Below are 57,671 nucleotides of genomic sequence, written 5' to 3'. Positions count from 1 at the left end.
CTGGCCGCCGAGGGCGAGAGCCACATTTCCGGCATGCAGTACATCGAGCGCGGTTACGACGATATTGAAAACCGCCTTAAGAGCCTGGGGGCTCAGGTGGGTGTGCAGGTGCCCGAGCTGGCCCTGGCAGCGGACTAAACAACGTACAGGCTGTGAGCCGGGTTTTTCGCTTTGGGCGAACCCCGTTGCAGCTCTGGACTGACCTGGGAACTTTTTGCTCTGGCTGCGGGCATTCCGCCCAAGACCCGCATGGCGGGTGTCTCCGGTGCTCCCGGAGGTTTGACGTTTAGGCCCAGAAACCCTAGACTCAGGTGCTATGGATTTGCAGACCCTACAACACCGGCTCGAGGCCCTTCGGGGGTATCTTTGACATCGCCGGTAAAGAAGCCCGCCTGAGCGAACTCGAGCAGCAAATCAACGACCCCCACCTCTGGAACGACCCGGCCCACGCCCGCAAGGTTTCGCAGGAGTCGGCCCGGCTGCGCAAGGTGGTGGAGGGCTATAAGCGCCTGGAGTCCGACTTGCAGGGGCTTCTGGAGCTCTGGCCGGAGCTCGGTGCCGAAGAGCGGGAGCAGATGCAGCCCGAGCTCGAGCGGGCCGGACGCGAGCTCGAGGAGCTGTACCACCAGACCCTGCTCTCCTTCCCCTATGCCGAGAACGCCGCCATCGTGACCATCAAGCCCGGCGCGGGCGGCACCGAGGCCTGCGACTGGGCCCAGATGCTCTACCGCATGTACACCCGCTTTGCCGAGCGCCACGGTTTTACCCTGGAGCTAGTGGACCTGGAACCGGGGGCCGAGGCTGGCATTGATTATGCGCAGTTTATCGTGCGGGGCGAAAACGCCTTTGGGCTGATGTCCCCCGAAGCCGGGGTGCACCGCCTGGTGCGGCCCTCCCCCTTCAATGCGCAGGGCAAGCGCCAGACCAGTTTTGCGGCGGTAGAGGTCATGCCCGAAGTGGACGAATCGGTGGAGATTCAAATTGCCCCCGAAGACCTGCGCATTGACGTGATGCGCTCGCAGGGCAAGGGCGGCCAGGGGGTGAACACCACCGACTCGGCGGTGCGGGTCGTACACCTGCCCACCGGCATCATCGTGAAGTGCCAGGTAACCCGCAGCCAGCAAAAAAACAAGGAAATGGCCATGAATATCCTGCGCTCCAAGCTCTTCGAGATTGAATACAAGAAAAAACAAGAAGAGCTGGCCCGACTTCGCGGCGAAGCCCGCCCCATCGAGTGGGGCAGCCAGATTCGCAGTTACGTGCTGGACAAGCAGTACATCAAAGACCACCGCACCGGCGAGATGCGCCACGACCCCGAGAACGTGCTGGACGGCGATTTGGAAAGCCTAATCTGGGCTGGGCTGGAGTGGAAGGCCGGGCGCAGAGAGACGGTCTCGAGCGCCGAGGACGAGTAGAAAAGCGGGCCTGCACCGCGTTCTTGCCCTATCGCACAAGGGCCTTTAGAACCACACCCACCCGGCGAGCGAATCCAGTCGCCCAGCCTGGACTCACTCGACCTGGCTGAAAGGGCCAGGTGGCTGGCCCTTCCCAAAACCAGCAAAGGTTTTGTCCAACCACCCTCAGCTTACCGCGCTCTTCACAGACGTGGCCGCCCACGAAAACGAGAAGGGACAAGTGTCTGCGTTGTGCCTGGGCCGGGACGCATGTTTTCGAGTTTCCAGGCGGCCACTGTTCTGTTCAGAATGAGGCGTTCTCGAACTCGAATGGCTCATAACGTGTGAAGAGCACTCTAGGGTTCAAATAAACAGCCCGCAAAGCTTTTGGATTGGCCGACTGCCTTTTTGAAGAACAACTACTGCGCGGGCGTGGCCTTGAGCCGCTCCACCACCGCCCGGTCTTCTAGGGTGCTGGTGTCGCCCTTGATCTCCTCGCCCGAGGCCACCTGCCGCAGCAGGCGGCGCATAATCTTGCCCGAGCGGGTCTTGGGCAGGGCATCGGTCAGGCGAATCTCGTCGGGGCGGGCAATCGCGCCGATGGCCTTGACCACATGCGCCTTGAGTTCCTGGGCCAGCTCGGGGCTTGGGGTCTGGCCGGTTTTGAGGGTCACAAAGGCCACAATACCCTCCCCCTTGATGGGGTCGGGGCGGCCCACCACCGCGGCCTCGGCCACCGCAGGGTGCGAGACCAGCGCGCTCTCCACCTCCATGGTGCCCAGGCGGTGACCCGAAACGTTGAGCACGTCGTCCACCCGGCCCAGAATCAGGTGGTAGCCGTCGGCGTCGCGGCGGGCCCCGTCGCCGGTGAAGTAGTTGCCGGGGTACTGGGCGAAATACTGCCGCTCGAAGCGCTCGGGGTCGCCCCAGACGGTGCGGAGCATGGAGGGCCAGGGTTTCTGGATGATCAGGTGGCCTCCCTCGTCGGGGTTGGTCACCGGCTGGCCGGTGGTGTCCACGATTTCCGGCTTAACCCCAAAGAAGGGCTTGCCGGCATGGCCGGGCTTCATGGGGTGTACCCCCGGCAGGGTGGTAATCATGATGCCGCCGGTCTCGGTCTGCCACCAGGTGTCCACGATGGGGCATCGCTCCTTGCCGATGACCCGGTAGTACCACAGCCAGGCCTCGGGGTTGATGGGCTCCCCCACCGAGCCTAAGAGGCGCAGGCTGCTGAGGTTGTATTTGAGCGGCCACTGCTCACCCCACTTCATGAAGGCGCGAATGGCCGTGGGCGCGGTGTAGAGGATGCTCACGCTGTATTTTTCAATGATGTTCCAGATGCGGCCCTCGTCCGGGGCGTTGGGGGCCCCCTCGTACATGAGGGTGGTGGCCCCGTTCTGCAAGAGGCCGTAGACCACGTAGCTGTGGCCGGTAATCCAGCCCACATCGGCGGTGCAGAAGTAGGTGTCGGTGTCTTTCAGGTCGAAGATGTACTGGGCGGTGAGGTAGGTGTAGACCGAGTAGCCCCCGGTGGTGTGCAGCACCCCTTTGGGCTTGCCGGTAGAACCCGAGGTATAGAGGATAAAGAGCGGGTCTTCGGCATCCATAGGCTCGGGCGGGCAGTCGGGGGAGGCGTTCGCCATGAGCTCGTGGTACCAGTGGTCGCGGCCCGGCTCCATGTGCACCTCGTTGCCGCAGCGCCGAACCACCACCACGTTTTCGATGGAGCCGGCATCGGCTAGGGCTTCGTCGCTGTTGGCCTTGAGCGGCACCACATTGCCCCGCCGCCAGCCGCCATCGGCGGTGATGAGCACCTTGGCCTGGGCATCGTTGATGCGGTCGGCTAAGGCCGAGGCCGAGAAACCCCCAAACACCACCGAGTGCACCGCCCCGATGCGGGCGCAGGCCAGCATGGCGATGGCGGCTTCGGCAATCATGGGCAGGTAGATGGTGACCCGGTCGCCCTTCTGTACCCCCAGGCCCTTGAGCACGTTGGCGAACTTGCTCACCTCGCGGTGGAGCTGCTGGTAGGTCAGGATGCGCGAGTCGCCCGGCTCGCCCTCGAAGATGATGGCGGCCTTGTTGCCACGGGTCGCCAGGTGCCGATCCAGGCAGTTGTAGGAGAGGTTAAGCTGGCCGCCAATGAACCACTTGGCGTTGGGGGGGTTCCACTCGAGCACCTTCTCCCAGGGTTTGAACCAGTGTAGCTCGGCGGCTATCCGGCTCCAGAACTGCTCGGGCTGCTCGAGGCTCTCACGGTAGAGCGCCTCGTACACTTCGCGCTGGTTAATTCTGGCCGAACGCCTGAACGCTTCGGAGGGTTCAAAGACCCGGTCTTCCTTCAAAACGGCCTCGATTTTTTCCATAGCATCCCTTTCAAGCAAAAAAACCAAACCCGACGGCGGACACGATGAGCCTTTTTAGGGTGAGCATAGGCTCTGAAGCATATCCCGTCAAGAAAAAACGCGGTTCGGAAAATGTAGGAATTTGTCGGTTACTTGACAGTTGGCTTACGGGTCGCCACAATAGCGCCAGTTACATTTCACAAGGAATCCGCTGGCGTTCTTTGGCTTGCGTCGTTCGAAAAGTATGGCTCAGAGTCGCAAACTTACCACCGTTCAGGCCGCGCTGCGGGTCTTGGCCTACCTGGCCCAGCACCCCGAAGGCGTCGAGGCCCCTCAGCTTGCGGCATTTCTGGGGAAAAGCCTGTCCACGGCCTACGCACTGTTGGCCAGCCTGGTTTCGGAAGGTTTCGCCGAGCGTGAAGGCAGCACCTACCGGCTCTCCAAGAACGCGCTGGCCCCAAGCCGGGCCCCGCTGGCCGAGCCTGAGAAGCTATCCGATGCGCTCGAGGAGCTGTATCTACGCACCCGTGAGCGCACCTACCTGGCCCTGCTCACCCCCGAGGGCAAGCTGCGCCTGACCACCCGAGGACGGCAAGGCCTGCCCAAGCTGGCAGGGGTAGACGACCAGATCACCGAGGGCTTCCACGCCCTGGCCATGGGCAAGGCGGTGCTGGCTTTTCTGGAGGCCGGAGCCCAGGCCATCCATTTGCAAAACCTCAAGACGTACACCCACCTCACCATCACCGACCCCCTGACCCTCGAGGAAGAGCTGGCCAAGGTACGCCAGCTGGGCTTTGCGGTGGAAATTGAAGAGCACACCGACGGCATCTCGGGGCTGGCCGCCCCCATCTTTGGCCAGGACGGGCAGGTGATGGGGGCGTTTGGGGTGGTGGTGCCCTCGAGGCGCTTTCCCTATGCCTTTACCCGCCTGGTTCAGGCGGTGCAGGAGGTGGCCCGGGCCGCCTCGAGCCATCCCAGGGTCGAACCGACCCCGCCCCCCGAACCAGAAGGGCTTCCGCCCCACGAGCCTTTGTACCTGGGCTCCTCGGCGGAGGAAGAGGCCGTCTGGCCGCCCAAAACCCTGGTGCAAAATGCAAACCTGCGGGACTATGCGGCTGAGTATCGCCGGAGCCTCGAGCAGCCCGAGCAGTTTTGGGCCGAGTGGGCCACGCGCTTTCACTGGTTCCAGCCCTGGAAGCAGGTGCAGGAAATCAAGCTGCCCTATCACCGCTGGTTTGTGGGCGCCACGACCAACCTCGCCTACAACGCCCTGGACCGCCACGCCGACAGCCCCCGCCGCAACCAGCTGGCCCTGATTGCGCTGGCGGGGGACGGCACCGTACATAAGCTCACCTACCGCGAGCTGCGCGACCTGTCCGCCCGTCTGGCCGGAGGGCTGCTCTCGCTGGGGATTCAACCGGGCGACCGGGTGGCGGTGTACATGCCCACCGGCCTGGAGATGGCCCTGACCTTTCTGGCCTGTGCCCGCATCGGGGCGGTGCACGTGGCCATTCCGGCGGGCCTGAGCAGTCAAACCCTGCGCGAACGGCTCCAGGACACCAATGCCCGCCTGCTGGTGGCCGCCGACCGGATGTACCAGGGCGGGCGCACCCTTTCCTTCACCAACCTGATTGAGGAAGCCACCCAGGGTCTGGAGGTGCCGGTGCTGTGGTACAGCCGCAGCGGTAGCGCCCGGCCCCTCGAGTTCTGGGACCTCATCGAAGCCCACCGCCCCACCACAAAGGCACTGCCCGTCGAGAGCGAACACCCGCTTTTTATTCTTTATACCTCGGGCTCCACCGGCAAACCCAAAGGGGTGGTGCACGTGCACGGGGGCTACATGGTGGGCATCACCTACCACCTGCGCACCCTTTTCGACCTCAAGGAGGGCGAAATCTCCTGGGCCACCGCCGACCTCTCCTGGATTGTGGGGCACAGCTACGGCCTGTATGCGCCGCTCCTGGAAGGGCTGACCACGGTGCTCAGGGCCGAGCGGCTGGACTACCCCGACCCCAGCGGCTTCTACGAAACCCTGGAAGACTGCGGGGTGAACGTACTCATCATCAGCCCTACCTGGCTGCGGGCCCTGCGCAAGCACGGCGATGAGTGGGCCAAGAATGCCCAGCTCCGCGACCTTCGCCTGGTTGCTAGCGTGGGCGAGTACCTGGCCCCCGAGGTCTGGCACTGGGCAGCCCAGAACCTGGCCCACGTGGTGGACCACTGGTGGCAGACCGAGACCGGCGGGCCCTGCCTCTCCACGCCGGTTTGTATGCCGGCCAAGCCCGGCAAGGCCGGTTTCCCATTGCCCGGGGTCAAGATGCAGGTGGTTGATGCGCAAGGGCGTGAGCTGCCGCCCGGGCAGAAGGGGCACCTGGTCATCTGCAAGCCTTTCCCCCATTTCATGCGCACCTTCTGGAACAACCCGGAGCGCTACGCCGAGCAATGGAACCGCATTCCGGGCTGCTACGCCACCGGCGACATTGCAGTGCGCGACAGCGAGGGCTACATCGCCCTGCTGGGCCGCTCGGACGACGTCATCAAGGCCGGCGAGCTCCGCATTGGCACGGCAGAAATTGAGGGGGCCATGCTTTCCCACCCGGCGGTGGCCGAGGCGGCTGCGGTAGGGGTTGCCAATCCGGAAATGGGCGAGATTATCAAGGTTTACGTGGTGCTCAAAACCCGCGAGGCCAGCCCCCAGGTGCGCGAGATTCTGGCCGCCAAGCTCTCGAGCCACCTGCGCCGGCAGCTCGGAAGCCTGAGCCTGCCCACCGAGGTCGAGATTATGGACCAGCTGCCGCGAACCAAGAGCGGCAAAATCCTTCGCCGCCTGCTCAAGGCCCAGGAGCAAGGGGCCGACCCAGGCGACCTCTCCACACTGGAGCCATGAGGGTAGATTTGAGGGCTAGCCCGCTTGTTGGGAGGGCCTCCGGGGTCGGTGCAGGCCTGGCCTTGTCCTGCGCTGGCTTCGGCATAGCTTTGCCAACCTGCCGACGCTGCCGACGAGGATTGGGCTGCCCATAATCACGAACGGCCCGCATTTGTCCCTTACCCCCTTTGTGAAGATGAACCCCAGGAGGCCCCGATGGAGCTCGAGCAACTGCTGAAAACCAAGGTCAGCTACCAAGCCCCCGCCGCCCAGCAACAAGCCGCCAATGTCCCCGACTTTGGGGCGGAGTACGCCCGCAGCCTGCAAGACCCCGAAGCCTTCTGGGGCGAGCAGGCCCGGCAGTTTCACTGGTTCCGGCCCTTCGACCGGGTGCTGGAGTGGAATTTCCCCGACCATCGCTGGTTTCTGGGCGGCCAGACCAACATCACCTATAACGCCCTCGACCGCCATGCCAAAGGCTCCAGGCGCAACCAGGTGGCCCTTTTGTACCTGGGGGAGGACGGCAGCGAGCAAAAGCTCACCTACGGCGAGTTGCTGGACCGGGTTTCGCGTCTGGCCACCGGGCTCATGCACCTGGGGGTACAGAAAGGGGATCGGGTCATCATCTACATGCCGCTCACGCTGGAAGGCGTCATGGCCATGCTGGCCTGCGCCCGCATTGGGGCCATCCACTCGGTGGTGTACGCCGGTTTGGGGGTTTCGGCGCTGCGCGAGCGCATTATGGACGCCGGGGCCAGGCTGGTGATTGCCGGGGATGTGAGCTACCGGCGGGGCAAGCCGGTTGACCTCGAGTCCATCGTGCTTCAGGCCATCGAGGACCTGGACGTGCAAACGGTCTGGTTCTGCCGCAGCAAAGCAGCTCCCGAGGGACCCCGCTTCCACGACTTCAACCGGTTGCTCTGGTCGCATAAACCCGAAGCCGAAGCCGTTCCACTGGACAGCGAACACCCGCTCTTCATCCTCTACACTTCAGGCTCTACCGGCAAGCCCAAAGGGGTGGTGCACGTGCACGGGGGCTACATGGTGGGCACCGCCTACCACCTGCGCTCGTTTTTCGACGTTAAGGAGACCGATGTCTTCTGGGCCACCTCGGACATCGGCTGGATTGTGGGGCACAGTTATATCGTGTATGCGCCGCTGCTCCTGGGCATCACGAGCGTTCTACGGGAGGGCGCGCCCGACTACCCCAGCCCGGCTGCCCTCTGGCAAGCGGTGGAGCGCTACCGGGTGAATGTGATGTTCACCGCGCCTACCGCCGTCCGCATGTTCATGAAGTTTGGCCCTGAGTGGCCCGCCCAGCACGACCTCTCCTCGCTCCGCTTTATCGGCGTGGCGGGCGAACCCTTGAACCCCGAGGCCTGGCAGTGGGCTGTGGAGCACCTCATGGACGGAGGACGGCGCGGTTTTGTGGCCGACAACTGGTGGCAGACCGAGCTGGGCGGCCCCACCCTGGGTACGCCCCTGACCCTGCCGGGCAAGCCCGGCTTGGTGGGGGTGCCCCTTCCCGGCGTGGAGGCCACGGTAGTGGATGCCGAGGGCCACGAGGTAGCGCCGGGAACCGGGGGCTTGCTGGCCCTTAAGCGCCCTTTCCCCCACATGATGCGCACGGTTTGGGGCAACCACGCCCGCTATACCCAGTACTGGACAGAAATACCTGGGAACGTGTATGCCGCCGGCGATGTGGCCAGCCGGACTGCCGAGGGCTACTTCGCCGTGCTGGGCCGCGCCGACGACGTGCTCAACGTGGCCGGTCACCGCATCGGCACGGCGGATGTGGAAAGTGCGCTGGTCTCCCATCCTGCGGTGGCCGAGGCCGCCGTGATTGGCGTGCCCGACCCAATTAAGGGGGAGAACATCAAGGCCTTTGTGGTGCTGCGGGTCGGGCGTGAAAAAACCGAGGCCCTCAAAACCGAGATTGTGCAGCACGTGCGCCTCGAGCTCGGCCCCATCGCCACCCCCGGCGAGCTGGTCTTTCTGGACAAGCTGCCCAAAACCCGCAGTGGAAAAATTCTTCGGCGCTTGCTCAAAGCCCAGGAAATGGGGCGCGACCCGGGCGACTTGAGCACGCTGGAAGAGTAGTTTACATTCATAAGCTAATCTTATAGGTTCATCTAAAAGCCCTCGAACACTCATCAAACATCAATTCGCTTCATCTTGGCATTGAGCAGATCGAATGACGGTCAAGTCCAATACCCATGTAGCTGGCAGTTCACAGAGCTGTTTGTGCAGCGCCGGTATATCCCGTTATGCATATTGGTAACCTGGTTGCAAGCGCTCTCATATGCCAAATAATTGCGTCGGTTTTCGCATATATCTATAATCCTCAAATAACTTGCCAGGACACAATTACGGTGTTAGATTCATGGCGCAAGTCTGAAAAGCGCTGAAGCGACCACCCCAACGGTACCGGTGGCCGGACTTGTGTTACATGGAGGAAGGCATGGACAAAGCAAAGGCCGAGGCGTACTGGAAGGCCAACATCAACCTGATCCGTAACCTGCTCATCGTGTGGGCGGTGGTCTCTTACGGGTTCGGGATTGTGTTGGTGCAGGCTCTCAACAACATAAAACTGGGCTCCCTGCCGCTGGGATTCTGGTTTGCACACCAGGGGGCCATCATCATCTTCGTCATCCTGATTTTTGTGTACGTGGCGCAGATGAACAAAATAGACCAGCAGTTCGACGTGCACGAGTAGGAGGCAACTGAATGAGCGTTGAACTTTGGACCTGGATCGTTGTGCTGCTCACCTTCGGGCTTTACATCGGCATCGGCATCTGGGCTCGAGTGCGCGAGACCGAAGGCTTTTACGTGGCCGGTCGCGGAGTTCCCCCCATTGCCAACGGCATGGCCACCGCTGCCGACTGGATGAGCGCGGCCAGCTTTATCTCGATGGCGGGCCTGATCTCCACCCTGGGTTACGACGGCACCATCTATCTGATGGGCTGGACCGGCGGTTACGTGCTGCTTGCCCTGCTGCTGGCCCCCTACCTGCGTAAGTTCGGCAAGTTCACCGTGCCGGACTTTGTGGGCGACCGGTACTACTCCCAAACCGCCCGCGTGGTTGCGGTGGTGGCGGCGGTTTTCGTCTCGTTCGTGTATGTAATTCCCCAGCTGGTGGGGGTGGGCACGGTCTTTGCCCGCTATCTACAGGTGCCCAACACCACCGGGCTCTGGATTGGCGTGGCGGTCACGGCTATGTTCGCAGTGATCGGGGGGATGAAGGGCATCACCTGGACCCAGGCGGCCCAGTACACGGTGCTCATCATCGCGTACCTGATTCCAGCCTTCGCCATTGCCAGCATCCTGACCGGAAACCCTATCCCGCAACTGGCCCTGACCTTCAGCGACATTACCGAGCGGCTCAACAAAATTCAGGTAGACCTCGGGTTTACCCAGTACACCCAGCCCTTCCAGAGCTTCGACATGCTGAACATTCTGCTGATTACAGCATGTCTGATGTTTGGCACGGCTGGGCTGCCGCACGTGATTATCCGCTTCTACACCGTGCCGACGGTTAAGGATGCCCGCGCCTCCGCTGGTTGGGCGCTGCTTTTTATCGCCCTGCTGTACACCACCGCCCCTGCCGTATCGGTTTTTGCCCGCTACAACCTGATCGAAACCCTCAACGGCAAAAGCCTCAAGGAGGTTCGCGAGATAAACTGGGTGGCCAAGTGGGAGAAGACCAAACTGCTGCAATTTGTGGACAAGGACGGCGACGGCAAGATCACCGTGGCGCCGGGGCGGGCCTTTAATCTGATTCCGGGCACCAACCGGCCCGACTTCAACAGCCCCAACGAGAAGAGCAAGAACGAGGTCTTCATCAACAACGACATCATCGTGCTGTCCACGCCAGAGGTCGCCAAGCTCGCCCCCATCATCATTGCCCTGGTCGCGGCGGGCGGCCTGGCAGCCGCGCTCTCCACGGCTTCCGGCCTTCTGATTGTGATCTCTTCGGCGCTCTCCCACGACCTTTACTACCGCATCATCAACCCCAAAGCCACCGAGGGGCAGCGCCTGCTGATTGCCCGCGTGGGCATTCTGCTGGCCGTGCTGGTGGCCGGGTACTTTGGCCAGAACCCACCGGGTTTCATTGCCCAGCTGGTGGCCTTTGCCTTTGGCCTGGCCGCGAGTAGTTTCTTCCCGGCCATTCTGCTGGGGGTCTTCGACAAACGTACCACCCGCGAAGGGGCCATCGCCGGGATGGTGGTGGGCCTGGTCTTCACCGCCACCTACATCATCGGAACCAGCTATTTTGGCATGCCCCGCTGGTTCTTCAACGTGAGCCCCGAGGGCATCGGCACGGTGGGCATGGTGCTCAACTTCCTGATTACCTACTTCGTGTCCCGCATGACCCCCGAACCCCCCAAGGATGTCCAGGAGCTGGTGGAGTCGGTGCGGATTCCACGCGGCGCCAAGGACGCGCACTACCACTAAGCAACCCCAGGGGTGGGCTACAGCCCACCCCCCTGCTTTTAGTATGATTGCGTATGGCCGCTCAAAATTCTCCGGCAACCCCACAAAACAATAATGTGTATGTTCCCCCCAACCTGACGCTGCGGGTTTTTAGGCTTTTGGTCGGCATCTCCGCCTTTTTGTTCCTGTTTTATGTGGTGGGGCACTACCTGACCGGCTGGCCCTTCCCCACCCCTTTCGACCTGTTGCGCATCGCCTCGGCGGTGGTGCTGGGCGGGCTGCTGGGGCTGGTGTTTTCCCGCTTCTGGCCGCTACCGGCCAAGCCGGGCCTCGAGCGCATTTTTCGAATCTTTTTTTTGTTGCTGCCCGCGCTGGTGTTTGGTTATGCATTGCAGGTGTTTTCCGGCGCGAACCAGGCCTTGAGCCTGATCCTGCCCCTTTCGGCCTGGCTTGGCTCTGGCCTGATTGTCCGTCTGCCGGAAGAGGGGCAAAACTCCCCGGCCAAGTCGGCAAAATAGGGCTGTGAACCCGGTTGAATTTGTTCGTGAGCACGCCCCCTTTGACCTGCTTCCCGAGGAAGCCCTGGCGCTCGTGCAGCGCGGCCTGGAGATTACTTTTTATCCCGGCGGCAGCAAGGTGCTTGAACGCAGCGGTCCCAAAAGCCAGCACCTGTACCTGATTCGCAAGGGGGGGGCTCGCCTCGAGCGCGACGGCCAGGCCATTTTGCACCTGGAGGAAGGAGAGGTATTCGGTTACCCCTCGCTCCTATCGCAGGACGCCCCCGCTTTTGACGTGGTGGCCGAGGAAGATTTGCTGGTATATCGCTGGCCCCGGGAGGTTTTTCAAAAGTTAATGGAGTATCCGGCCTTTGCCGAGTTTTTTACCAGGGGACTGGCCGAGCGCCTGCGGATCTCCAGCCGGGTCGAGGGGCTGGGCGTGGTCAACCTGGATCTGGCCCTGCCGGTGGGGGAGCTGATCAGCCGGCCCCCGGTGCTGGTGCCCCGCGCCTCGACCGTGGGCGAAGCCGCCCGGGTCATGCAAACCCACCAGATTAGCTCGGTGCTGGTCGAGGGCGAGCCCCTGGGCATCCTGACCGACCGCGACCTGCGCAACCGTGTGCTGGCCGCCGGCAAGGGGCCCGATACCCCTGTTGCGGAAATCATGAGCGCTCCGGTCAAGACCCTGCCCGCCAGCACCCCCCTGTTCGAGGCCCTTTCGTACATGGTGCGACAGGGCATTCATCACCTGCCCCTGGAGCAGGACGGCCAGATTATCGGTCTGATTACCGACACCGTCCTGATGCGCCAGCAAGCCAAAAGCCCCCTCTACCTGCTGCGGCGGCTCGAGCGCACCCGCAATCCGGGCGACCTTACGGGCTACGGCAAAGAGCTCACGGGCGTGGCCGAGTCGCTGCTGTTGGGCGGGCTGGGGGCCAGCGAAATCGGGCGCAGCGTGAGTTCCCTCAACGACCAGCTCGTTCGTACCCTGCTGCGGCTGGGCGAGGAGCGGCTCGGCGCCCCCCCGACCCCCTATGCCTGGATTGTGTTTGGCTCCGAAGGGCGCATGGAGCAAGCCCTCCTGACCGACCAGGACAACGCCCTGATCTACCAGGAGGAGACCCCCGCGACGGCGGCCTATTTCGAGCAACTGGCGGCCTTTGTGGTGGAGGGCCTGATTCAAGCGGGGTTTCCCCCCTGCCCGGGGGGCTACATGGCCACCCACTGGCGCAAGTCGCTGCCTGAGTGGGAGCAGCTTTTCCGGCACTGGCTCGAGACCCCCAAACCGCAGGAGCTGCTCGAAGCGCAGATATTTTTCGATTTCCGGGCCGTGTATGGCGAGCTGTCGCTGGAACCCCTCGAGCGCATCGTCGCCGGGGGAGCCGACCAGGGCATCTTCCTGGCCCAGCTGGCCCGGGCTTCGCTCCAGTTCCGCCCGCCCATCGGTTTTTTTCGCCAGATCAGGGAGGAGGATGGCGGGGTGGACCTCAAGAAGGGGGGCATCGCCCCCATCGTGAGCCTGGCCCGGGTGTATGCCCTCGAGGCCCGAAGCCTGGCCAAAGGTACGGTCGAGCGGCTACAGGCCGCCGCCCGCGAGCACAAACTCAGCCCGGAGGGGGCCGAGACCCTGGTTGAGGCCTTTGGCTTCCTGATGCGCCTGCGCCTGCGCGAGCAACTGGCCTCTTTGCGTCGGGGCGAGCCGCCCGGCAACAAGGTGCCCCTGGAAAACCTGTCCCCCCTCGAGCGCCGCCATCTCAAGGAGGCCTTTTTGCAGGTGCGGGAGATGCAGGAAGCCATGAGCCAGCGCTTCCACACCGACCGGCTGGGTTGAGAGAACCCACCCTATGAACCTCTGGCCCTTTGCCAAAAGCCCTGCCTGGGATGAGGTCACCTACTGGGCCCTGGATCTGGAGACCAGCGGCCTGGGCCCTTCCGACCAGATTCTCTCGGTGGGCATGGTGCCCATCCGCAAGGGGGTCATCGAGTTTGGCGCGCACTACTATAGCCTGGTTCGTCCCATAAGGCCCGAGGCGCTCTCCGCCGAAGGCATCCGGGCGCATCACATCCTGCCCAGGGAACTGGAGAGCGCCCCCAGCGTAGAACAGGTGCTGGACGAAGTCCGCCTGCGCATGGGCCACGATGTGCTGCTGCTGCACTACAGTCCGGTGGATTTGGGTTTTTTAAAGCGGTACTTCCGAACCCTGGGCCGGCCCCGCTTCAAGCCCGTGGTGGTGGACACGGTGGTCTTGCTGGGGCGGCTGGGGGAGCGACAGAGGCAGCTCGAGCCCCACGCAAAGCCCGTTCCCACCGGTCTGGCTGCGGCCAGGGCGGCTTTTGGCCTGCCAGGGCACCTGGAACACCATGCCCTCTGGGATGCCCTGGCCACGGCTGAGCTTTTTCTGCTGCTGCGGCACCGGTTGCAGGCCCGCACCTTGCGCCAGCTGGTGTGATTAAGGCCGGGCAACCGACCACCGGGGGCCTGTACCACTTGAGTACCAAAGTTTTGTGGCATAGAATACCCCCTGAGCAGCCCTAGCTCACAAGGAGGCGGTATGAAAGGTCGCTGGTTTGGTTTCTTGTTCGCCTTGTTATTGGCTATGGGATGGTCTTTGGCCCAGACCCCGGTACGAGGCGGAACCCTGCAAATAGGGGTCGAAGCCTCGCCCTCGGGGCTTGACCCCCATGTGGCGACGGCCTTTGCTTCGTTCATCGTGACCGGCCAGATCTACGAGGGCCTGACCGAAATTGACGAAAGGCTGCGCCCGCGCCCCGCCCTGGCCGAGTCGTGGACGGTCAGCCAGGACGGCCTGACCTACACCTTCAAGATTCGCGCAGGCGTGACCTTCCACGACGGCAAGCCGCTCACCGCCAGCGACGTAGCCTTCTCCATCAATCGCGTCCGTGACCCTAAAACCGGCTCACCCATCGCCAGCCGGGTGAACCTGGTCAAGGAGGTGCGGGCGACTTCCCCGACCCAGCTGGTGGTGGAACTTTCCCAGCCGTTCGCTCCAATGCTCGTCGAGCTGGCCAGCATTGCGGTGATGTCGGAAGACTACGTGAAAGCGGGCAACGATATGCAGCGCAAACCCATGGGCACAGGGCCTTTTGCTTTCAAGGAGTGGGTGCCCGACACGTATATTCTGCTCGAGCGTCACCCTCGCTACTGGCGGCAGGGACGGCCCTACCTGGATGCCCTGCGCTACAACATCGTGCCCGATGCGGCCACCCGCCAGGTCGGCCTGGCCAGCGGCACCTACCACTTCCTGCCCAACATTGACCCCTCGCTGGCCGTCACGCTCCGCAACACCCCCAACGTCAAGCTCATCACCGCGCAAGACCTGGCCTACAGCCTGATCGGCATGAACACCACGCGCAAACCCTTCGACAACCCAAAGGTGCGTGAGGCCCTCAACTACGCTCTCAACCGCTCACAGATTGTTCAGGCGGTCTACTTTGGAAACGGCACCCCTGCCGGGCCCTTGGGCCTGCGATCCTGGGCTTCGCCCACCAGCGCTTTTCCGTGCTACAACACCAACCCCGCCAAGGCCCGGGAACTGCTGGCCCAGGCCGGCTACCCCAACGGGGTGGACTTTGGCATGATTGTGATTGGCTCCAATAAAACCGTGGTGGATGCGGCCCAGGTAGTCCAGCAGCAACTCGCCCAGGCCGGCTTCCGGGCCAGGGTGGAGGTGCTCGAGCAGGGCAAGTTTATCCAGGAGTGGCGCAACTCCAACTTCGATACCTTCGCCTCCATCAACAGCGGCAACGCCGACCCCGACGGCTACCTCTTCCGCACCTTCTCCACCGGCGGTTCAACCAACGTCTTCAAGTTCTCCAACCCGACCATAGACCGCCTGCTCAACCAGGGCCGCACCACCGTGAACGAGGACGCCCGCCGCCCCATTTACGCCCGGTTGCAGGTGGAGCTGGCCTGCCAGGGGCCCATCGCCCACCTGGTCTACGGCACGCTGTTCTCCGCGGCCCGCGAAAACGTGCAGGGCTTCAAGCCCATTCCCACCCGCTCGCTCATCTACCTGCGCGATACCTGGATGGCCCGCTAGCCCTGGCCCAGGGCAGCACCTCTTGCACTGTTGGCTTTTTCGGGTAGGAGCTTTCTGGCCTTGGGGTTACCCACCTGCTCTAAAGGCAGGGTATTGGCCTGAGCCCGGCCCACAAAACAGCGTCGCAGACACTTCCCCAGGGAAACACGGAGCCACCTGATGCTTTCTTTTCTGGCCAAACGCTCCCTCGACCTCCTGTTTGTGTTGTTTGGGGTCTCGGTGCTGGTTTTTCTGATGATTCGGCTCATCCCCGGCGATGCCGTCCAGATCATGCTGGGGGCCAACACCGAGATCACCCCCGAAGGCCTGGCTGCCCTGCGGGAAAAGTTGGGTTTGAACAAGCCCCTTCTGGTGCAGTACTACGACTGGCTCCGGGCCGCCCTGCATGGCGACCTGGGCCAGAGCATCTGGACCGGCAGGCCCATCAGTGAGGAAATCCTGCAGCGCCTACCCATCACCCTGGAGCTGACCCTCCTCTCTCTGATCATCGCCATCGGGCTGGCCATTCCGGTGGGGGTGCTGACGGCTTACTGGCGGAACTCGAGCGCAGAGTACCTCATCCGGCTCTTTTCCATTACCGGGGTGACCCTGCCCTCGTTCTGGCTGGGCACCCTGCTCATCTTTCTGGTCTTCAAACTGGCCCCCGGCTGGCAGAGCCTGGGCTATGTGCCTTTCAATCAAGACCCCTGGGGACACATCTCGAGGCTGGTTCTGCCGGTGATCACCCTCTCCCTGCCCATGCTGGCCGGGCTGAGCCGGGTGCTGCGCTCTTCGCTTTTGGATGTACTGAACCAGGACTACATCCGCACCGCCCGCGCCAAGGGGCTTACCGAGCGGGTGGTGCTCTACAAGCACGCCCTCCGCAACGCCATGATTCCCCTGGTCACCGTGATCGGGATTCAGGTGGGCTATCTGTTTGGGGGCGCCATTGTGGTCGAGCAGGTCTTTGCCATCCCTGGCATGGGTCGCCTGATTTTAGGGGCCATCAACGAACGTAACTACCCGCTCATTCAAGGCGCCATCCTGCTGGTCACCACCGCGTTTGTGATTATTAACCTGCTGGTGGACCTGATCTACGCCAAGCTCGACCCCAGGGTGGAGTACGCATGAGCCCGTCCCTCTGGCCTCTCCTGCGCAACCCCCTGGGTTTGCTGGGGCTTTTGCTGACACTCTTGGTGGTGCTCTGTGCGCTGCTGGCCCCTACCCTGGCCCCCTACAGCCCCGTCGAGCAAAACATCCTGGCTCGTCTTTCCGGGCCCACCAGCGCCCACTGGCTCGGCACCGACCAGTTTGGGCGCGACCTCTTCTCGCGCATCCTGTTTGGCTTTCGGAACTCCTTGCTGGTGGCCTTCAGTTCGGTGTTGATTGCGGTCTGGGTGGGCACCTTGTTGGGGGTTTCGGCAGCCTATGTGGGCGGCTGGTACGACCGGGTGGTCATGCGCCTGATGGACGTGCTCCTGGCTTTTCCAATCATCCTGCTGGCCATCGGCATCATCGCTATGCTGGGGCCCAGCCAGTGGAACGCGGCCCTGGCGATTGGCATTGTCTACATCCCAACCTTTGCACGCCTGACCCGGGGCCCGGCCCTGGTCGTTCGAAACACCGATTATGTGCAGGCTGCCGTAGCCATTGGCGCGGGCAACCGCCGCATTGTTCTTCGGCACATTCTGCCCAACCTGGCCTCGGTGATTCTGGTGCAAACCACCCTGGCCCTCTCGACGGCAATTTTGGTTGAATCCTCGCTGGCTTTTTTGGGGCTGGGAACCCAGCCCCCCAACCCCTCGCTGGGCCAGATGCTGTCTGAGGGGCGTGCCTACCTGACGCTATCCCCCTGGACCTCGGTGTTTTCAGGGCTGGCTATTCTGCTGGCTTCGCTAGGATTCAATCTGCTGGGCGACACCCTGCGCGATACCCTCGATCCCCGGCTGCGGGGGCAGTAAAGCGCTTACGGATTGCTCCGCAGCTCAGCCACAAAATCGTAGCGATCGCCCCGGTAGTGGCTGCGGGTGAACTCCAGTACGCTGCCATCGGCCAGGTAGCTCAGTCGCTCGATGTACAGCACCGGCTCGTCGGCCCGAATCCCCAGCAGTTCGGCTTCCTGGCGGCTCGCCGCCACCGCCCGCAATCGTTGCAGCGCCCTGGCCGGGCGCAGGCCTTTGTTTTGCAGGTAGCCATAGAGCGACTCTTTGACTTCCTCCGGGTGGGGCAGCAGGTGCGCCGGCAGAGCGGCTCGCTCGATGGCCATGGGTTCACCCTGGGCGCTGCGAACACGCTCGAGGCGGGCCACCTTTTCCCCGGGGGAAAGCGAAAGCGCCAGCACTTCTTCGGGGGAAGCGGTAAACAACCCCCGCTTCAGCCAGCGCACGCTGGGCTCCAATCCCCGGGCCCGCATGTCCTCACTGAAACCGGTGAGGGTGGACAGGGGCTGCTCGAGACGGGGGGCTACGTAGGTGCCGGAACCCTGTCGGCGTTGCACCAGCCCCTGGGCCTCGAGGCGCTCCAGCGCTTTGCGAAGGGTGAGCCTCGAGACCCCAAATTGCTCGGCCAGTACCCGTTCCGGGGGCAGGGCTTCCCCTGCCTTCCAGGTATCCGAGGCCAGGGCCTCCCGCAAAACCGCCTCGAGTTGCAGATAAAGGGGCGTAGCAGAGTGGATATTCAGTCTGGCTTGCATAGATCCCCGCTATTATACCACTTGCATACCAATATTGCTTAACGTATACTTCGCCTTGAACCAAAGCGATTTCACCCACAGGTTCAATGGACACACGGAGGAAACCATGAAAAAGCACTTGTGGCTTCTGGCTTTAAGCCTGCTGGCGGGGAGTTTGGCACTGGCCCAACCCAAAACCTTGCCCGCCTACAGCAACCTGGGGGTCACCCCCGGTAAGGCCGGAGGCAGCCTCACCCTGGCCCTGGCCAGTGCGCCGCAGACCCTCTTCTATTACGGGGCCATTGATGCGGCCATTCAAAACCTGACCAACCAGATGTTTGATGGCCTGATTGAATACAACCTGGCCAACTATCAGATTGAGCCGGCCTTGGCCACACGCTGGACCATCAGCGAAAGCCGCGTCTACACCTTCGACCTGCGGCGCGACGTGCGCTGGCACGATGGCCGCCCCTTCACCGCCGACGATGTGGTCTTCACCTATACCCAAATTGTCGCCAACCCAGAGGCAAGGGGGGGAGATGCCGCCAATTTTGAAGGCGTAAAGGTCGAGAAGCTCGGCGATTTCCGGGTGCGCTTCACCCTGCCCAAACCCGCTCCGGCCTTCATCCATTACATGCGCCTGCCCATCATGCCCAAACACAAGCTGCTGCCTTTTAGCCAGGAGGGTGGCAAGCCCAGGGCTGAAATCAACAATGCCTGGCCCACCAACGTCAACCCCGAGGAAGTGGTTGGTACCGGGCCTTTCCGGCTGCGCAGTTACACGCCCGGACAACAGGTCACGCTGGTTAAGAACCCCAACTACTGGAAACGCGACTCGGCTGGAAATCCCCTTCCTTACCTCGACCAGCTCCAGTATCTCATCATCACCGACTCCCAGGCCCGTGTGGCGCAGTTCCTGGCGGGCAACTTGGGCCAGATCAACATCACCGGCGCTGAGTTCCCAGACCTCAAGCGCCGCGAGACCCAGGGGGCCCCTTTCCGGGTGGTGCAGTTCAGAGCCCTGTTTGGCTCACCGCCCCATATCGGCTTCAACTACAACGCCAAAAACGCCGAACTGGCTGCGCTGTTCAAGAACTCGGACTTCCGCCGGGCCATGCAGTTTGCGGTCAATCGGGAGCGGATCATAGAGGACGTGTACAACGGACTGGCCGAGCGGGCCAGCTACGGCGTAGCGCCCCTCTCCGAGTGGTACTACCCGGAGGTGGCCCGTCTGCAAGGCCGGTTCGACCTGAATGCAGCCAACGCCGCGCTAGACCGGCTGGGACTGCCTCGGGGTGCCGATGGCATCCGGCGTCTGCCCAGCGGGAGGCCCCTCGAGTTCACCCTCACCTACGGTTCCAACTCGGCGGTCTTCACGGCCATCGCCACCATCCTGCAAAACGACTTCCAGCGGGTCGGCGTGAAGGTCAACCTGCAGGGCATCCTGGCGGCCAACCTGCTGGCAACCGGGCGCGGCCAGGACTGGGAAGCCATCCTCCTGGGCCTGGGTGACCAGCCCGACCCCGAGCTGCGCACCCCCATCTGGAAACCCGGCGGGGCCCTTTACTACTGGCATCAGGCCACGCAGCCCACAACCCCCACCGGACAGCCGCAGTTCAACAACTTCCTGCCGTGGGAGCGGGAGATTTACGACCTGTGGGAGCGGGCTGCCAGCACCACCAACTTCACCCAGCGCAAAGCCCTGTACGACCGCTGGCAGGCCATCGCAGCCCGTGAAGCCCAGGTCATCATGATTGCCAAAGAATACGCCGTGGGCGCCATTTCTAACCGCTATGGCAACTATATCTATAGCCTGGGCGTTATTCCTGGATTCAACCCCATACCGCTGATCTTCCAACGCTAGGCAGGTTCGCCAAAGTGCAGATTGCGCCAGGAGCAGTTACCCGGTGGGTCAGGGTGCCCTTGCCTTCCTGGCGCAATTTTCCGCCTGGGAGAGTAACCTTGGTCGGTCAACCATCTCAACCCTTCGCGGGGTGACGGCTATGTTGATTTACACAGCACGCAGGCTTTTGCTGGCCATTCCCACCCTGGTGCTGATTTCCATGCTGATTTTTGCGGTTATGCAGCTTCAGCCGGGCGGGTTTTTGAGCAACTATCTGGACGACCCCCGCTTCAGCGAAGAGACTGTAAACAACATCAAACGCCAGTTTGGGCTGGATCAACCGCTCCATATCCAGTACTGGAACTGGTTGACCAGCATCGTTTTCAGAGGAGATTTTGGCTTTTCCTTTTTGAGCGGCAGACCCGTGAGCAGCATCATCTGGGAACGGGTGGGCTGGACAGTGGCACTGGCCTCTTTGACCCTGGCCATTACCTGGCTGATTGCCGTTCCCCTGGGCATCGCAACCGCCTTGCGGCGGCGCGGTGTTTTGGCGACGGGTTCGAATTTTTTAGGCTACATGGGCCTGGCAACCCCCGACTTTTTGATTGCCCTGTTGCTCATTTATATGGTGCTGAGCCTGGGTGGAACCAACGTTGGGGGGCTTTTCAGCCCACAGTACATAGATGCCCCCTGGAGTTGGGATCGCTTTATTAATTTCCTCTCCCACCTGTGGATTCCCATCGTCGCCATGAGCGCTGAGGGGCTGGCAGGTTTGATGCGGCAGATGCGGGCCAATCTGCTCGATGTGCTGGGCATGGATTATATTCGCACTGCACGGGCCAAAGGCCTGGCCGAGCGGGTGGTGATTTACCGTCATGCGGTGCGCAACGCCATCAACCCCATGATCAGCCTGGCCGGACTGTCTTTGCCGCAGCTCATCAGCAGCGATATCGTGGTGGCCAAGCTGCTTTCGTTGCCCACCATGGGGCCGCTGCTGCTCGACTCGCTATTTGCCAAGGACCAGCAGGTGGCGATGGCTATTTTGATGCTTTCGGCAGTGCTTTTGGTGGTCGGCAATCTGCTGGCCGATATTGCGCTGAGCCTGGCCGATCCGCGCATTCGCTACGACTGAAAGGTTGGATATGTTCAAAGACCGTAACAGCCCACTGTATCTGGCCTGGAGGCGTTTTCTACGCCATCGGCCCGGTGTGCTGAGCGCCGTGGTGCTGCTGCTGTTGTACCTGATGGCCCTTTTCGCAGGTTTCATTGCCCCCTACAGTGTGGCGACCCAGCACGTAGGCTCCGGCAACCAGCCGCCGCAACGAATTTATTTCTTCCACGAAGGGCAGTTGCGCCGTCCTTTTGTGTATGCTCTTAAGAAGGAACGCGACCCGGTTACGTTCCTGCAAATCTATAAAGAAGACCGAACCCAGCCCATGCCGATTCGTTTTCTGGTGCGGGGCGATAGCTACAGCTTTTATGGCCTGCGAAGCAACCTCCACCTGTTTGGGGTAGAGAATGGCACCATCTTTCTGATGGGCAGCGACAAGCTGGGCCGCGATATCTTTTCCCGTACCGTGATTGGCTCCCAGATCTCGCTCACGGTGGGGCTGGTAGGGGTGGCTATTTCCTTTGTGATTGGCATTCTGATGGGCGGGATTTCGGGTTATTACGGCGGCTGGGTGGACTTGGTGATTCAGCGGGTGATTGAGGTATTGCTCTCCATCCCGCGCCTGCCCATTCTGCTGGCCCTGGCGACCATCATCCCGTCCAACTGGCCCAGCACCTATGTTTACCTGGGAATTGTCGCAGTGCTGGCTTTCATTGGCTGGGCCAGTCTGGCCCGAGTGGTGCGGGGCCAGGTTATCGCCCTGCGCGATATCGAGTATGTCACCGCTGCCAGGGCGCTGGGGCAAAAAGACCTGACCATCATCGCCCGTCACATCACCCCCAACATCAGCTCGTATCTGATTATTGCCGCGACCCTCGCCCTGCCCGGGTACATTCTGGGCGAAAGCACCCTGTCGTTTTTGGGCCTGGGGGTCAAGGAGCCGATGGCCAGCTGGGGTCTCTTGCTGGCCGACGCTCAAGATTTGTCGGCCTTGAGCCAGTATCCCTGGATGCTGTGGCCCGGCGCTTTTATTGTGCTGTCGGTGCTTTGCTACAACTTTGTGGGCGACGCGCTGCGCGATGCCGCCGATGTACGGAGCATGGACTGAGCGCGCATGGCCTGGCGTTTCATACCAGCTTCAGGCGCACGACCCGGTTTCAACAATGCGCAGGGTGGGAGTGGGTGGTGGGTCTCCGACATCTGTTCGCAGCTCCCTGCTTCACCGCTCCTGCAGTGCGCAAAGGGTTCATGGCGCCCTGACGCGCGGGGGCAGGTCGAGCTCTCGCATGGCGCTGTGGTGGATCTCCCAGGCTTCTCTGGCGAGAGGGGTCTCCAGCAAGCGGGCCAGAATGGTTTCGTCGGTGGGCTCGAGGCGCAGCGCCCTGAGCCACGACTCCGGCTCGTTGGTGTTCAGCAAGCGGTGCAATAGGGCCTCCCGGTAGGTGGCCTGAAAGCGCTCGAGTTCGGGATGGTCCATTCCCTCGAAGGGCAGGGCTTCTTCAGACGAATCGTGCCACAGATCCACCCATAACTCGGGCACCTCTGCCAGAGCATAGGGTTTCAAAAAGTAGCCCGGTGCGCGGCTCGGTCGCCCCGGCTCCAGGGTATTCAAAAGCTCCGACCACAGCACCCGAAACTCCCCGTCGGAGACCTCGAGGGCTTCCAGCAAGGCTTCCTTGCTCCAGGCTCGCACCAGCAGCAAAGCCAGCAGCACTCGAGATTTCTCCCGCTTGAAACGAACTTCCTGGTAGCCCACCCGCACCCGCAGCTCGCCCCGCGCCCGAATCTCCACTGAGACCCCAGGATGATAGGGCACGGCCAGCCGGCCCGCTTCCCACAAGAGCCTGCGGCTGCGATGCACAGGCGGGGCAAAGAGCGTGGGCTTGCCCAGGAAGGGGTAGCGTTCCAGCAGCCCATCGGTATCGGACTGCCACCGGGCGTTGCGGGCCAAGGCCAGCAAAAAGGGGTCGTCTACCCCGGCCAGTGCCGGCATGGCAAAGGACTCACCCCGGCGCAGGTGGGCCTGGGCTGCCATTAAGGTCATAAAGGCCTCGACCCAGGCATCGCCGGAGTCGCGGGCAAAGCGCACCATCTCGCCAAAGGCCCTTTCCTCTCCCAGCGCGGCCAGCCCACCCAGAGGCTCTACCCGAAGCCTCGAGGGCCCCCCTTGTGAAAGCGAGAGCGCCCGCCTGTAGGCCTCGGCGGCCTCCGACCAGCGGTTCTGCGCCAGCAGTGCGTGTCCGAGCCGTGCCTCGGCCAGCGCAACCACAAACGGGCTGCCCAGGGTTTCGCCCTCCCGCCGCCCCCGGCAGGCGGCTGTTTCTGCCGCACGGGCATCGCCGGCTACCGCTTCCAAAAGGGCCAGCAGCAGAGTGCCCTCGCGGTGATTTTGGGGTGCGCGGGCGGTGGGGGCCGATTCCCTTTGCCGCAGTTCGAGCAAGGCTCGTTCCGGCTGCCCGCTTCGCAACCAGACCCTGGGGCCCTCGAGTCCCAGGGCCATGGCTTCGTTCACCCTTCCGGCGTTGAGCAAATTCTCGGCCCACAAAGGGGCCACCTCTTCGGGAAAACGCACCCTGGCCGCCAACAGGTAGCCGTTCGCCTTGGCCGGTTCGACGGTATCGAGGTACAGCCGGGACAAACCCACCAGGGCCTGTTCCACGCCATCCTCCAGGGCTCGCCGGTAAACCTGCTCGGCCTCCCGGTAACGTCCGGCTTGCCGCAGGGCCTCGCCATGCAGATAGCGCAGGCCGGGGCGGGTGTGAAGCATGCTTTCAGGCAGGCGCTCGAGCATGGCCAGCACGGTGTAGGTGAGCCCTCTAAAAAGCCACTCCTCTCCCCTCTTGAGCACCAGGTCTGCGGCATGGCCCAGACGCCCGGCCTCGAGCAGGTAACTCGTTGCCCGCACGTCCTCCCCACGCGCCAAGGCCGTATCGGCAGCCCTCGACAGCAAGCTTCGCACCTCGCCTGGTTCCAGCAGGGTCATCAGGGCCTGCCGCACCAGGGGGTGAAAGCGGAGGCGCCCACCCACATTTTCAAGCAGCAGGTCGGCAGCGCAGCGCTCGAGCGGCTCCAAATCACCCAGCCAGAGGGCCTCCTCCGGGCCCAGCTCGCCCAGCACACTGGCTCTGGCCGCAAGCTGCTGCACGCTTTCCGGCAGCGCCGGCAGCAGGATGGCCAGCAGCCCCGCAGGGTCTGGATGGGCGTAGAAGGCCAGTTCGGGCTTGGCCCCCCGCTGCATGGCCCGCAGCAACAACCTGAGCCCCAGGGGCCAGCCCCGTACCAGGCTGTGGGCCTGCTCCACCTCAAAGGCGGGCAGTTCGGGGGCAATGGCCTCGGCCAGTTGCAACGCCTCTGCGGCATCGAAGGCCAGCTCCCCTTCGCCCAGCACCCGGCCCAGCACCTCCCAGGGGGCGGCCCGCCGGGTGAGCACCGCCAGGCGCAACCCCGGTAGCTGGGTCAGGGTTCTTAGCAAAGCCACGGCCTCGCGGCTGGCGGCTCGCTGGGCCTCGTCCAGCACCAGCAGGTGCGCCGGCAAATCGCTCAGGGCTTCCAACAAGGCCTCGCCAGCACTCGCCCAGGCACCGCGCTCGAGCGCGGCCTGTACGGCGTCCAGCCCCTTGCTGGCGCGCGGGCTGTAGGCTTCGACCAGGTGCCAGCCCAACACCACCGGGTCGGAGCAGTCCTCCCCCAGCGTAAGCCACACCCCAGGCCAGCCGGCCAGTAAGGTCGACTTGCCATACCCCGCCCCCGCAGCCAGAACCAGCACGGGACTTTTGGTGAATCCCTGGTTCAGCACCTCGTACAAGCGCTGCCGATCCACTTCCCGCGCCGTGCGGGGCGGCAGCAGACGGCTCTTGGGCACACGGTAGGGCATGGAACTTTAGTTTACCCGCCAGGGCAGACCCTTGGATTTGAGCGACTGCCGTCCAGGTATGCCCGTCTGGGATTGCCTGATTGTATGGCCACAAGGCGAGACCCGGTGTACGGAAACCAGAACGTTCGCACAAGGCGTATTCTTTCTGTGGCTAGCTGCGAGTTATCTGCCCTCGCCGGGTCTCTGCCCCCTCACGGGGAGAAGGGCAATGTGTCCCTCGGGAAAAGACTAGATTAGAGCTAGGTTCTTTGCCAGGAGGCCATCATGCCACAAGTCATTACGGTGGATGGAAATGAGGCGGTTGCCAGAGTCGCCCGTAAGAACAAGGCTCCACCCTAACGAACCTCGAGGTCAAGCACTGGATGGAAGAACGAGCGTATGAGTCCATCCGCCAGATGCAGGGCAGCATGGGCCAGATTAATGTGGCCAACCCCGACGCCTTCGAGCGGGCCAACTACATGAAGGTGCTCCGCTCCTGGCGGCCCGACCCGACAGGGATGTTGTTGCGCTAGGGGGTTGTGCCTGGTTCCTGCTCGCCTTCACAAACCAGACCGGTGACCGATACCTCCCATCCGCTCCGATGGCAAGCTCCCCTCGTTTGAGTGTAACAACCCTGTAACAGCCTGTGGGTAAACTCGCCTCAATCAAGTCTTGAGGTTCGAGATGGTCTTTCTTCGAAGCCTAGGGGTTTACCTGCCTGCACCGCGCATGACCAGCAGCGACATTGCCGCTGCCAGTGGGCTGCCGGAGTGGGTGGTGCGCGAGAAGCTGGGCATCCACCAGAAGCCCGTGCCCGGCCCCGAAGACCACCCGGCCCGCATGGGGGCCTGGGCCGCGCAGGAAGCCCTGAAGGAAGCCGGTCTGAGCGGGGCTGAGCTGGACGTGGTCATCAGCATCACCGACGAGCACAAGGACTTTCCGGTCTGGACCAGCGCCCCGTTGATTGCCCAGATGCTGGAGGCCCACAACGCCTGGTGCTTCGACCTCAACCAGAAGTGCGCTACCTTTGTGACGGCGCTGACCGTAGCCGAAGGGCTCTTTGCCAGTCGCCCCGAGGTCAGGGCCATTCTGATTGCGGGCGGCTACCGCAACGGCGACCTGATTGACTACCGCGACGAGGCCGTGCGCTTCATGTACGACCTGGCCGCAGGGGGCGGCGCGGCCATCCTGACCCGGCAGGGGCCAGGGCTGAAGCTGCTATCCTCAAAGCTCAAAACCGACCCCGTTCTGGCCAACACCGTGCGGGTTCCGGTGGGCGGCACCGTGGCCCCCCTCACCTCCGCCAACCTGGAGCAGTACAGGCTGCGGGTGGCCGAGCCGGAACTGATGAAATCCAGGCTGGAAGTGGTCTCGATGCCCGGTTTTATGGAGGTCATTACGGGGGCTTTGCGGCAGGCCGGCTACACCGCCGCCGACCTGGATTACCTGGCCCTTCTGCACATGAAGCCCTCCGCCCACAAAGCGGTGCTGGAGGGCCTGGGGCTTTCGGAAGAACGTTCGATTTACCTGTCGGACTACGGGCATCTGGGCCAGATTGACCCCATCCTCTCGGTGCAGCTGGCCAAGCAAGCCGGCAAGATTGGCCCCGGCAGCCTTCTGGCGCTGGCCGCGGCGGGGGTGGGGTACCACTGGGGAGCAGCGGTGTTGCGTTGGGAAGAGGCCAAAACGGAGGGCGCATGGAACTGAACGCCAACTGGCTGGCCCGCCTGGCGGAATACCACCCCAGCCGCCCGGCGGTGTACTGGCGCGGGCGCTGGGTGAGCTATGGCGAGCTGTTCCAGCGCGCACAGAGGGCCGCGCAATCCCTCGCCGGTTTGGGGATTCAGAAAGGCGACCGGGTGGGGGTTTTGAGCCTGAACCATCTGGGCTACCTCGAGCTCTACTTTGCTGCGCCTTTGCTGGGCTTTATCCCAACCCTGCTCAACCACCGCCTGAGCCAGGCCGAACTGGAGGGCCTGCTCGAGTACACCCGCCCCAGAGCGCTGTTTTATGGCGAGGAGTTCGCAGACCTGGCCCGGCGGCTCTACCCGCTGGCGGCATCACTGGAGTCGCTGCAAACCCTCTCACCCGGCCCGCTTTCGCCCGACCAAGCAGGGCTCGAGGACCCCGCCCTGATCCTGTTCACCGGCGGCACCACCGGCCTGCCCAAAGGGGCCCTGATTCCTTACCGACAACTGCTGGTTAATGCCTTCCAGACCTGCCTGAGCTGGGGCCTGCAAAAAGACGATGCCTGCATCGTCGCAACCCCCATGTTCCATGCTGCCCTGAACGCCCTGGCCACACCGCTGCTCTACCTCGGAGGCCGGGTGATTATTCAGGAGAAGTTCGACCCAGCCGAGTATCTTCGCTGGGTTGAGGAACATCGGGTGAGCCTGTTGTTTTTGGTGCCCACCATGTTCCAGATGCTTGCCCAACACCCCGGCTTCGCCTCGGCCAACCTCCAGAGCGTGCGCTGGGCCATCTCGGGGGGCGCGCCGTGTCCGGCCCCGGTGCGCGAGGCCTTCAGGGCCAAGCGGGTTCGCTTCAAGCAGGGCTACGGCCTGACCGAGTGCGGCGTGAACTGCTTCACGGTCGAGCTGGACGAGGCCGAGCAGTTCCCTGAATCGGTGGGCCGTCCCATGCCCCATCTGTGGGCCCGGCTGGTGGATGGCAACGGCCAGGAAAACCCCCAAAGGGGCGAGCTATGGCTTTGTGGGCCGGTGGTCATGGCCGGCTACTACAATCGGCCCGCCGACACCGCCGAAGCCCTTGTTGAGCAGGAAGGGCGCACCTGGCTGCGCACCGGCGACCTCGCCGAGCGCGACGAAGATGGCCGCTACTTCATCGTGGGCCGGGCCAAGGAGATGTTCATATCCGGGGGCGAGAACGTTTATCCCATCGAGATTGAGCGGGCCCTCTACGACCACCCGGCGGTGCTGGAGTGCGCGGTGGTGGGTGTGCCCGATGCCCGCTGGGGCGAGGTGGGGCTGGCCGCCGTGGTGCTCAAGAGCCCGGTGAGCGCGGAAGAGCTTCGGGGCTTCTTGAAAAGCAGGCTGGCCGGATACAAGGTGCCCAAGCACTTCCTATTCGTCCCCGAGCTGCCCAAAAGCGGCCCCGGCAAAATCCTGAAGGGTGCGCTGGCCGCGCGTTTCAAGGGGGAACATGCCTAGCGCCCTAATCAACGAAACCACGCTCTATTACCGGCTCGACGGGGCCGCAAGCGGCGAAAGCCGTCCGACCCTGGTTTTGCTCAACGGCATCTTCCAGCGCACCGAGGCCTGGGAACCGCTCATGCCCTTTTTGCAGGGCTTCCCTGTTCTGCGCTACGACATGCGCGGACAGGGCCAGAGCGCCGTACCCAAAGGCCCCTACACCCCCGAGCTGCACGCCGACGACCTACAGGCCCTGCTAGAGGCCCTGTCCATCGAACGCTATCATCTGCTGGGGCTTTCCAACGGCGGCATTGTGGCCCAGGTTTTTGCCGCCCGGCAGCCCGGCGGCCTGCAGAAGCTCATCCTGCTGTGCACCACGGCTCGAGTAGACCCCCTGATCCGGGCCAAGGTGCAGAGCTGGCAGCTGGCCCTGGAGTGGGGCGGCACCCAGGGACGCTTGCAAGTCGCCCTGCCCTGGATCTGGGGGCGGGCCTTTCTGGAAACCCACCCCGAAATTAATTCGCCTGCATCGCTGGAACAAATGCTCGCCGCAGCCCCCAGCGTGGAGGCCCAGCAAAACCTGATGACGGGCTTTCTAACCCTGGGCGACCTGCGACCCCGGCTTTCAAAGGTACATGTCCCCACCCTGGTGCTCTCGGGCCAAGAAGACCTGCTGTTTCCACCTTTATACAGCCAGGAGATTGCCAGCGCCATTCCGGGAGCCATTCACCGGGTTCTGCCGGGTGTGGGGCACGTAGCTACCCTGGAAAACACCCCCCTTCTAGCAGAACACATCCACGCTTTTTTGGAGGCCAGCCCATGAGGTTTAACGTCGGCGACTCAGCCAGCTACAGCCAGACCATCGGTGAAGCGCACATCGCACAGTTCATTGGAGCGGTAGGCGACACCAACCCCCTGCACGTGGATGCAGAGTTTGCCCGCAAGAGCCGCTTTGGCCAGCGCATCGCCCAGGGCATTCTGGTAGCCGGGCTTATCTCCACCGTCATCGGCACCAAACTTCCCGGTGTGGGGGCCATCTACCTGGGCCAGACCCTCAAGTTCCTGCGGCCCACCTTTATTGGCGACACCATTACCGCCACCGTCACGGTCAAGGCCATCCGCGAAGACAAGCCCATCCTGACCTTAGAGACGGTATGTACCAATCAACGGGGTGAGCAGGTCATCAGCGGAGAGGCCACCGTCTTGTACGAGGAGGTCGCCAGGTGAAGACAGTTTGGCTGGGTTCCACTGGCTTCTGTATAGGTTTAGAGCCCGGAAGCCATGTGTGCGTTTGGTTCGCCGAGCGCCCTTTTAGCTCCAACCCACCGGCCCTTTCGCCCCATGAGGGGGGATTGGCTTGGCTGAATAACGCAGTTCATAGGAGGAAGGCATGAGAAAAGTTCTGGTGGTTCTTCTGGCAGTCTTGGGCTTGGCCGGCCTTGCGCTGGCCCAAACCACGGTACGGGTCGGGGTGTTGCTACCCATCTCGACGGTGGCGGGCAAGGCCGCCCTCAACGGGGTACAGCTGGGCGTGGATGAAGTGAACGCGGGGGGCAAGGTCAAGATTGAGCTGGTTGTGGTGGACGATGGCAACACACCCGCTACGGCGGTTCCGGCCCTGACCAAGCTCATGACCGTGGATCGGGTAGACATTGTGATTGGGGGGCTGGCCTCCGGGGTGACCTTTGCCCTCTCTGGCCCGGTCAAACAGTACAACCCCCTGTTCTTGTGCATCGGGGCAGCCAGCAGCGTGGTGGAACAGGCCTTCAGCGATTACGGTCGCTTCTTCCACTACCATCCCTGGGATTATCACAACGTGGCCGCGGCCCTCGAGTTCTTCAAGTACCTCTACGACAACGGCGCCCGCCGGGTCGCCATCCTTTACGAGGACGGACCATTCGGCTCGGCGGGCATTCAGACCTACCGTCAGCAGTTGCAAAACCAGGGCTACACGGTGCAGGCCGAACCTTTCAAATCGGGTTCGGGCAGCTTCACTGCCATCCTGACCCGATTCAAGTCGTTCCGCCCGGACATCCTGTACTGGATTGGCTACGACGTGGACGCCCTGCCCATCGCGGCTCAAACCCGCCAGGTGGGCTTGGAACCCAAACTGATTTACGGAGCCCCGCCCGCCTGGCCGCTGGGCTTTGAGAAAAACAGCCTCTCCAACGATGTGGCCGGTATGACGGCCTGGCTGCCCTCGGTCGCCAACACCGAGAGCCGCCGTTTTGTGACCCAGTACCGCCGTAAGTTTGGCGAGGTGACCGACGAGTATATGGCCCCCATGGGCTATGTGATTGCCCAGAGCCTTGGAAAAGCAGTCGAGGCGGCCAACTCTGCCGATAAAGACCGGATTGCTGCCGAGCTGGCCAAGGTGCAGATGAATACGCCTTTTGGCCCGCTCTCGTTCAAGCCCTCGGATACCGGCAGAACCCGCTTCCAGGGTTTTAACCAGAGCATCTGGCTCCAGTTCCAGTATCTGGAAGGTTCGCGGCGCCCGGTCTTCCCGGCCAGCCGTGCGGCCCGCCCGCTCAGGTTCCCCGGCACCTACTAAAAGCCCCTGTCGATACCGTGAACGGCTGGAATCGCGGCACAAGGGCCTTGGGTCAAACCAAAATTGGCTGGCCGCAGGGACCGAAGCTGACCTGGAACCTGGCCTGGCGCAAGGCTGGCGAGCCTTGGGGAAGCATATGCCTTTTGCTTCAAGGTTCTGAGTGGCTCATGGCGTATCGCTGAACCGCCCTTTGCTTTCGGCCTTCGGCTAGCGGCAAACCTTATGGATTTACTGCTGCAAACCCTCATCAACGGCATTCTGGCCGCCGGCATCTACGCCCTGGTGGCCAGCGGGCTGGCCCTGGCGGTCGGCGTGGTCGGCATCGTCAACTTTGCCCACGGCGAGTTCTCCATGATTGGCGCCTTTGTCTCTTACCTGCTCTTCGTGGGTGCGGGGATTGACCCCATCCTCTCGCTGGGGCTGGCAGCCATCGTGTTGTTTCTGGTCGGAGCCATCACCTACTATGGCCTGATCCGGCCCGTGCTGGCTGCGCCTGAGCTCAATCAGATGCTCTTGACCTTTGGCCTCTCGGTGGCGCTGCAGAATATCGCCTTGCTCATGTTTGGTGCCGATACGCGGGTGGTCTCCACCAGTTACCAGGGCGCCACCATCACCCTGGGGGGCGTTTCCTTTGGCGTACCGCCCTTCGCAGCTTTCGTGCTCTCGGTTGGACTGCTGGGCGCGCTGTACTGGTTTTTGGGCAAAACCCGGCTGGGCTTTGCCGTTCGCGCGGTGGCCCAGAACCGCCTGGCGCCTGGATTGCTGGGCATCGAGACCCAGCAGATTTACCTGCTGGCTTTTGGTCTTTCTGCTGCGCTGGCCGGGATTGCCGGGGTGATGCTCTCGGTCATGCTGTACGCCTCCCCCACCGTGGGGTTTGCCTACACCCTCAAGGCCTTCGCCATCATCGTGATGGCCGGGCTGGGCAACCTTCGGGGGGTGGTTCCGGCGGCCATCGTGCTCGCGCTGGCCGAGGCCTTTGTGAGCACCTACGTGCCGGGTGGGGGGGGCTGGGTGGAGGCGGTGTTCTTTCTGGTGATCTTTGTGGCCCTGACCTGGCGAAGCTGGAGGCTGCCATGATGCTGGCAGGGGTTCTCTTGTTTTTGGCGCTGGTCTTGCCGGGGCTTCCCCTAGGCCAGTGGCGGGCCTTTACGCTGGATACCGCGCAGTTCGCCTTCCTGATCAGCGGCCTGGCCCTGGCCTGGGATTTGCTGGCCCGCACCGGACAACTTTCGCTGGCCCACGGCGCTTTTTTCGGACTGGGGGCCTATGCCGCGGCCCTGAGCGCTCCGGCTTTGGGTACGATTCCGGCACTGCTGATAGGCGGGGCTGTGGCGGCCTTCTCGAGCCTGCTGCTGGGGCTGGCCACCCTGCGCCTGCAAGGTATGTACTTTGCCATTGCCACCCTGGCCTTTAGCGAGGTGATGCGCACCCTGGTACTCAAGGCGCAGTTCACCGGTGGCTCGATAGGCCTGCCGGTTCAGCCCGCCTTTGGCGGAGCCTATCCGTTGGGGGGCTATTACCTTGCCGTAGCGGTCTTGGCGATTTGCACCGCGGCCAGTCTGCTGCTGAGCAGGAGCCGTTTTCACTACGCCATGACGGCCACCCGGCAGGGGGAAGCCGTGGCCCGGGTGCTGGGGGTGCCGGTGGTGCGGGTCAAGCTCCTGACCTTCACCATCTCGGCCTTTCTGGCCGGGCTTGCGGGCGGCGTGTACGCCATGAAAACCCTTTTTCTCTCACCTTACGATGCTTTTGGCCTGGGACGGGCTGTCGAGGCCCTGGTCATCCCGATTTTTGGGGGCCTGTACACCACTACCGGGCCGCTGTTGGGGGGCTTGATTATCGTGAGCCTCGAGACCTGGCTGCGCCTGCGCATCGGCGAGGGCTATCTGGTGGTGTATGGGGTGGTGCTGGTGCTGACCATTTTGTTCCTCCCCAAGGGTCTGATGAGCCTGTTTGCCCGGCGCAAAGGAGCCCGCCATGCTTAGGGTCACCGGGCTCACCAAACGGTTTGGCGGGGTGGTGGCGGCCCGTGAGGTGAGCCTCGAGGTTCGCGCGGGCGAAATCCTGGCGGTGATTGGCCCCAACGGGGCCGGCAAGAGCACCCTGCTCAACTTGCTGTCGGGGCTGCTGCGGCCCGACGCGGGGCGCATCGAGTTTTTGGGCCAGGACATCACCCACACCCCACCCGAGGTGCGCGCCTGGAAAGGGCTGGGGCGGGCTTTCCAGATTGTGCAGCCCTTCCACGAGATGACCGTGCGAGAAAACCTGATGGTGGGTGCCCTCTACGGCAAACCCGGCACCTCGCTCAAAGCCGCCCGGCAGGTGGTGGAGCAGGTCATCGAGCTCACTGGCTTGGCCAGCAAGGCCGAGACCGAAGCGGGGGAGCTAACCCTGCTGGAGGACAAGCGCCTCGAGCTCGCCCGTGCGCTGTGTACCCAGCCCAAGCTGCTGCTTTTGGACGAGGTGATGGCCGGCCTGCGTCCGGCAGAGGCCATGGAGGCAGTAGAACTCGTGCGGCGCACCCAGGCCAGCGGGGTGACGGTTTTGTTCATCGAGCACCTGATGCCTGTGGTGCGTGCCCTGGCCGACCGGGTGGTGGTGATGGACTACGGCCAGGTGATCGCCGAAGGCCCCTACGAGGCGGTCGCGGCGAATCCCAAAGTGCGCGAAGCGTATCTGGGGAGGAGTGCGTGAGCCTTACGGAGCGGGTGCTGCCGACTTTGTTCACATGGCCAAGGAGGCCAACATGAAGCTCGCCGTGACCGACCTGACCGCAGGCTACGGCAAAGCCCAGGTGCTGTTTGGCATCAGCCTCGAGGTGGCCCAGGGCGAGCTGGTGGCCCTGCTGGGTGCCAACGGGGCAGGCAAGACCACCACCCTCCGAACCATCTCGGGGTTAATCCGGCCCTGGGCGGGCAGCGTTGCCCTGGACGGGCACAGCCTGCTGGGAATATCGGCGGCCAGACGCGCGCAGATGGGCCTGGGGCACGTTCCAGAGGGCCGTCAGCTATTCCCCCTGATGAGCGTGGAGGAAAACCTCTTGCTGGGGGCCGCTTTCCTGGCCTGGGCTGGCAAATCCGAACAACTGGAGCGCATCTATGCCCTCTTTCCCCGGCTGGCCGAGCGTCGGTGGCAGATGGCCGGTACGCTGTCGGGGGGTGAGCAGCAGATGCTGGCCATTGGCCGCGCCCTGATGGGCAGGCCGCGCATCCTGATGGTGGACGAACCCAGCCTGGGCCTCTCGCCCAAACTGGCCGAGGAGGTGCTCACCACTCTGGCTCAGGTGAAAGGAGAAGGGGTGGGGGTGCTCCTGGTCGAGCAGAACGTGGCGCTGAGCCTCGAGGTGGCCGACCGGGGCTATGTGGTGGAGCACGGCCGGGTGGTCTTGCAGGGCAGCGCCCGCGAGCTATCGAGCAACGAAGGCGTGCAAAAGGCCTATTTGGCCCTGTGAGTCACGCCCATCAATGGCTTTCGACCTCCAGGCTCATGCCCGATAATAAAGCCATGATTCTCCAAGGTAAAACAGCCCTCATCACCGGAGCCGGAAGCGGCATCGGCAAGGCCATCGCAGAAGCGTTTGCCCGGGAGGGGGCCAGGGTCATCCTCAACGACCTCTCGCCTGCCGGGGCAGAGGTTGCCTCAGCGTTGGGAGGGGTCTTCCTCCAGGCCGACCTTTCCAACCAGGCTGCGGTCAGAGCGCTGGCCCAACAGGCGCTCGAGCAGGGCCCGATTGACATCCTGGTCAACAATGCGGGCTTGCAACGCATCAACCCGGTTGACGAGTACCCCGAAGAGACCTGGAACCTGATGCTCCAGGTGCTCCTGACCGCGCCCTTCCAGCTCATCAAGTACACCCTGCCGGGCATGAAAGCCCGCCGGTGGGGCCGCATCCTGAACGTTTCCTCGCTGCACGGGCTGGTGGCCAGCCCCTATAAGTCGGCCTACATCTCGGCCAAGCACGGGCTGATGGGCCTGACCAAAACGGTGGCGCTGGAAGTGGCCGAGTATGGCATCACCTGCAACGCCATCTGCCCGGCCTACGTCAGAACCAGCCTGGTCGAAAGCCAGATCGCCGACCAGGCCCGAACCCTGGGCATCTCCGAGGCCGAGGTCATCGAAAAGGTCATGCTGGCCCCGGCGGCCATCAAGCGCCTGATAGAGCCGGAGGAAGTGGCCGAATACGCCCTGTTTCTGGCCTCGGACAAGGCTGGGGCCATCACCGGTTCGGCACAGGTGATTGACCTGGGCTGGACCGCACGGTAGCGCCTTATCCTGGGCACGTTGTCGTGCAGATGCCTGCAAGGGGCACCACAGGTCATGGGTAATAGACCCCGACAAAGTACGAAGGGCCTTTATTCAACCGTCTGCTTTGTGTGTGGGGCATGGGGCCGAGTCTGTGGTCAGCGTTTGTAAACCCGCCGCTCCGCCTCGATGGCCTGCAAGACTTCCTGGATGTCCTTGGTCAGTGTGCGGATCTCGTCCAGGTCGGTGGTGTGCTTGAGCTGGGTTTTGAGCTTGTCCAGGCGCATTTCGTAGTACACCTCGCGCACCCGGGCCATGGCCACGGTCAGGTGGGCCTCGAGGTTGACTCGATCGAAACTGGGGCTTTTCATGAGCACATCAATCAGCCGGGCCCCCTCCCCCCGCTGCTCGAAGTGCTTCAGGATGCGGCTTTTGCCCTGTTCGGAGCGGGCCGCCTGCATGAAGTCGGCCAGCAGGCTGCCCTCCGGCGGCCAGGTGTGGTCTTCGACGTACAGCGCCCACTGCACGAACTCCTCCTCGGGCACCGAGTACAGCAACGCAATCACATCCAGTTCGCGCAGCAGGCGCTTTTCGGTGAGGTCGGGGCGGCCTAAGCCCAGGCTGGCCGACCGGTCGGCACTGCCGCCGGGGGTGCGGCGCGGGGAAGCCGAACGGGCCCGGGCCAGGTAGTCTTCCAGCGCACGGGGCGAAAGCTCCAGCGCGCCAATCACCTTGGCCTTGAGCTTCTCGACCACCCGGTCAAAAGGCTCACTCGAGACCAGGCGCGGCTTGAGGGCCTCGAGCACTTTTTGCTTGTGTTCGGGGCGGCGCAGATCCAGCCCGCTGGCCGCGACCTCGAAGCGGTACTCCACCTCAGACCAGGCCGCTTCCAGGGCTGCTTCAAAACGCTCTTTGCCATCCGGCACCTGGAGCAAGTCGCCGGGGTCTTTGCCCCCCTCCAGCAAAACCGCATACACCACAAAGCTGCGGGCAATCTCCAGATTCAGGCTTTGCAAAGTGGCCTTGCGTCCGGCCTCATCGGCATCGAAGGCCAGGTAGAGTTCGGCGGCGTCGGCCCGCTTCAGGAGATGGGCCTGCTCAGCCGAGAGCGAGGAACCCAGCACCGCCACCGCCTCGCTAAAGCCCATCTGGTGCAGCGCAATCACATCAAAAAGCCCCTCCACCACCACCGCCCTTCCCCGCGCCCGGATGGCTGCGCGGGCCTGAGGGTAGCCGTAAAGCAGAAGGCTTTTCTTGAACAGGGCTGTTTCGGGTGAGTTGAGGTACTTGGGGTTATCGTCTTTCGCCAGGGCCCGGGCGGTAAAGGCCACGATACGGCCCAGGGCGTCGTGGATGGGAAAGGTGATGCGGTTTCGGAAACGGTCAAAAAAGCGTCCCTCGCGCTCCACCAGCACCCCCGCCTCCAGGGCCTCCTGGGGGCTAACCCCCTGCGCGTGCAGGTGCTTGAGCAGGCCGTCCCAGGCGGCTGGCGCATAGCCCAGGCCAAACTGCTCGATGGATTCGGGGGTCAGGCCGCGGGCTTGCAGGTACTCTCGGGCTTCGCCCCCCAGGTGCTCGCGGAAGTAGGCCTGGGTCAACTCCAGGATTTGCAGGGCTTCCTTGCGGGCAGACGAGCGCCCCCGGTACTGCGGCAGCTCCACCCCGGTTTCCTGGGCAAGGCGCTCCAAGGCTTCCCGGAACTCGATGCCCTCAATCTTTTGCAGAAAGGCGAAGATGTCGCCCCCATTCTTGCAGCCAAAGCAGTAACACAGCCCCTTGGCCTCGCTGACCTGAAAGGAAGGGGTTTTCTCCTGATGAAAGGGGCACAGGCCCTTCCAGGTACCCTTTCCGCTGGGTTTGAGCACCACATACCGCCCGACCAACTCCTGAATGGGCATCCGGGAGCGAATCAGTTCGATGGCCTGGGCAATCTGGGTATCCATGGCTGGCAAAAGGGGGCGGCCCGAATCAGAGCCCCATTCTAACGCGCGGCAGGCTCCGGGCCTCCGAAACTAAAGACGCGAAGCAAATGCCGCCAGGAGCGACCATTGGGGGTGGTTCGGGCGTTGACCACCGCCTCGGTGGGCCCGGTCGCCAAAGGTGAGCAGGCTGCTGTCGTGCGACTTCCCTTCCCCACATCCCTGCCGCAGACGCACCCCCGGCGCTTGGGCTGCAAGCCGGGGAAGGAGCATCCTCACTCCGACGCTTCGGAGCGCAGCTCCAGGCTCATGACCGGCTTACGGGCAAACCACCGGGCCCAGACCCCCAGAATTCCATGCCCGCGGAAATGGTGGGTGACCAGAGCAGGTTTTTCTCCCTGGACAAGCCCCAGCAAAAGCGTTTTCCAGAGCTGGGCCAGGCGTGTTCGAGCCTCGAAATCCAAAAGGCTCGAGGGTTCCCTTCCCTCGGCCAGCAGCAACTGGGCCCGAAGCAGGCGGGCGAAGCCGTGCTGCACTTCAAAACCCCGGCCCGCTGCCTGACTCAGCACATGGTGCGAAAGGGCCAGGGCCTTTTTGGGGTATTGGGCCTGCTGGGCCAGGCCCAGGGCCAAAAGCGCAAAGAAATAGACGCTTGGGCTGTGGCTCTGCCGCGCCAGGAGCACCGCTCTGCGCAAGTGGGCCACCCCCTCCTGCCGCTGGTACCACTTGCGAAGCCCCAGCGCCAACTCACAGAGGGCCCCCACTTCGGGGTCTTTGATTCCCTCCAGGCCCCGAACCAGGCGTTGCAGCATGAGCCAGTTCTGCCGTCCGGGGGCCAGGGCGTAGGCCAGGGCCAGGTGGGCCAACAGACCGGGTGAGGGCACTCGAGCTACCGCAGACTCGCCGAAGTAGAGCGCATCTTCGAGCTGGCCCGACTCGATCAGAAAGCGCAGCCGAACCCGGCTCACCTGCTCGACCACCCCAGGGGGCGCACCCTCGAGCAGAAGCAGGCTTTCCTCGAGCAATGCGGCTGCGACCTCGAACTGGCCCATGTCCATCCGCAGTGCAGCCAGGCTGCTGTTGTAGAGGCTGCAGAACCAGGGGGGCAACACGTCTCCGGGAGGCTGGCCCAGGGCCTTGAGGGCTTCGGCCAGCCGGAACTGCCGCCAGAGCGCCTCGGACAGAATCTGTCTGGCTTCAAAGCACTCGGCAGGGCTGTGGCCGAAATCATTGAGGTAGGCCTCGCTTTCGGCCTGAGCCCGCTCAACCTGCCCGGAGCGCAACCAGGCCCGCGCCCACACCAGCTTGGCAGAACCCTCGAGGTGGGCCGGTAGCCCTTCCAGCATCGTCTGAGCTGCGTCAATCGGAAGGGTACGGGCCAGCGCAAGGGCCAGCCGCGGCTCCACGATTTCGTTGGGCATGGGGTATTCCATCAGGTCGGCCTGCCCCAGGGCCAGGCTGGCCTCGAGGCGGATGGCCCAGGCCCGCTGGCGCAGGTTAACCGGCAATTCGGGGGTTTGCAGGGGAAGACCGGCCAGGTCGAGGGCCTCGTTGTAGCGACCCAGGGCCAGGTGGGCCTCGGCTGCCTCGAGCGCAGCCTGCCAGCGCACGTTGCCCTCGGCCAGGCGCAGGGCCTCCAGGTAGCCCAGCATGGCCCCCGAGTAGCGTTCCTCGTTCCAGGCCTGTTGCGCCACCACCCGCCACATCCGGTAGGCGGTGACGGTGTCGCCGGCGGCCTCGAGGTGGGTGGCGGCCTCGGCCAGACGACCCTGGCGCTGGTACCAGCGGGCCGCCTGCTGGTGCCAGTTCTGCACCTGCTGCCCCCCTACCTGACCCAGGGTGGCTTCCCGCAACCAGGGGATGGCAAAGCGCAGTTGCCCTTGTTCGTCGGCCTCCAGGAAACCCTCCCCCACCAGTCGGGTCAGGTCGGCCTCCTCGCCCACCAGGTGCCGCACCAGCTCGGGCGGGGCCGTTGAGCCCAGCACCGCCGCTGCTTGCAAGGCCACCCGGGCCAGCCGGGGCAGGCTGTCCAGCCGGGGCTGGTAAAGCGGAATGGGCTCGGGCTCCCCGCTGCCGGTCAGGCTCAGGGCCTGCACGGCCAGCGGATAACCGCCGCTGGCCTCCGCCAGGTGCAGGCTGGTTGCGGGCCCCAAATCGGGGCGGGCCCGCAAAATCAGGCGCTGGGTGTCCTCGAGGGAAAGCGGCTCCAACGGCAGGGGGATCAGGTCTTCAGCCGCCTCCCAGCGGTTTTGCCGGGCCACCAAAAGCAGCATGACCCCTGGGGGCGCAGGCCGCCGGGTGAACTCGAGCACCGTCGGGTCGGCGTTGTGCAAATCATCGAGCACCACCACAATCGGGCCATCCTGGGCTATCCGCGCCAGCAGGGTCCACCAGGTCTGCACCAGCAGGCTGTCCAGCTCATCGCTGGGCAGACCGGGGTGCTCTTCAATCCCGATGCTGAAGTCCAGAATGGTTCGCAGGTGCTCGGGAAGCTCGAGCTGCCTGAGCCGCGCAAGTCCGTCAACCAGCAGCTTTTGCAATCCCTGACGCAGGGCATACCGCAAGGCCACCCCGGCGGTCAGGCGCGGCGCCACCACCCCCCGCACCCCTTCGGGTAGGGTCTCGACGAAGTGCTGGGCCAGGTGCGACTTGCCCACCCCCATGGGGCCAAAGAGCACCACCCGCCGCCCCACCCCTTCCCGGACTGCTTGCAAGGCCTGCCGCAGGGTTTGCACCTCCCGTTCGCGGCCCAGCACATCGGGCGGGTCGGAGCGCAAACCCAGGTAGCGAAAGGGAACCAGCGGCTCGGCATACCCCTTGAGGGGCTGGGGGGGAAGGGCTTCGGTCAACGCCCCGGGCACTAGCCGCATGGTGGTGGCATCGCACCAGACCTCGCCGGGCGGGGCGGCTTGCGACAGGCGCTGTGAGAGATTGACCGCGGGGCCCAGCACGGTCTGATCGCCCGCCAGTCCCCCGCCCAGGGGCGTTCGCAGCACCAGTCCACTAGCCACCCCGGCCCGCCCCGGCAGGGTACTGGAGGCCACCATGGCCTGCGCGGCCTCCAGCGCTGCCCGCGCATCGGATTCCTGGCTGCGCGGCACCCCAAACACGGCCAGAAAGCCATCGCCAAAAAACTTATCAATGTGCCCCCCATATAGCCGCACGTGGTTGGCCGCCGTTTGCAGGGCGGTATTGGCGGCTTGCCAGGTGTCCTCGAGGGGGTGAGCCAGGGCGTACTCGGTAAAGCGCGAGAGGTCAAAAAACACCGCACTCACCCAGCGCCGCTCCTGCACAAACGTCCCTCCGGGCAACAGGGTATTGCCACAGCGGGCACAGCTCTCTTCACCGGCAACATTGGTGTGGCCACAACGCGGACAAATCATAGGGTAGAACCACTACAAACAAATGTTTCTCGATGCAACCAGAGATATACAGTATACGCCGCCCGGTGAACTTCTTCGTTCAAACGGAGCATGTATTGCCCAACACGCTCAAGTATAGAGGGGTTCGACCGGATTTCGCCATCTCAAAACGCCTGTCATCGAACGCTGGCCCTGAACCGGCAATTTGCCGTTGCAACTAACTCCGGCCCGAACGCCCTTCACCCGGCTTGGGGTATCGCCACCCCCTTCCAAAATGGGGAGCGGCATTTTAGAAATCACCGGAGCCAAACGCCCTGGCCCCCATCACGGTTGCAGAGCAGCGCTCTATCCCCACAGCAAGACCCCACCCGGTATGGCCCAGGTCATCCGAGGGAATACCTCGAGGGCTCTCATCACGCCCTTCACAGACGTGGCTGCCCACGAACACGAGAGTGCCCGAGACGCATGTGTTCGAATGTTCAGGTGGCCCCTGTTTTGTTCAGGACAGAGCTTTCTGGTGGTCGAATGGCTCATAGTGTGGAAAGGGCGTTCTGGACTCCAGCCAAATTTCGCGCACCGCCCGAGCCGTGCCGCTGCAACAGCCGCCTTCTTCAGCGTGGGTCACGTCAGGCCCCTGCTCCGCGCATGCGAAGCAGGAGGGCTTGTTTGCCCCCGCATCAGCGCGAATAGGAATCGGGGCGAAACACCATCAGGGGGGCGCGCAGTTGTACCGAAACCCAGCTACCAAGGTCGGGGGGGTTTGGAGCCGCCAGAACCGCCTGCAAGGGGGTTTCGTTGCCGGGCCCCTGAACCTGCAATACAAAAAAAGCCTTGTTCAAAACGGCCTCCACCCGTCCCGTCATCTGATAGCGCCCCCCACCCAGATGCTGCAAGGCAGGGGTGGTTTGGGTGGCCTCCCAGTGCTCGACCTGCCCATGCACAATAAGGGGCGTCTCGCTGCCTGAAAAAGGAACCAGGGTGCGGTCAAAAGCAAATAGAGGGCCTAGCGGGGTGAGCACCTCGAGCAGCGGGCTCCCGAGCGGTTCGGGGCTCACCGGCCAGGTCTGGGCATAGGCTGAAAAGCGCTCCCAAAAATACTCCGGACTCTCCTCAAGCGTCACACGATTTGGGCGGATCGCCGCTTCCATGATGCTCATGATAAGGCTCCCTCGGGTTATCGCCGAGTCGCGGTGCGGGCGGATATGACAGTACTGTGTCACACAAAAGCCCGCACAACCATACCCGCACAAGGAGCAAGTGTGGGTTCCCAACGCCTACCCCCGAGCCCTAACCCCTGCTTCGACCCACCGCTTCAATCGGGTGCAAGGTGTCTCTCCGACCACAAATGCCCCACCGCTGTCGCCTCTTTGACGACGGCTTGATAGCCGGGGATGGGGTTCGGCCTTGTGCCGTTATCGAGGCCGAGCCTGGCAGGCGGCCCAACTGAGATGGCAGCCCCCGGCAAACCTTTTGTGTGATCGGGTTAAATCGGACGCGACTCGGTTCCAGAGCGGGGCGGGTAACGCCCCGTTCCGCTCAAAAGGGAAAGGGTGGGGGAAGGCCGATAAAAGCCAGGGCAGGAGGGCAAGGGAACAGCCCGCCACCACAGGCCTCTATTCGCGTTGAACCTCTGCCGCGTTGCCGGAAAGGTCGTTGGAGCCGACCGCAACTTCGGCATACCGCGCAATCCGGATGGCCGCGCCTTTGTTGGCGGTAATCTGGTTGGCCTCCACCCGAACCCTGGCCCGATCCTGCACCTCGAGGCCGTGCAGGCCATTCTCGGCCAGGGTATTGCCCTGCACCACCGCTTCGCTCAGGCTACGAACCACAATGCCGCAGAGGATATTCCGCAAAACCTGGTTGGCCTCGAGCAGGGGCGTCGCTCGCTGATCCACCAGGATTCCATGGGTCTGGTTGGCCTCGAGGGTATTGGCCCGAGCGCTGCCCGACGACTGCTCCAGATAGGCCAGGCCCGCCATCCCGCTGTTTCGCACGGTGTTTTTCTCCAGGGTGGGCTTGCTGCGTCCGAGCAGGGCAATGCCGTACGTGCCGCTCTGCTCGATGGTGTTGCCCCAAGCGCTCCCGGCGGCCTCGTCGGTGTAGACGAGCCCGTGCTCGGGATGATCCAGAAGGCGGTTTTCCCCCAGGACTGGCCGGGCCTCCTGGCTGACCACAACGCCGGAGGGGCGGTTCTTTTCCAGCAGGTTCTTGCGGGCCTCACCCCCTGCACGCTCGAGGTACCACAGACCACCCCGTCCATTCTCCCGAATGGTATTGTCTTCCAGCAGCAGATTGCTCTCCCCCATCAACACCAGGCCCTGGAGGCCCTGTCCTTCCACGGTGTTGCCCGTGAGGGTTCCGCTGGTTTTGCCTCGAAAAACCAGCCCGGCCCCTCGGTTGGCGCGAATCAGGTTGTTTTTTAGGTCGGCAGTTGCCTGACCCAGCGCCAGCAGACCGGCCTCGGCGTTGGCCTCGAGCAGGCTATTGGATAGCTCCAGACGGGCCTGTCCGGAAAGCCAGAGGCCCTGCCCCTGGTTTTCCCGAGCGGTAAGGTTCTCGGCGACAATCTGGGCGTTCTCATCGGCTTCCAGGCCGTTGCCCCGGTTGGCCCGGAGGATAACCTCGTGCAGCGTCCCCTGGCTTTGTCCGTAGAGCAATAGCCCCGCGCTTTCGTTGGCCTCGATAAGCCCACCCTCGAGCGACAGCCGGGCCTCCCCGGCGGCCTCGATGCCGCGCAACTGGTTCTGGCTCACCAGGGCGCCCCGCAGGGTGAGCCGAGCGTTGCCGGAAACAAAGATGCCCACCCCCAGCCCGGCCTCCTGGCGGCTGGTGCGACCCCCCCGAACACTTGCATTGACCAGCTCGAGCTCCCCCCGCCGCACCTGCACCACATCGGCAGCAGCCTGCCCCCGGTACACGATGGAAAGGTTTTGCACGCTCAGCCTGCCCCGGCCCGTGTAACGCAACACGAACCCGCCGCCCGAAGAGACCAGGCGGGTCTGCTCGCGTCCCTGCCCCACCAGGTTGAGGGTGTTGGCAACCTCGAGGCCCCTGGGCAGCACATACTCCCCGGCAGCTAGCGTCACCGTACTTCCCTCGGGGGCCCGGGCCAAAATAGAGGCGAGGTCGGCGCCCGGTTTGGGCGTTGGGGTAAAGGGCTGGCCCAAAAACTGCGAGGCCCCGCGTCGGTTGCCGGAAAAGGTGTTTTGCCTGAGGGTTGGGTTGGCCGTGGCCTCTACATACACACCCCACAGGCGGTTGAAGCGCAGGGTATTGCCCTCGATCAGGGGCCGGGCCTGCCCGGTCACGTAGATGCCGTGGGCGTTGTTGCGCTCGATGGTGTTGCCCCGCACCTCGCCCCTGGCCTCGTCGTAAAACGCTACCCCGGCGTCGCGGTTCCCGCGCACCACACTCCCCTGCAACACCACCTGGGCCTCTTCGCTCACATCCACCCCGTGCAGCTCGTTGTTCAAAAACTCGCTGCTTCGCAAGGTGACCCGGGCGCTTCCGCGCACCCAGATTCCGTCGCCCCCCTGGCCCGACTCGAGCTCCAGCCGCCCCCCCTGGAAGCGGCACTTCTCGAAGACGGCCTCGCCTCCGCCCACCACCACCACATTGGCCACGCGCGAACCAAAGTGTTCAAAGCTCAAGCCCACCGCACTGAAGCGGCCCCGCACGTTGACCGAAAGGACAAAGCTGGCTGCATCGGAGCGAATCCGGGTTCTGTCGCGCCCCTCGCCCTGGAGCACCAGGGGCTTGCCAATCTCCAGGCCCCGCGCCAGACGATACTCACCTGCCTCGAGGCGCAGCACCGCCCCCGCCGGCGCCTCGGCAATGGCCCGGGCCAGGTCGGCTCCCCGGGGCACCGCAATCGGGCCGGACTGGGCCCAGGCCAGGGAAAATAGCCACAGGACGTTACACCAAAAGCCACGCACCTGCCCAATCTACCACCTGTGGCCCACCAGGCCGTTAAGTTCCAACCCGCTGCCCACAACCTAATCTCGGGGCGCAGGCAGGCGCAGGCCCAACCAGCGGCTCGAGAGTCGCAGGCCGATGGTCACCAGCGCGCCCAGCACCACAGCCAGCGCCGAGTAGGCCGGCAGAAAGGTGTAAATCAGAAACACCACCGCCGCACCGCCACTCGCCGCCGAGGCATAGAGGTCGCGGTTGCGGTAAAAGATTCCGGGAATCTCGCCCGCCAGCACGTCGCGCAGCACCCCGCCCCCCACGCCCGAAACTGTGCCCACAAACACACACCCCCAGAAGCCCAGTCCAAAGGCCAGGGCCCGCTCGGCGCCCAGCGCGGCAAAAAGCCCCAGGCCCAGGGTGTCGAAGTAATAGATGGGGCGCTCCAAACGGCCCAGGCGGCGGTAAAAGCGCCAGACCCCCAGCGCCACCAGAAAAACCAGCCACAGCACCGCCTCGTTGCGCAGCGACCCAGCCGGTAAAGAGCCAACCAGCACGTCCCGGATGGCCCCTCCCCCAATTGCGGTCACCCCGGTCAGCACAATGATGCCCACCAGGTCGAAGCGCTTTTGCACGGCCACCAGGGCCCCCGAGACCCCAAAGGCCAGCAGGCCCATCCAGGCCAGCAGGTCGAGCAATTGCCAGTGCTGCATCGGAAGTCACCCGTTTTGAACCTTCGCCCGGCTTGTCGGATGCGGGACTCAGCCTTTTTCGCCCTGCTTTTCCGGGAGGGGCTCGAGCACCACCGTCGCCCGGCACTGGACATGGTCGGGAGCCAGCCCCTCGGAGGTCTTGAAGGTCAGGCCCACCCTCCGCTCGGGCAGTCCGGTCAGGGCTGCCAGGTTTTGCTGGATTTCCACGCGGTGCGGCCCCAGCCTGGGGCGGTCCAGCGTCACCACCGCCACCAGCTGCAAAAGCCGGTAGCCGCTCTCGCGGACCTTTTGCAGCACCACCTCCAGTATCACCCGGCTTTCCAGGCCCCGCCACTTGGGGTCGTTATCGGGAAAGTAGCTGCCGATATCCCCCAGCGCAAAGGCCGACAGCAGAGCGTCTGAAAGGGCGTGTAAAATCACGTCGCCATCGGAGTGCGCTACCGCCCCGCGCTCGCTCTCGATGCGCACCCCTCCCAGCCAGAGCTCGCGCCCTTCTGCGAGGCGGTGCGAATCTTCGCCATAGCCGATCAGGGGTGATGGAAGGGTGGGTCTATCTGCCACGCCCCTATCCTAACTTTTTTGCCTCCAAAGCCAAAAGGTCGGCCACCGGCTGCCCCAGCGGAGCGCCCTGCATGACCCTTGCTCGGACCCATTGCATACCTGAGGTCGGGAGCAGGCGCCGGGGAACCCACGCCCTACTTCCGGGCTGAAAGGATTGGGGTACGCCGAAAGCGGGTACTGCCCATTCCCCGCTGGGCTTGACCAGGCACAGGCCCGCTCCTGTGCAACAACCATAAAAGGCCATTTTGTGGAGGCATGGCGCATGACGAAGCCAATGAGGGGCAGGGCCAGCACTCGGGTTTGACCTGCGCGATGAGGGGAGCTGGAAGCCAGACCCCTGCAAGGTTGGCCTCGAGGACAAATGGAGCGGCGATGGGTATGGGGGGCAGCAGTTTGGGGCCCAAGCCCGCCTGCATCCCCGGCCCCTTTTAGAATGAGCCCATGGCAATCTACATGGTCTATGAAGACGCACTGGCCCTGATGAAGCGCTGGACACCCTCCGAAAGCCTGCAAAAGCACATGATGGCGGTGGAGACTGCCATGCGAGCCTATGCTCGAAAGTTTGGCGAGCCCGAGGAAAAATGGGCCATAACCGCCATTTTGCACGACTTCGACTACGAAAAGGCCCCCGAAACCCACCCCTTCAAGGGCGTGGAGATGCTCCGCGAGATGGGCTACCCCGAGGAGGTGCTCGAGGCCATCCTGGGCCACGCCGACGTGCCCGAGCACCCCCGCACCACCCGCATGGCCAAGGCCCTGTTTGCAGTAGACGAGCTGGTGGGCCTGATTACAGCCGCAGTCTACGTGCGGCCCGACCGGAGCATTCTGAGCCTGGAGCTAAGCAGCCTGAAAAAGAAGTTCAAAGACCGGGCTTTTGCGGCCAGGGTGAACCGCGAGGGCATCGTGCGGGGGGCCGAGGAGCTGGGGGTGGACCTCGACGAGCACCTGGCCTTCGTGCTCGAGGCCCTGAAGCAGGACGCAAAGCGGCTTGGGCTGGCCTGAACCATGCCGCAGTTCAACCTAGGGTAGGCTGATGGGGTGAACCTCCTGCGCGGGTGGCTATGGGCGCTGGCCCTCCTGGGGCTGGCCTGGGCGAAGAGCTACTCCCTCGAGCGGGTCGAACAGGAGGTGTACCTGGAGGCCGATGGCCGGGTGCGGGTGGTGGATGTGCGCACCTGGCGCTTCGAGGGGGCCTTTCGCGAGGTTTTTCTGGAGATTGACCCCCGCCGAGGGGGGCAGGTGCGCTTCGAAGAGGCCAGCGCCCTCGACGATGGCCGACCCATCCGCTACGAGGTGCAGGGCAACCGCATCAGCCTGACCGCCGGCCCCCCCGACCCCTCGGGCAACCTGCCGGTGCTGGCCGAGAACCAAAGCCGCACCTTCCGAATCCGCTATACCCTCACCGGCGAGGTCACCGTGGCCCGCGATGCGGCGCTTTTCGACCGGCAGGTGCTGGAACCCTTTCATGCAGCGGTGGATAGCTACCTCTTGCGCATCCATGCCCCGCAGGCCGTGCCGGAGCGGTTCCGGGTCTTCATATTCACCGGGCGGGGGCGCTTAGGAACGCTCGAGTTCGACCAGGCCAAACGGGTCGCCACGGTGCAGCTAGCCCCGGTGAGCCAGGACGAGTTCGTGCGGGCGCGGGTTATTCTGGATGCCCGGGCTTTCAACTTCCGCAGCCTGAACGAGCCCCGCTTCGAGCAGTGGCTCAAGGAGACCGAGGCCGAAACCCGGGCCTTCCGCGAGCGCGCCCGCAGGCTCATTGAAAACCAGCAGGTGCCCGGCTGGGCCTGGGGGCTGGCCGCTGGGCCGCTGGGGCTATTCCTGGTGCTGGCTGCGCTCTTCACCCAGGCCTACCAGCGCTATGGCCGGGAACCCCGCACCGAAGAGGTGGGCCGCTACTACCGCGAACCCGCCGAGCCAATCCCGCCCGGAATGGTGCCCTATGTGATGACCCAGACCGACCCCGGCCCCGAGATGCTGGGCCGGATGATTTCGGCCACCCTGCTCGATTTCGCCCGGCGGGGCTCGGTGGAGCTTATCCGTCACGAGAACACAGGCCCGCTGGGGCTCTTTGGCGGAACCGAGACCCATTTCAAACTGGTGGCCCTGCCAGAAGATGCCACCGGCCTGGAAATCGAGGTCTGGAACCTGCTGCGGGCCGTTGCCGGGCAGGAAGGGGTGGTGCGGCCCGACGCACTCAAGAAGTACTTCCAGCAGCACCCGAGTCTGCTGACCAGCCTGAGCCGCCGCCCGAGGGCCATCTACGAGGCGGCGCACGGAAAGCTGCTGGACGAAAACAGTGGGCGGGCCGCGGTGCGCTGGGGCGGGTGGTCGGTGGGGCTGGGCTTTTTATTCTTGCTGCTCTCGCTGACCCTGGGCCCCATTTTGCTGGATCGGCTGGGCGAACCCCTCTGGGTCGGGGTTCTCATGGGCAGCGGGGTACTCTCGGGCATCGGCCTGCTGGTAATGGGTTTGCTGGCCTTCAACGTGCTGACCCGCTGGATGCCGGACAAACTGCTCAACGCCCGGCGCTGGCGGGCTTATCGCAACTTCCTGGCCGATTTTTCACAGATGGAATCGGCGCCCCCGGAACACTTCAAAATGTGGGACTATCACTTTGTCTATGCCGCTGCTCTGGGGGTGGCCGAGCGTTACCTGCGGAATTTGAGGCAGATTGCCCGGCGGCGGCCCGAGGTGATGACCGCGCCGCGCTGGATTCCTGGCTCGCCCGGCCAGGCGGCCCAGGTGGCTTCGAGCCACGACATGCTGGAGCAAATCAGCCGTATGACCGGGGGCCTCGAGCAGATCACCCGCAACCTGGAGAGCCTCGAGCGGGCCCTCAAACCTTCTTCCGGTGGCGCTGGCGGGGGCTTTGGGGGAAGCTCGAGCGGGGGCTCTTCCGGTGGCGGCGGTTCCAGCGGGGCCCGATAATGGGACACAAGGAGGCATGAAGCATGGAGATTTTGTTGATTCTGGTTCTGCTGGTGGTCGCTCTTTTCATCTTCTACTACAACCGCATCATCACCCTGGAAAATCGTGTTAACAACGCACTTTCCCAGGTAGACGTGCAGCTCAAGCGGCGCAACGACTTAATCCCCAACCTGGTCAACGCCGTCAAGGGCTACGCCGCCCACGAGACCGGGGTGTTCGACCGCGTGACCCAGGCCCGCGAACGCATGCTCGCTGCGGGCAGCATCGAGGAAAAGTCGGCGGCCTCCAACCAGCTCACCCAGGCCTTGCGCAGCGTGTTCGCCATCGCCGAGGCCTACCCCGCGCTCAAGGCCGACGCCAACTTCCGCGAGTTGCAGGAGCAGCTCGAGGAAACCGAGAACAAAATCGCCTACTCCCGGCAGTTCTTCAACGACACCGTGCTGGACTACAACAACACCGTCACCACCATCCCTGGCATGTTCGTGGCCCAGCCGCTCGGGAAGCGGCCCAAGCCCTTCTTCGAGACCGACGAAGCCACCCGCCAGGTGCCCAGCGTGAATTTTTAGAGCTTGAGCGCTCTGCACATATTTAGGATCGTTCGCATTCGAGAAAGCCGAGGAACAGCGGCGCCAGGAACCCGCAACCCAGGCCTGGGTCTGGCCCACACTTGAGAGCGCAACATGCGTCCAGGCCCAGACACATGCCCGTTTTCACGGGCGGTCGCGAATGTGAAGGGTGCGATGGGGCCGCCCTCCCGCTTTAGGCCCGGTTTTTCCAGGGTTGCACAAGCTCTTGGCCAGGCCTCAAACCGCTTGCTTTTTTAGCTCAACCAGGGCATCGGCCACCTCGAGGGCGTGCTCGTCGGGCCTGACTGTCTCCCATATTTTCGCAACGCGGCCCTCGGGGTCTATCAGGAAGGTTTGCCGCAGGACACCTTCGTATTCCTTGCCCATGAAGCGCTTGAGGCCCCAGGCTCCATAGGCGCGAATCGTCTTTTGGTCGGGGTCGGAGAGCAGCGGAAAGTTGAGGCCGTACTTGCCATGAAACTTCCGGTGGCTTTCCACAGGGTCGGCAGACACCCCGAACACCACCGCCCCCAGCTCTTCCAGGCGACCTTTTTCGTCACGGAAGTTGCAGGCTTCCTTGGTGCAGCCTGGGGTGTCGTCTTTGGGGTAGAAATAAAGCACCACCCACCGCCCCCGGTAGTTCGATAGCGTATGCGTGTTTCCTTCCTGGTCGGGCAAGCTAAAGTTTGGTGCAGGGTCGCCAACGTTCGGCATAGCAAGTGAATCATAACCCAACCCCCATAGCCCCCAGTGTTGCCTGCGCTTCAAGCCCCCGCTGTTCAGGTCAACTGCACAAAGTCAGTTCGTACCCTACCCCCTGCGCGAGAAGGCAGCAACTCCCCTTACTCTCCCCTACCTTAGGGGCGCCCCATAGATTCACCACAGGGTGTTTGCGTCATGGGTGGTGGCAATGGCGCATCGCCGCGGATGGGGGCTGCAACCTGGATTTGACTGCAAAAACCCTTCCGCCTGCTCCGCATACGCCATCCCAAAACGACAAGTGCAGCGTGGGTTGCCGCGGGTGAGGGGATTGGCTGGCATCGAGTCGGGCTAGCCAAGCTTGTAACCGAACCGGCGCAAAATGTCCTTGCGCCACTGGACATCTTCCTCGGTCTCGACCCCGAGCGGCTTATATCCATCCAGAACCCCCAGGATGCCGCGCTGGTCGTCTTGTTCGGCCACAATCACCGAGAGCGGGTTGGCTGTGGCGGCAAAAATCCGCACCACTTCGGGGGTGGCCCTCACCGCATGGAGCACATTGATGGGGAAGAAACCCTCGCCCAGCACAATCAAGAAAGAATGGCCCGCCCCGATGGCCTGGGCGTTGCGCGCGGCCAGCTCGACCAGCTCCGCCGAAGTGCCACTCTTGCGGATCAGGCGCTTGCCGGAGGCCTCGCAAAAAGCCAGCCCAAACTGGATGCCTGGCACCGCCGTCACCAGGGCTTCGTGCAGGTCCTCGACCGTCTTGATGAAGTGGCTCTGACCCAGAATAACGTTCAGATTGTCCGGGTTCTCAATCCGTACAACTTGAAGTTCCATGCCCTATTTAGGCACACTGAACTTCACCAGGTCAATGGTTCCACCATCCGGGGTGGCGTAGCGGACGATGCCCACCCCAGGAACAAAAAATATCTCCATCACCTGACTGCCACCGCCGCTGGTGACGGTGGAGGTGCGAATCACGTAGGCGTTGAAGCGGCCCGCCGGAACATTGACCCCCTCGATGCGCAAGACCTTGCCCAGCAGGGCCACACTCTGGCCGCCGAAATTGCTGCGCCCACCCCACTCCTGCCCCAGCACCAATGGGGGAGCTGGATACAGTTGCAGAGGGGGGTTGTAGCGCTGCACCGCCTGCCCCACAATCAAACCCTCCAGAAGCACCCCTTTGTCCGGGGTGTAGCGCAGCAGGTCGGCGCTGACCGGCTGATTGGCGAGCCGTCGCTCGAACACCAGCATGCCGTTTTGCTCCCGCGTAAACACCTGCTCCATGCCGGAGGAATAGGTCCAGGAGTAGCCAATGCCATTGGGGTAGTAGGCGGTAGGCGCCGCCAGCACCCCCAGCAGCAGCCATGCAAAAGTCAAGAAGCGCTTCATCCTTATTCATGCTACGCCCCGCTGGGGAAAGTTAACGTGCATTCGGCCCGAACCCAGGCCCCATTCGGGGTCGCGGTGGTTCTTTCGGCTGAGCGACGCTCGGGTGAGTTGCCATTGCAAACCGAGGACGGGGCGCTACTCTTCCTTTCCCAGTTCGTGCCCGCGCAGGGTCGCGGCTTCCACCGCCTCAATCAGGGCCGCCCGGACTGCCCGGGCCTCGAGGGCCGCCAGACCGTGAATGGTGGTGCCGCCCGGGCTGCTGACCTCGTCCTTCAGCACCGCCGGGTGCTTCTTTCGCAGGAGTTCGCCGGTGGCAATCAGGACATCGGCGGCAAGGCGCAGCGCCTGAGACCGTGGAATGCCCAGCTTGACCCCCCCATCGGCCAGGGCTTCCGCCACCACCGCCACATAGGCCGGAGCCGAGGCCGACATACCGGTAAAGGCATCGAACAGGCGCTCGGGCAGGTCGTAGACATCGCCCACGGTGGCAAACAGGTTTCGCGTGAACTCCAGATCTCCGGCTTCTTCGGCTTCGCGGGGGCCGGTAATGGCGGTGGAGCTTTTACCGATGGTGGCCGCCAGGTTGGGCATACACCGCACCACCCGCCGGGTGCCCAGCCGACGCGAAAGCACTGCGGTGGAAACCCCGGCCATAATGGAGATATAGCCAATGTTGGGATGGGCCACCTGCGGGGCCAGGGCCGCAAGGTCTTTGGGCTGTACGCTCAGCAATATGCGCTCGCAGCGCCGCAGGTCTTCCAGGCGCAAAGGGCTGACACCGGTCTCGCGGGCTACTTCCTGGGCACGCTCGGGGGTATCCAGAATCCCAATCTCGCTGGGCTCGAGCATCTCCGCCCGCAACAGGCCCTCCAGAATGCTTTTACCCATCTTGCCCACTCCCACAATCGCCAATTTCATGGCCCCAAGTCTAGCAGCAAGCGAGCAGCGGGGGCTAGGTTTCATGCTGCTGGCCGGGCCGCTTCCTCTTCCTAACCCAGGGCAACACCGGCCCTGCGGAGGATGCACACTGGCCAATGCGGTAGGGCCAGGCAAGGGCCTTGCTGGCATCCTATGCCAAAGAGCGGGCTTCTGGCTTCCCTCACTGCTATACTCCTCTGGTGCTGGTGCTTGCACTCGACACCGCCACGCCTTATTTGGTTTTGGGCCTACCCCATGCCGAGCGGGCCGTTCGCCTGGGGCGCCGCCACGCCGAGGTGCTGTGGGGGGAACTCGAGGCTTTCCTGCACCAGGCCGGCATTGGGCTGCCTGACCTGGACGGAATCGCCGTGGGGCGGGGGCCGGGCTCCTATACCGGGCTGCGGGTGGGCATTGCGGCGGGGTTGGGGCTGGCTCGAGGCCTGGGGGTTCCGGTCACCGGGGTAGATACCCTGGAAGCCACCGCCCTGCGCTACCGGGGAGCGGTCACGGTAGCCCAGACCACCCGCAACGGGCTTTGCTACACCGCCAGCTACCAAATTGAAGAAACCAGGTCAGAAACCCTCCAAGCCCCCCATCGCAGCCGACTGGACGTCTTGCAACCCACCGGGCTGCTGGTTCTCGATCAACCCCCCTCGGGCAGGGCTCTGGCCCACCTCGGCATCAAAGCCTTTCAGGCCGGGCGCATTCTGGTTGAGCCTCTGTACTTATGACCCTCGAGGCGTACCACACCCTGCACAAAACCCCCGTCCCCGGAGGGCACCTCTACGTCAAACCGGGGGCACGGGGGCTGGCCGATCCCGCCTACGAGCTGCTGGCGCGCTGCCTGGAGCCCTGGGGTGAAACCGCCCTCGACCTCAACCCGGGCATCGGCCTGGTCACCCATGCCCTGCGCCAGTCTGGGCTTGTGACGCAAGCCATCGAGACCTCGAGGGCGGCCCTGCGCTGCCTGACAGCCAGTTTTGGCGATTCCATCAGGCTCACACGGGGACTGCCCTGGGAAACCGAGCCTGCCTCAACCGACCTGGTTGCCCTGGTTCTGCCCGCCAACCGGGGGACACGGTACGTGGAATTATCGTTGCTGGGAGCGGCCCAAGCCCTGCGGAGCGGGGGGCGGCTTTGGATAGCTGGCAGCAAGGACAAGGGCTTCGAGCGCTATTTCAGGCTGGCCCAGGAGTTGCTGGGCTATGGCCAGCTGGTCAGGCGCGAGGGCGCTTTGCGGGTGGCGGTGCTGGAAAAAGAGAAACCTGCCCCCGAACGACCCGCCCCCTGGCAGTCCTTCACCTGCGAGGTTCAGGGCCAGACCCTGCATTTTGCCTGTTTACCCGGGGTTTTTTCCGGTGGGCACCTTGACCAAGGCAGCGCCATGTTGCTGCGGGCGCTGCCCGACCAGCCGGGCCACGTCCTGGACATCGGCGGGGGGTATGGCGCCCTGAGCCGCCCCCTGGTGGGCCGGGCTCGGAGCCTGACCCTCCTCGAGGACGACTGGCCCAGTGTGCTATCGGCCCGGCACAACTTGGGTCAAGAGGCCACCGTGCTGCATTCCGATGTGGACGAGGCCTTGACACCGGGGCAAACTTTCAATACCATAGTGTCCAACCCCCCGTTTCACGTGGGGGGCCTTGTCGTGCTAGAAACCGCCATTGCATTTGTGGAAGCCGCCTACGCCCGCCTGGAGAGGGGCGGGAAGTTTTATCTTGTGGCAAACCGTTTCCTCCCCTACGAGCCCTTGCTCGAGGCCCGCTTTGCCACCGTGCGCACCCTGGCCGTGGATAGCCACAAAGTTCTGCTGGCCCACAAGTTGGATTGAAGCCGCTGCAGTACCGGCATCGCCGGAGGCCCTGGGCCCCTCACTGGGAGGTGAACCGCTTGAGCAAGAGCAAGACCGCTGCGAGCACGAAGGGACGATCCCCTTCGGGACGGACGGGCGTCCGTGCACCCACGGGGCGTTCCCCTTCGGAACACAGCGCACCCCGCACACCCGAGGGAAAAAATGTCCTCAAAACCACCAAATCGAAAGTCTCCGGCACCAAGAATCCCCCTGCCCCTGCAACCCCCGTAGCAAAAACCAAAGCGGCCCGCAGCGAGACCCTCGCCCAGAGCAAAGGGGCCTCTCAACCGCTCAAGCAATCCGAGCGCCCGCTCAAGACTGCCCCCAAGTCGCCTGCCAAGTCCTCCCGTAAGGCCAACATGAGCAGCAAAGCGAAAGTGACCCACAAAGCCAAAGCGTCTAGCCAAACGGCGACCAAACCCCAAGCCGATACGCCCACCAAGGCCCAAAAACCCAAGAAAGCGGTTGCTCGAAGCGAGCCTGCCCTCCAGCCCACCACCGCAGGGGCCAGCGCCAGCAAATCCGCCAAAGCCCAACCCAGGCCTGCCCAGAAGACCGCCCAACCCGGCGAAAGCAGGGCCAAGGGTGCCAAAACTACGGGACACAAGCCAAAACCAACCGCCGTTTCCGAGTCCAAACCCGCCGTCAAAACGTCTTCCAAGCCTATGCCGCAAGCGTCACCCAAATCCACCAACAAATCGGCAAAAGCCCCGGCCAAGCCCAAAGCCGCTAACGAAACCAAAACGGCCCGCAAGCCCACTCCAGGCGAATCTGCAGCCAAAGCGAACAAGAAGGCCCGGCCCGAACCAAAAGCTCCCAAACCGGAGCCCAAGGCAACCACCAAGCCGCCTGCAGCCAGAACGCCCGCAGCCCCCAAACCCAAGGCTTCGGCGCCCAAAGCCGCGTCCAAAAGCGCCACCGCCGTTAAGGAGGCCGAAGTTCTGCCGGAAGAAGACCTGGTGCTGGAAGCCGATGAACTCGAGGCCCCCGACCTCGAGATCGCCGATGTGGACGACCTCGAGGCCCCCGACCTCGACGCGCTGGTGCCCCCTGCGCCCAAGGCCGGCAAGCTGGCCGCCGTAGCGCTCGTGGAGGAGGATATCAGCGAGGACGTGCTGGAGGCCGACCTCGAGGATCTCGACATGCTCGAGCCCGACTTTGAGCTCGGCACCCTGCCGGTGGAGGAGGTCGAGGAGGAGCTTGAAGAAGACCTGCCGCTGCCGCGCATCTCCACCTCCGATCCGGTGCGGCAGTACCTGCACGAGATCGGACAGGTGCCCCTGCTGACGCTGGAGGAGGAGATCGACCTGGCCCGCCGCGTCGAGGAGGGGGTGGCCGCAGCCCAGCGGCTGGCCGAAGAGACCGGGCTGGACGCCGAGCTGATCCGCCATGTGCTGCGCAGCCAGGTGCAGGGCAGCAGCCGCATCGCCAACATCCCCGGCACCGAGCTGCGCATTGACCCCGACACGGTGCAGGCCGTAGATGGTCGGCTGCGGGCCTTGCCCCGCGAGGTCAAGCGTCACCTGCACATCGCGCGGGATGGCGAAATTTGCCGCCAGCACCTAATCGAGGCCAACCTGCGGTTGGTGGTCTCCATCGCCAAGAAGTACACCGGCCGGGGGCTTTCCTTCCTCGACCTGATCCAGGAGGGCAACCAGGGCCTCATTCGGGCGGTGGAGAAGTTCGAGTACAAGCGCCGCTACAAGTTCTCCACCTACGCTACGTGGTGGATTCGCCAGGCCATCAACCGGGCCATCGCCGACCAGGCCCGCACCATCCGCATCCCGGTGCACATGGTCGAGACCATCAACAAGCTGACCCGCACCGCCCGCCAGATGCAGCAGGAGCTGGGCCGCGAACCGGCCTACGAGGAGATCGCCGAGGCCATGGGCCCCGGCTGGGACGCCAAGAAGGTGGAGGAAACCTTCAAGATTGCCCAGGAGCCGGTAAGCCTGGAGACCCCCATCGGCGACGAGAAGGACAGCTTCTACGGCGACTTCATCCCCGACGAGCACATGGCCTCGCCGGTGGACTCCGCCGCCCAGAGCATGCTCTCGGAGGAGCTGGAAAAGGCCCTGGGCAAGCTCTCCGAGCGCGAGGCCATGGTCTTGAAGCTGCGCAAGGGCCTGATCGACGGGCGCGAGCACACATTGGAAGAGGTGGGGGCCTACTTCGGGGTGACCCGCGAGCGCATCCGCCAGATCGAAAACAAGGCCCTGCGCAAGCTCAAGTACCACGAGAGCCGCACCCGCAAGCTGCGGGACTTCCTGGACTGAAGCCTCAGGCCACGACTCCAGCAGATCGCCCTGAAGCCCAGACGGCTCGAGGCCACCCGAGACTACTACCAAGAAACCCTGGGGCTCCCCAGGGTACGCCACGACGGTGCGGGCGGCGCGGTGTGGGTTAACGTCCCCGATGGCTTTGTCCTGCGCTTTGACCGAACCACCTCGCCCCCCGACCCCGGTACTCTGACCTACCTGGGCCCCCTGCTCGAAGACTTTGCCCAGGTGGATGCCTGGTACGAACGGCTCTCGGCCCGGCTCCCCATCGAGCACGACCTGCGCGAGACCTACCGCCAGCAGCAGGGCCCTTACGGCTTCATCCTGCGCGACCCCAACGGCTGCGCCATAAAGGTGTTCAAGTACCACCAGCCCTGAGGTTGGCAGGTTTCTCATACTCGTGGTTTAGGCTTGGGCCTCGAGGTGATGTGTGAAACGCTATCTGCTTGCCGGAATCGCAGCGCTGGCCCTTTTGAGTGGGTGCTCGAGCGCTCCCCAGGCCAAACTTCAGGCTTCCATCGGTACCTACAAGGCCGCCACCACCGGTCGGGCCTACATCCTGGTGCTCAGGCCCCAGCAGCAGCCCAACAGCATTAATGTGAGCGTGAGCGGCCCGGGCGGCTACAACGAGACCCTCACCCTGCAAAGCGCTTCGGCCCGGACACCCTCGGGGGTCTGGTGGGAGTTTGGGTGGGACGCCTCCAAAACCCTCACCAGCGGCACCTACACCTTTTCAACCACCCTCGACGGCCAAACAGTGCAGGTCAGCGTGAGCGTGGATGCCAGCGCCGTTCTGGCCCAGCCCACGGTCAGCATCGGCAGCAACCCCACCACCAAGGCGGTTCAGGCCTCCTGGACGGCCAGCAGTGGGGCCACAGCCTATCTGGTGCGCCTGGTCAACCGCACCACCAACACCGTGGTCGCCCGCAACCTCATCGCGGCACAGAGCACCAGCTTTAGCAACCTCAACCTGAACCCCGCCCATTCCTATGCGGTGGAGGTCTATGCCGCCAGCAGCAACATCAGCACCGACCCCCCCCTCGTGCCCGGCCAGTTCAACCTGGCCCTGGGGGAGAGCGCCCCTTTTACGGTCACCCCTGCCCCCTAGACCGGGCCAGGTTCGCCTCTCACCGTTTGTACGGAGATCTGGAGACAAAAGCATGGGTGACCTGGCCGCGCAAGTTCAAACCTACCTGCAAATCTACGACCCTTTAGGCATGGGCGAGTTAGCCCCCCTCGAGGCGCTTTATGGGCCGGTGGTGGCCGAAATCGTGGAAAAACTATCGGCTGTCCAGAGCGCCGAGGAGGCCGCCGAGGCCATCCACCGGGTGCTCTACCTGACCTACGGCAACCAGGCCGGCCATGTGCGCAACTACGCCGACCTGGGCCGCGACCTGTTCAGGCTGGTGCGCTCGAGTTCCTGAGCGCTGCATGGTGCATGAGGCCCTATCGCGCCGTGGCCGCACACGAAAACGAGAAGGGACAAAGAGACGGGCCTCACCGAGGTGAGGCACGCTGGTCTGCGTTGCGTCTGGGCCGAGACGCATGTTTTCGAGTTTCCAGGC

At 63.7% G+C, this 57,671-nt stretch carries 48 protein-coding genes (1 of these 48 running past the window's edge); 35 read left to right on the top strand and 13 right to left on the bottom strand.

Features of this window, described 5'->3' with window-relative positions:
* On the top strand, positions 1–138 hold the end of the coding sequence (gene murA, locus NZN28_RS02095) for a UDP-N-acetylglucosamine 1-carboxyvinyltransferase (RefSeq protein WP_295395116.1). The gene continues 1,146 nt to the left of window position 1, outside the view; 138 of the gene's 1,284 nt are visible here — the last part of the coding sequence; its start codon lies beyond the left edge, outside the window; its stop codon occupies positions 136–138.
* Positions 139–316: 178 nt separating this feature from the next.
* Positions 317–1,415 (top strand): peptide chain release factor 2 gene (gene prfB, locus NZN28_RS02090; protein WP_295395115.1). Its coding sequence is split into 2 segments (ribosomal slippage): positions 317–367 and positions 369–1,415, totalling 1,098 coding nucleotides; the frame shifts between segments, so codons are not numbered across the junction.
* 398 nt (positions 1,416–1,813) lie between these two features.
* On the opposite strand, the gene acs (NZN28_RS02085) is transcribed toward prfB, so the two are convergent.
* Positions 1,814–3,760 carry an acetate--CoA ligase gene (acs, locus tag NZN28_RS02085; RefSeq protein ID WP_295395114.1) on the bottom strand — a complete coding sequence of 649 codons (1,947 nt, stop codon included), beginning with the start codon at positions 3,758–3,760 and terminating at the stop codon, positions 1,814–1,816.
* 223 nt (positions 3,761–3,983) lie between these two features.
* Between acs (NZN28_RS02085) and NZN28_RS02080 the strand changes: the two genes are divergently transcribed.
* The 10 genes from NZN28_RS02080 (at position 3,984) to NZN28_RS02035 (ending at position 17,537) form a co-directional block, all read left to right on the top strand.
* Entirely contained in the window at positions 3,984–6,626 is a 2,643-nt protein-coding gene (locus NZN28_RS02080; protein ID WP_295395113.1) for an AMP-binding protein, read from the top strand.
* Positions 6,627–6,821: 195 nt separating this feature from the next.
* Positions 6,822–8,705 carry an acetate--CoA ligase gene (gene acs, locus NZN28_RS02075; RefSeq protein WP_295395112.1) on the top strand — a complete coding sequence of 628 codons (1,884 nt, stop codon included), beginning with the start codon at positions 6,822–6,824 and terminating at the stop codon, positions 8,703–8,705.
* A 361-nt stretch (positions 8,706–9,066) separates the two neighbouring features.
* Complete coding sequence (locus NZN28_RS02070; RefSeq protein ID WP_295395111.1) at positions 9,067–9,321, top strand: DUF4212 domain-containing protein; 255 nt, start codon at positions 9,067–9,069, stop codon at positions 9,319–9,321.
* A gap of 11 nt (positions 9,322–9,332) precedes the next feature.
* Positions 9,333–11,060 (top strand): sodium:solute symporter family protein, encoded by a 1,728-nt coding sequence (locus NZN28_RS02065; RefSeq protein ID WP_295395110.1) that lies wholly within the window; start codon positions 9,333–9,335, stop codon positions 11,058–11,060.
* Positions 11,061–11,155: 95 nt separating this feature from the next.
* On the top strand, positions 11,156–11,557 hold the full coding sequence (locus NZN28_RS02060) for a hypothetical protein (RefSeq protein WP_295395109.1): 402 nt from the start codon (positions 11,156–11,158) through the stop codon (positions 11,555–11,557).
* 4 nt (positions 11,558–11,561) lie between these two features.
* Positions 11,562–13,367, top strand: coding sequence for a putative nucleotidyltransferase substrate binding domain-containing protein (locus NZN28_RS02055; RefSeq protein ID WP_295395108.1), 1,806 nt, complete (start codon positions 11,562–11,564; stop codon positions 13,365–13,367).
* Positions 13,368–13,380: 13 nt separating this feature from the next.
* Positions 13,381–13,986 carry a PolC-type DNA polymerase III gene (locus NZN28_RS02050; protein WP_295395107.1) on the top strand — a complete coding sequence of 202 codons (606 nt, stop codon included), beginning with the start codon at positions 13,381–13,383 and terminating at the stop codon, positions 13,984–13,986.
* Between the two features lie 102 nt (positions 13,987–14,088).
* Positions 14,089–15,597, top strand: a complete 1,509-nt coding sequence (locus tag NZN28_RS02045) for an ABC transporter substrate-binding protein (RefSeq protein ID WP_295395106.1) — start codon at positions 14,089–14,091, stop codon at positions 15,595–15,597.
* 159 nt (positions 15,598–15,756) lie between these two features.
* On the top strand, positions 15,757–16,707 hold the full coding sequence (locus tag NZN28_RS02040) for an ABC transporter permease (protein WP_295395105.1): 951 nt from the start codon (positions 15,757–15,759) through the stop codon (positions 16,705–16,707).
* Complete coding sequence (locus NZN28_RS02035; RefSeq protein ID WP_295395104.1) at positions 16,704–17,537, top strand: ABC transporter permease; 834 nt, start codon at positions 16,704–16,706, stop codon at positions 17,535–17,537. Before NZN28_RS02040 ends, NZN28_RS02035 begins: the two co-directional genes overlap by 4 nt.
* Positions 17,538–17,542: 5 nt before the next feature.
* Here the strand turns inward: NZN28_RS02035 and NZN28_RS02030 are convergent, their stop codons facing one another.
* Positions 17,543–18,268, bottom strand: coding sequence for a GntR family transcriptional regulator (locus tag NZN28_RS02030; RefSeq protein WP_295395103.1), 726 nt, complete (start codon positions 18,266–18,268; stop codon positions 17,543–17,545).
* Positions 18,269–18,374: 106 nt separating this feature from the next.
* Between NZN28_RS02030 and NZN28_RS02025 the strand changes: the two genes are divergently transcribed.
* The 3 genes from NZN28_RS02025 to NZN28_RS02015 all read left to right on the top strand — a co-directional run bounded on the left by NZN28_RS02025 (position 18,375) and on the right by NZN28_RS02015 (position 22,309).
* Entirely contained in the window at positions 18,375–20,111 is a 1,737-nt protein-coding gene (locus NZN28_RS02025) for an ABC transporter substrate-binding protein (RefSeq protein WP_295395102.1), read from the top strand.
* Between the two features lie 139 nt (positions 20,112–20,250).
* On the top strand, positions 20,251–21,222 hold the full coding sequence (locus NZN28_RS02020; protein ID WP_295395101.1) for an ABC transporter permease: 972 nt from the start codon (positions 20,251–20,253) through the stop codon (positions 21,220–21,222).
* 10 nt (positions 21,223–21,232) lie between these two features.
* Positions 21,233–22,309, top strand: a complete 1,077-nt coding sequence (locus NZN28_RS02015) for an ABC transporter permease (protein ID WP_295395100.1) — start codon at positions 21,233–21,235, stop codon at positions 22,307–22,309.
* 138 nt (positions 22,310–22,447) lie between these two features.
* Here NZN28_RS02015 and NZN28_RS02010 read toward each other — a convergent pair whose 3' ends face one another.
* The gene (locus NZN28_RS02010) at positions 22,448–25,075 is read right to left on the bottom strand and encodes a hypothetical protein (RefSeq protein WP_295395099.1); all 2,628 of its coding nucleotides are present in this window, start codon (positions 25,073–25,075) and stop codon (positions 22,448–22,450) included.
* A gap of 362 nt (positions 25,076–25,437) precedes the next feature.
* Between NZN28_RS02010 and NZN28_RS02005 the strand changes: the two genes are divergently transcribed.
* The 11 genes from NZN28_RS02005 (at position 25,438) to NZN28_RS01955 (ending at position 35,026) form a co-directional block, all read left to right on the top strand.
* Positions 25,438–25,587, top strand: a complete 150-nt coding sequence (locus NZN28_RS02005) for a hypothetical protein (RefSeq protein ID WP_295395098.1) — start codon at positions 25,438–25,440, stop codon at positions 25,585–25,587.
* A 151-nt stretch (positions 25,588–25,738) separates the two neighbouring features.
* Positions 25,739–26,761: a 3-oxoacyl-ACP synthase gene (locus NZN28_RS02000; RefSeq protein ID WP_295395097.1), complete on the top strand. Its 1,023-nt coding sequence runs from the start codon at positions 25,739–25,741 to the stop codon at positions 26,759–26,761.
* Positions 26,752–28,224 (top strand): class I adenylate-forming enzyme family protein, encoded by a 1,473-nt coding sequence (locus NZN28_RS01995; protein ID WP_295395096.1) that lies wholly within the window; start codon positions 26,752–26,754, stop codon positions 28,222–28,224. The genes NZN28_RS02000 and NZN28_RS01995 overlap by 10 nt, the downstream gene beginning before the upstream one ends.
* Positions 28,217–29,029: an alpha/beta fold hydrolase gene (locus tag NZN28_RS01990; RefSeq protein WP_295395095.1), complete on the top strand. Its 813-nt coding sequence runs from the start codon at positions 28,217–28,219 to the stop codon at positions 29,027–29,029. Before NZN28_RS01995 ends, NZN28_RS01990 begins: the two co-directional genes overlap by 8 nt.
* On the top strand, positions 29,026–29,433 hold the full coding sequence (locus NZN28_RS01985; RefSeq protein WP_295395094.1) for a MaoC family dehydratase: 408 nt from the start codon (positions 29,026–29,028) through the stop codon (positions 29,431–29,433). The genes NZN28_RS01990 and NZN28_RS01985 overlap by 4 nt, the downstream gene beginning before the upstream one ends.
* Positions 29,434–29,596: 163 nt before the next feature.
* On the top strand, positions 29,597–30,760 hold the full coding sequence (locus NZN28_RS01980) for an ABC transporter substrate-binding protein (protein ID WP_295395093.1): 1,164 nt from the start codon (positions 29,597–29,599) through the stop codon (positions 30,758–30,760).
* 222 nt (positions 30,761–30,982) lie between these two features.
* Positions 30,983–31,840 carry a branched-chain amino acid ABC transporter permease gene (locus tag NZN28_RS01975; protein WP_295395092.1) on the top strand — a complete coding sequence of 286 codons (858 nt, stop codon included), beginning with the start codon at positions 30,983–30,985 and terminating at the stop codon, positions 31,838–31,840.
* Entirely contained in the window at positions 31,837–32,748 is a 912-nt protein-coding gene (locus NZN28_RS01970; RefSeq protein WP_295395091.1) for a branched-chain amino acid ABC transporter permease, read from the top strand. The genes NZN28_RS01975 and NZN28_RS01970 overlap by 4 nt, the downstream gene beginning before the upstream one ends.
* Positions 32,741–33,457 carry an ABC transporter ATP-binding protein gene (locus NZN28_RS01965; protein WP_295395090.1) on the top strand — a complete coding sequence of 239 codons (717 nt, stop codon included), beginning with the start codon at positions 32,741–32,743 and terminating at the stop codon, positions 33,455–33,457. The genes NZN28_RS01970 and NZN28_RS01965 overlap by 8 nt, the downstream gene beginning before the upstream one ends.
* Before the next feature lie 52 nt (positions 33,458–33,509).
* Complete coding sequence (locus NZN28_RS01960; RefSeq protein ID WP_295395089.1) at positions 33,510–34,214, top strand: ABC transporter ATP-binding protein; 705 nt, start codon at positions 33,510–33,512, stop codon at positions 34,212–34,214.
* A gap of 53 nt (positions 34,215–34,267) precedes the next feature.
* A complete protein-coding gene (locus tag NZN28_RS01955) occupies positions 34,268–35,026 on the top strand; it encodes a 3-hydroxybutyrate dehydrogenase (RefSeq protein ID WP_295395088.1) in 759 nt (252 codons plus the stop codon).
* Between the two features lie 137 nt (positions 35,027–35,163).
* On the opposite strand, the gene dnaG is transcribed toward NZN28_RS01955, so the two are convergent.
* The 6 genes from dnaG to ispF all read right to left on the bottom strand — a co-directional run bounded on the left by dnaG (position 35,164) and on the right by ispF (position 45,466).
* Positions 35,164–36,948 carry a DNA primase gene (gene dnaG, locus NZN28_RS01950; protein ID WP_295395087.1) on the bottom strand — a complete coding sequence of 595 codons (1,785 nt, stop codon included), beginning with the start codon at positions 36,946–36,948 and terminating at the stop codon, positions 35,164–35,166.
* Positions 36,949–37,199: 251 nt separating this feature from the next.
* Positions 37,200–40,217: an AAA family ATPase gene (locus tag NZN28_RS01945; protein ID WP_295395086.1), complete on the bottom strand. Its 3,018-nt coding sequence runs from the start codon at positions 40,215–40,217 to the stop codon at positions 37,200–37,202.
* Positions 40,218–40,963: 746 nt separating this feature from the next.
* Positions 40,964–41,443, bottom strand: a complete 480-nt coding sequence (locus NZN28_RS01940) for a hypothetical protein (RefSeq protein WP_295395085.1) — start codon at positions 41,441–41,443, stop codon at positions 40,964–40,966.
* A 456-nt stretch (positions 41,444–41,899) separates the two neighbouring features.
* Positions 41,900–44,221, bottom strand: coding sequence for a right-handed parallel beta-helix repeat-containing protein (locus tag NZN28_RS01935; protein WP_295395084.1), 2,322 nt, complete (start codon positions 44,219–44,221; stop codon positions 41,900–41,902).
* Between the two features lie 60 nt (positions 44,222–44,281).
* Complete coding sequence (locus tag NZN28_RS01930) at positions 44,282–44,905, bottom strand: TRIC cation channel family protein (protein ID WP_295395083.1); 624 nt, start codon at positions 44,903–44,905, stop codon at positions 44,282–44,284.
* Positions 44,906–44,953: 48 nt separating this feature from the next.
* Positions 44,954–45,466 (bottom strand): 2-C-methyl-D-erythritol 2,4-cyclodiphosphate synthase, encoded by a 513-nt coding sequence (gene ispF / locus NZN28_RS01925; protein ID WP_295395082.1) that lies wholly within the window; start codon positions 45,464–45,466, stop codon positions 44,954–44,956.
* A gap of 441 nt (positions 45,467–45,907) precedes the next feature.
* On the opposite strand from ispF, the gene NZN28_RS01920 reads away from it, so the two are divergent.
* The 3 genes from NZN28_RS01920 to NZN28_RS01910 are packed head-to-tail and all read left to right on the top strand — an operon-like array spanning position 45,908 to position 48,966.
* Positions 45,908–46,468: an HD domain-containing protein gene (locus tag NZN28_RS01920; protein WP_295395081.1), complete on the top strand. Its 561-nt coding sequence runs from the start codon at positions 45,908–45,910 to the stop codon at positions 46,466–46,468.
* A gap of 36 nt (positions 46,469–46,504) precedes the next feature.
* Positions 46,505–48,400 carry a DUF2207 domain-containing protein gene (locus tag NZN28_RS01915; RefSeq protein ID WP_295395080.1) on the top strand — a complete coding sequence of 632 codons (1,896 nt, stop codon included), beginning with the start codon at positions 46,505–46,507 and terminating at the stop codon, positions 48,398–48,400.
* Between the two features lie 23 nt (positions 48,401–48,423).
* Positions 48,424–48,966, top strand: coding sequence for a LemA family protein (locus NZN28_RS01910; protein WP_295395079.1), 543 nt, complete (start codon positions 48,424–48,426; stop codon positions 48,964–48,966).
* A 237-nt stretch (positions 48,967–49,203) separates the two neighbouring features.
* Here NZN28_RS01910 and bcp read toward each other — a convergent pair whose 3' ends face one another.
* The 4 genes from bcp to proC form a co-directional block, all read right to left on the bottom strand.
* Entirely contained in the window at positions 49,204–49,680 is a 477-nt protein-coding gene (gene bcp / locus NZN28_RS01905) for a thioredoxin-dependent thiol peroxidase (RefSeq protein WP_295395078.1), read from the bottom strand.
* 336 nt (positions 49,681–50,016) lie between these two features.
* Complete coding sequence (locus tag NZN28_RS01900; protein ID WP_295395077.1) at positions 50,017–50,505, bottom strand: adenosine-specific kinase; 489 nt, start codon at positions 50,503–50,505, stop codon at positions 50,017–50,019.
* Positions 50,506–50,508: 3 nt separating this feature from the next.
* Positions 50,509–51,060 (bottom strand): hypothetical protein, encoded by a 552-nt coding sequence (locus NZN28_RS01895; protein WP_295395076.1) that lies wholly within the window; start codon positions 51,058–51,060, stop codon positions 50,509–50,511.
* 135 nt (positions 51,061–51,195) lie between these two features.
* Positions 51,196–51,978: a pyrroline-5-carboxylate reductase gene (gene proC, locus NZN28_RS01890; RefSeq protein ID WP_295395075.1), complete on the bottom strand. Its 783-nt coding sequence runs from the start codon at positions 51,976–51,978 to the stop codon at positions 51,196–51,198.
* Positions 51,979–52,178: 200 nt separating this feature from the next.
* Between proC and tsaB the strand changes: the two genes are divergently transcribed.
* From tsaB to NZN28_RS01860, 6 genes are all read left to right on the top strand, one after another.
* Entirely contained in the window at positions 52,179–52,709 is a 531-nt protein-coding gene (gene tsaB, locus NZN28_RS01885; RefSeq protein WP_295395074.1) for a tRNA (adenosine(37)-N6)-threonylcarbamoyltransferase complex dimerization subunit type 1 TsaB, read from the top strand.
* Positions 52,706–53,806 carry a methyltransferase gene (locus NZN28_RS01880; protein WP_295395073.1) on the top strand — a complete coding sequence of 367 codons (1,101 nt, stop codon included), beginning with the start codon at positions 52,706–52,708 and terminating at the stop codon, positions 53,804–53,806. Before tsaB ends, NZN28_RS01880 begins: the two co-directional genes overlap by 4 nt.
* A gap of 686 nt (positions 53,807–54,492) precedes the next feature.
* Positions 54,493–56,103: an RNA polymerase sigma factor RpoD gene (rpoD, locus tag NZN28_RS01875; protein ID WP_295395072.1), complete on the top strand. Its 1,611-nt coding sequence runs from the start codon at positions 54,493–54,495 to the stop codon at positions 56,101–56,103.
* 24 nt (positions 56,104–56,127) lie between these two features.
* Positions 56,128–56,484, top strand: a complete 357-nt coding sequence (locus NZN28_RS01870; protein ID WP_295395120.1) for a VOC family protein — start codon at positions 56,128–56,130, stop codon at positions 56,482–56,484.
* A 52-nt stretch (positions 56,485–56,536) separates the two neighbouring features.
* On the top strand, positions 56,537–57,214 hold the full coding sequence (locus tag NZN28_RS01865; protein WP_295395071.1) for a hypothetical protein: 678 nt from the start codon (positions 56,537–56,539) through the stop codon (positions 57,212–57,214).
* Between the two features lie 52 nt (positions 57,215–57,266).
* Positions 57,267–57,530, top strand: coding sequence for a DUF1871 domain-containing protein (locus tag NZN28_RS01860; RefSeq protein ID WP_295395070.1), 264 nt, complete (start codon positions 57,267–57,269; stop codon positions 57,528–57,530).
* The last annotated feature ends 141 nt before the right edge of the window (positions 57,531–57,671 follow it).

The organism is Meiothermus sp. (genome assembly GCF_025056915.1).
Taxonomy (GTDB): Bacteria; Deinococcota; Deinococci; order Deinococcales; family Thermaceae; genus Meiothermus.
This window is presented reverse-complemented; position numbering and strand designations above follow the sequence as displayed.

Excerpts from the sequence above, each read along its gene's own strand:
- bcp (WP_295395078.1), bottom strand. The coding sequence starts at position 49,680 with ATGCCGAACGTTGGCGACCCTGCACCAAACTTTAGCTTGCCCGACCAG.
- NZN28_RS02030 (WP_295395103.1), bottom strand. The coding sequence starts at position 18,268 with ATGCAAGCCAGACTGAATATCCACTCTGCTACGCCCCTTTATCTGCAA.
- NZN28_RS01955 (WP_295395088.1), top strand. The coding sequence starts at position 34,268 with ATGATTCTCCAAGGTAAAACAGCCCTCATCACCGGAGCCGGAAGCGGC.
- NZN28_RS01930 (WP_295395083.1), bottom strand. The coding sequence starts at position 44,905 with ATGCAGCACTGGCAATTGCTCGACCTGCTGGCCTGGATGGGCCTGCTG.
- NZN28_RS01970 (WP_295395091.1), top strand. The coding sequence starts at position 31,837 with ATGATGCTGGCAGGGGTTCTCTTGTTTTTGGCGCTGGTCTTGCCGGGG.
- NZN28_RS02035 (WP_295395104.1), top strand. The coding sequence starts at position 16,704 with ATGAGCCCGTCCCTCTGGCCTCTCCTGCGCAACCCCCTGGGTTTGCTG.
- rpoD (WP_295395072.1), top strand. The coding sequence starts at position 54,493 with ATGCCGCAAGCGTCACCCAAATCCACCAACAAATCGGCAAAAGCCCCG.
- NZN28_RS02045 (WP_295395106.1), top strand. The coding sequence starts at position 14,089 with ATGAAAGGTCGCTGGTTTGGTTTCTTGTTCGCCTTGTTATTGGCTATG.
- acs (WP_295395114.1), bottom strand. The coding sequence starts at position 3,760 with ATGGAAAAAATCGAGGCCGTTTTGAAGGAAGACCGGGTCTTTGAACCC.
- NZN28_RS01940 (WP_295395085.1), bottom strand. The coding sequence starts at position 41,443 with ATGAGCATCATGGAAGCGGCGATCCGCCCAAATCGTGTGACGCTTGAG.
- NZN28_RS02010 (WP_295395099.1), bottom strand. The coding sequence starts at position 25,075 with ATGCCCTACCGTGTGCCCAAGAGCCGTCTGCTGCCGCCCCGCACGGCG.
- NZN28_RS02070 (WP_295395111.1), top strand. The coding sequence starts at position 9,067 with ATGGACAAAGCAAAGGCCGAGGCGTACTGGAAGGCCAACATCAACCTG.
- NZN28_RS01965 (WP_295395090.1), top strand. The coding sequence starts at position 32,741 with ATGCTTAGGGTCACCGGGCTCACCAAACGGTTTGGCGGGGTGGTGGCG.
- NZN28_RS02050 (WP_295395107.1), top strand. The coding sequence starts at position 13,381 with ATGAACCTCTGGCCCTTTGCCAAAAGCCCTGCCTGGGATGAGGTCACC.
- NZN28_RS02020 (WP_295395101.1), top strand. The coding sequence starts at position 20,251 with ATGTTGATTTACACAGCACGCAGGCTTTTGCTGGCCATTCCCACCCTG.
- NZN28_RS01910 (WP_295395079.1), top strand. The coding sequence starts at position 48,424 with ATGGAGATTTTGTTGATTCTGGTTCTGCTGGTGGTCGCTCTTTTCATC.
- NZN28_RS01880 (WP_295395073.1), top strand. The coding sequence starts at position 52,706 with ATGACCCTCGAGGCGTACCACACCCTGCACAAAACCCCCGTCCCCGGA.
- NZN28_RS02015 (WP_295395100.1), top strand. The coding sequence starts at position 21,233 with ATGTTCAAAGACCGTAACAGCCCACTGTATCTGGCCTGGAGGCGTTTT.
- NZN28_RS01860 (WP_295395070.1), top strand. The coding sequence starts at position 57,267 with ATGGGTGACCTGGCCGCGCAAGTTCAAACCTACCTGCAAATCTACGAC.
- proC (WP_295395075.1), bottom strand. The coding sequence starts at position 51,978 with ATGAAATTGGCGATTGTGGGAGTGGGCAAGATGGGTAAAAGCATTCTG.
- NZN28_RS01975 (WP_295395092.1), top strand. The coding sequence starts at position 30,983 with ATGGATTTACTGCTGCAAACCCTCATCAACGGCATTCTGGCCGCCGGC.
- NZN28_RS01900 (WP_295395077.1), bottom strand. The coding sequence starts at position 50,505 with ATGGAACTTCAAGTTGTACGGATTGAGAACCCGGACAATCTGAACGTT.
- NZN28_RS01960 (WP_295395089.1), top strand. The coding sequence starts at position 33,510 with ATGAAGCTCGCCGTGACCGACCTGACCGCAGGCTACGGCAAAGCCCAG.
- acs (WP_295395112.1), top strand. The coding sequence starts at position 6,822 with ATGGAGCTCGAGCAACTGCTGAAAACCAAGGTCAGCTACCAAGCCCCC.
- NZN28_RS02005 (WP_295395098.1), top strand. The coding sequence starts at position 25,438 with ATGGAAGAACGAGCGTATGAGTCCATCCGCCAGATGCAGGGCAGCATG.
- NZN28_RS02040 (WP_295395105.1), top strand. The coding sequence starts at position 15,757 with ATGCTTTCTTTTCTGGCCAAACGCTCCCTCGACCTCCTGTTTGTGTTG.
- NZN28_RS01995 (WP_295395096.1), top strand. The coding sequence starts at position 26,752 with ATGGAACTGAACGCCAACTGGCTGGCCCGCCTGGCGGAATACCACCCC.
- NZN28_RS01895 (WP_295395076.1), bottom strand. The coding sequence starts at position 51,060 with ATGAAGCGCTTCTTGACTTTTGCATGGCTGCTGCTGGGGGTGCTGGCG.
- NZN28_RS02000 (WP_295395097.1), top strand. The coding sequence starts at position 25,739 with ATGGTCTTTCTTCGAAGCCTAGGGGTTTACCTGCCTGCACCGCGCATG.
- NZN28_RS01990 (WP_295395095.1), top strand. The coding sequence starts at position 28,217 with ATGCCTAGCGCCCTAATCAACGAAACCACGCTCTATTACCGGCTCGAC.
- NZN28_RS01985 (WP_295395094.1), top strand. The coding sequence starts at position 29,026 with ATGAGGTTTAACGTCGGCGACTCAGCCAGCTACAGCCAGACCATCGGT.
- NZN28_RS01980 (WP_295395093.1), top strand. The coding sequence starts at position 29,597 with ATGAGAAAAGTTCTGGTGGTTCTTCTGGCAGTCTTGGGCTTGGCCGGC.
- dnaG (WP_295395087.1), bottom strand. The coding sequence starts at position 36,948 with ATGGATACCCAGATTGCCCAGGCCATCGAACTGATTCGCTCCCGGATG.
- NZN28_RS02065 (WP_295395110.1), top strand. The coding sequence starts at position 9,333 with ATGAGCGTTGAACTTTGGACCTGGATCGTTGTGCTGCTCACCTTCGGG.
- NZN28_RS02080 (WP_295395113.1), top strand. The coding sequence starts at position 3,984 with ATGGCTCAGAGTCGCAAACTTACCACCGTTCAGGCCGCGCTGCGGGTC.
- NZN28_RS02025 (WP_295395102.1), top strand. The coding sequence starts at position 18,375 with ATGAAAAAGCACTTGTGGCTTCTGGCTTTAAGCCTGCTGGCGGGGAGT.
- NZN28_RS01920 (WP_295395081.1), top strand. The coding sequence starts at position 45,908 with ATGGCAATCTACATGGTCTATGAAGACGCACTGGCCCTGATGAAGCGC.